The organism is Stieleria tagensis, assembly GCF_024129865.1.
GTDB lineage: Bacteria > Planctomycetota > Planctomycetia > Pirellulales > Pirellulaceae > Stieleria > Stieleria tagensis.
The window spans coordinates 1-57,671 of record NZ_JAMYFE010000041.1; the positions used below are offsets into that span (position 1 = coordinate 1).

Below are 57,671 nucleotides of genomic sequence, written 5' to 3' on the forward strand. Positions count from 1 at the left end.
GCATGCGACTCTCCCAATGAGTGGCACGCGAAGCTCCACGACCTCCAAGCGGGCGAGTGAATTCCAAAAGCGCTGGCTTCAAAACTGACGCGTCGGGTTGCCATTTGTAGGTAATCAACGGCCCTGGCGGGCCCAGCTACGGGTAATAGTGCCGGAGTTTGGTCGCGACGATCAGGTTCCCGTTTTTTCGTGTCAAAAAATGATTGATCGGATCATGGCGACGAATCCGCTCCAGACGATCACTCCGAATCCAATCCCCAGCAGACACAGCAACCAAGACGCGATCAACCGCCAGCGGAGTGGTGGGTCTCGATAGGCCGACATTGGCACTGTGGTCAGCAGTGTGCCGAGCGCATACAGACTGATCAGAGGCGGGATGATCACGGTTCCCACCACGGCGCCGCGAAAGACTCGCATCACCGTGTCGACCACCACAGGATCGGATTCCACACCGGGACCCGCCACGGGCTGCGGCGGCCGTTCGCGGCCCAGGATGACCGGTGCGTAGGGATTGTTGTCCGGCGGCTTGATCACCTCGGGTTCGTTGACCGACATCTGCCCGAATGTTTCTGCGTCCGAATCTTCGGATTCGAACACCGATGCCGCCGGATCGGAATCCTCTCGCTGCTTGTTGCAACTCCAACAAAAGTCAAACAACGGCTCGTTGCGTTCACCACAACGGTTGCAGTTCCACGCCGTTCGCTGAGCGCGATCTTGTTCGTCGTCCGCCAACAACTGATTGGCACGGTCATAGTCTTCCGGTGCCACTTCGACCCGCACCCTCACCACCGCCGAGCCAATGTGGCTGAGCATGGTGGCGACTTCGGCGCCATTGACGACGGCCAAAATGCCGGCGGCATCCAATCGAGATCGCAGTATTTCGGCCTCGGCAGAATTGCCGACGATTCGTAGCGTTTGCATCGCAGCGGTGACCAATCGATAGTCCAAACGGGAAAAACGAGCACCACGCGCGTCTATTTCAATGTGACGCGACAAAGAAAGTTATCAGCCGTGATATACAGGTGCTTTTGGTCGCTATCGAACGTGCAGTTGCTGACACGGCCAGCGGTTAGAATTCGACCGAGTAGTTTGCCATCGGGATTCATCACGTAGATGCCGCCGGGACCACTGGCGAACAGTGTGCCATCGGCGGCGACCGCCAAACCATCGGGCAACCCCGGATACTGCTTCATCGCTTCGGCCGCGTTGTGCAGTTCTTTCCCTTCTCCGAGCGTCGCATCATCGTTGATCGGAAACGCCATCCAGATTGGTCGATCGGGATCACTTTGAGCCACATACAGTGTTTTCTCGTCGGGTGATAACCCGATCCCATTGGGCCGCGTCATCTCTTTGGTCAACAGCGTCAATTTGCCGTCAACGGAGAGTCGGTAGACACCGCAATAATCCAGCTCACGTCGAGGATCGTCGGCGCGTTCAGGCAAGCCGTAGGGCGGGTCGGTGAAGTACAGGTTGCCGGCCTTGTCGAACACCAAATCGTTGGGGCTGTTCAGCCGTTTGCCTTGGTACTGATCGACGAGCGTCTGTTTGCCTCCGCCGCGGGTCAGCACGGAAACACGGCGGTCGCCATGTTCGCACATCGACAATCGCCCTTGGGGGTCCAGCGTTAATCCATTGCTGCCTGGTTCCAAGCCATAGTAGGTGACGCCCGTGTACCCGCTGGGCTGCATGAATAACTCCACGCCACGAGCACTGGACCAACGAAAAATACTGTTGCGCGGGATATCGGAAAACAGCAGGTGTCCGCCACCATCTTCGGCAACCCAGACCGGGCCTTCGGTCCAGGTGAACCCACCGGCCAAGACCTCGATCTTGGTCTCCGCACTGACGAACTCCTCCATCTTGGGCGCCAAGACTTCGATATGACCGATCGTCGCAGGGGTTTGAGCGACCGCCGTGGTCGCAAGACTTGTCAGCAGCAGAGAGGTGAGAAGCAGGCTGGAGATTTTTCGCATTGATTTAGATCAAGAACAAAGGAAGGGCGTCATTCCGCTTCCTTTAGTGTATCCAAATCATTTTCCGGTTTGCGAATCTGGGCGCGAGGTTTTTCGGTGACTGTGCCCGGGACCAGCCATGGGCCGGTGGAATTCTCGTCGATAATCCGCAACAGTTCGCTATTGTCGATCGCTTCAACCTCCAGCAACCGCTGCGTGATCGCCTCCAGCACTTCACGCCGCTGCGTCAGCACTTCACGGGTTTGCGCCAAAGCGTCTTCGACGATCCGCGCGACTTCTTTGTCGATCAGTTTCGCGGTGTCTTCGCCATAGGCAAAACTGTGCCCGTTGCCACTTCCATCGGCCAAGAAAGGCGATCCGGTGCTGCGGCGGAAATTGATCCGCCCCAATCGACTCATTCCATAGTCCATCACCATGCTACGAGCGATTTCGGTGCATCGCTCAAGATCGTTCTGAGCCCCCGTGCTGATGTCCTGCAGCACCATTTCTTCGGCCAGCGTGCCGGCCAACAGAACCTTCATTCGACTCTCCAATTCGAATTTGGTCATCAGGTAGCGTTCAGATTCCGGTCGCTGCATGGTGTAGCCGAGTGCGGCGAATCCCCGCGGAATGATGCTGACCTTGTGCACCGGATCGGTGTTCGGCAGCGCTGCGGCAACCAATGCGTGGGCCGCTTCGTGATAGGCAACACGGATTTTTTCGTCGGCGTTCATCACACGATTTTTCTTTTCCAACCCGGCCGTCACACGATCCACGGCTTCGTCAAATTCAGACGTGTTGACTTCGGATTTATCCGCCCGCGCCGCCAGCAAGGCGGCTTCGTTGACCAGGTTCGCCAAATCGGCGCCGACAAACCCGCTGGTGATCGATGCGATGTGCCGCAGATCGACTTCTTCGGCCAATTTCACGCTGCGTACATGGACCTTCAAAATCGCTTCACGCCCGGCGACGTCGGGACGATCGACCAAGACCTGACGGTCGAAACGCCCGGGGCGCAGCAGTGCGGCGTCGAGTGTTTCGGGGCGGTTGGTGGCGGCGACCACGATCACGCCATTGTTGGAATCAAACCCATCCATTTCAACCAACAGCGCGTTGAGTGTCTGTTCGCGTTCATCGTGCCCGCCAACGACACTCCCCGAGCGGCTTTTGCCCAAGGCGTCGAGTTCGTCGATAAAGATGATGCTGGGCGCGCGGGCAGTGGCTTGTTGGAACATGTCGCGGACCCGTGCGGCCCCGACACCGACAAACATTTCCACAAAGTCGCTGCCAGAGAGACTGAAGAAGGGCGCACCGGCTTCGCCTGCGATCGCACGTGCCAGCAGCGTTTTCCCGGTTCCGGGAGGCCCGACCAACAACACGCCTTTGGGGATACGCCCGCCGAGGGCCTGGTATTTCTCGCTATTCTTTAGAAAGTCGACGACTTCACGAACCTCTTCCACCGCTTCATCGATTCCGGCGGCATCTTCAAACGTCAGCGAGAGATCTTCCTGGCCGTGCAGTTTTCCACGACTGCGTGAAAACGACATCGGTGATCCGACGCCGCCGATGCGACGCAACATCACCACCCCGATCGCGATGATGGCGGCCAACATCACCAGGTTGAACCAATTGTCAGATAGCCATCGATTGGGTCGGGCGTTGTCCCAGACCACGCCGGATTCACGCAAAATCTTGTCGAATCGAGCGTCTTGCGTTTCGTTGGGGATGCGAACGGTTTGAAACCGCACCTTTTCCGGTTTGTTGTCTTGGTCGTCGACGCTTTGGCCGTCAATTCCCAGCGATCGGTACATCACCGTGCCGGTGATTTCTTCGTCCCCCAACTGCACGAGTTGCAGATTGGAAAATTCCAATTTCAGTTTGGGATCTTTCGGCGATGCAACCACCACCGTGGGGACCGGCGGATCGCCGCCAGCCTCCAGGACTTCCTGCTGCTTGGCGTGTTCGGATAGCAATTGGACCAAATCCGGATAGCGGAGCGCGCGACTGCCGTTGCCGAACAACAGCGCGCTCATCATCACTGCCAAGATCACGCCGATGATGACGAACCACACTCCACCGCTGCGAGTTTCATGGTGTTTGGGATCCCCACCTTTGGGATCGCGATCGCGGGAGTCGCGGTGGGTCTTTTTTTTGTCGCTCATCAGTGTTCGATTCGTAAAGTTTTCGTCATTTCGGCTAGGACCCTCCCATTGTTCGAACCATTTGTCACTCAGACAACCCGCTTGGCAGTGGGCCAATCACAAGGTCGGGTCGTAACAACGAGGGCGATCGTCCATGATAGGCGATCATTGGGACTCACCTAGTGCTTTGTCACAGCCTAAATTGACGGTTGGCCTGTGTCCAAAGGACTTCCAAGTCCGTCCCTCGGCAGGACTTCGGCGGACTCGGAACTCCGTCGTACACCTGAGGATCGAACTTTGACGCAGTTGGAACTGTCAGCGTGACAAAAATCACTACCGAAAACACTGTGAAATCTGCGACTTCGGCCTCGCCCGACCCGCAACGCGGCTCGCTGCCACACCAGAACGTGGCGGTATTGGGGGCAACCGGCAGCATCGGTACCGCGACAGCGGAAGTGATCGGACATCTCAATCGCATCGATCCGAACCACCGCTGGAAACTTTGGGCGGCGTCGGGACACTCCAATTTGGATTTGCTGGAACAGATCACCTGCGCAGCGATGGGTGATGGCGAAGCCCCCGAGCGACTGATTTTTTCCGATCCGACTTGCTTGTCGCCCGCGCACGCTGCCCAGCGATTTGGCCGACATGGATACCAGCCGGAATCGTTGAAATTTGGTCCCGAGGCGCTCGTCGATGCGGCGCGTCACGAATCGGTTGATGTCGTGGTCGCAGCGATCGTGGGACGTGCCGGACTGGAAAGCACCCTCGCGGCGGTCGAATCCGGCAAACGCGTCGCGTTGGCAAACAAAGAAACATTGGTGGTCGCCGGCGGGTTAGTTCGCCAGCGGATGACGCAATCGGGTGCGAAATTGTTGCCGGTCGACAGCGAGCATTCGGCGATTTGGCAGTGCATCGCGGAGTCAAAAAGTCCTGTCAGGCGGCTGATTTTGACGGCCAGCGGCGGCCCCTTTCGAACGGCCAGTCGGGACGAAATGGAAAACGCCCGGCCGGAATCGGCGTTGGAGCACCCGACTTGGCAAATGGGCCGCAAGATCACGATTGATTCAGCCACCATGATGAACAAAGCCTTGGAGATCATCGAGGCCCGGTGGCTGTTCGACGTTTCCGCCGACCAAATCGAAGTCGTCGTGCATCCTCAATCGATCATTCATTCGATGGTGGAATTCGAGGACGGATCGGTATTGGCCCAAATGAGTCCCCCGGACATGCGGCTACCCATCCAGTATGCGTTAACCCACCCGAGGCGATTGCCCTGTCAGGCCCCCGCCTTTGATCGAACCCAGCGTTGGGACCTGACGTTGGAACCAGCGGATTTGGAGCGTTTCCCGGCATTGCAGCTGGGATTCCAGGTCGCTCGTAGCGGTGGAACCGCAGGCGCAGTCGTCAACGCGGCCAACGAAGTCGCGGTCGGTCTATTCCTGGACGAACAAATTCGGTTTACTGACATAGTGAGAGTGTGCCAAAAAACACTCGAAAGCCACACATTTGATGACCAGCCGACGCTCTCGCGACTGCTGGAACTGGACCAATGGTCCCGCCAAGAAGCCCAGCGGTGTGCGGCTCTGTTGCGCTGACTCGTGATTTCCTCCTTCCCAATCGATACCCTTATGCTTAGCGACTTTTTCCTTCTGCTTGCCGAAACCGAACCCGACGGGTTGATGGCACTGGGAGGCAAATTCTTGCTCTGGACGCGAGTCGCGCTCGGAATCGGTTTGGTGATTTTCGTCCATGAACTCGGACACTTCGTCGCCGCCAAGACATTCGGCGTGAAATGTGAAAAGTTTTACGTCGGTTTTGACCCACCGCTGAAGATCGGTCCGATCAAGTTGCCCAGCGCACTGGGCAAATTCAAGTATGGCGAAACCGAATACGGAATCGGCATCATCCCGCTCGGTGGCTACGTCAAAATGCTGGGGCAGGACGACGACCCCCGACAGATGAAAGAGGAAGCGCAGCGCGCGCGTCTGGCGGCCGGGGCCCCGGAGGATCGCGACGACGACACAGATGTTGACGAAGAACCAGCGGCAATCACCGACGAAACCGCCGAACTGGATCCCCGCAGTTTGACCGCCAAACCGGTCTGGCAGCGAATGATCATTATGAGCGCCGGTGTGTTCATGAATGTGGTCACAGGCATCTTGTTTGCCGCGATCGCATTCTTCCACGGCGTGACCTATCAACCGACACTCGTCGGCGGCGTGGTCCCCGGTGGACCCGCCTGGCAAGCCGACGTGGCGCCGGGTGGTCAGGTGGTGGAGATCGCTGGGCTGACCGATGCCAAAATGCGATTTCGCGACATGCAATCCGAAGTCCTGCACTCGGGACTGGAGGATAGCGACCAACGGTTGTCGGTCTCGCTGAAATACGGCGACAAACAGTCGAACTACAAACTGCCGATGATGACCGCGCCGGGTCAAAAAAATCTGCGACTGATCGGCATCGGCGCCGCCTACGACGCGCGGCTCAATAAATCGGAGGTCGCGGTCCCCAAAAGCGCGGCCGCAGAAGTCTTTGACGATGCGGACAAAAATGCCGAAATCGTTTCCTACGATGGCCAGCCGATCGATCTGTCATCCAGCGTGCCCAGTCTGGCGCTGCTGGATTACATGTACCGCCATCCGGACAAACCGATCGAATTGGTGCTGCGTCGCAGTGACAAGACCGAACACACCGTCAGTTTGCCGCCCCAAAAATCTCGTTGGCTAGGGATGCGATTCTCGGTCGGCCGCTGCACCGCGTTGATTCAAGGCGGACCGGCGGAAGCTGCCGGTATGAAAGTTGGTGATGTGATTGAGTCCGTAGCGGGATTGGATGATTTAAGCGTCGCGTCGCTGTTGAAACGACTTTCCCAGGGTGGTGCGTTGGAAATCACAGTCGATCGGGACGGCCAGTCCGAGACGCTGACAATCACACCGGATGATTCACTGCAAACGACCGATCCGTTGGACAGCGAACGACGGATCGCGGCATTCAATGACTATGGTTTCGCGTTCAAGATCCTGCCACGCGTCGCCTCGTTTGATTCGGCTTGCTTGGTCGACGGCGATCCGATTCGACCGACCGATGTGCTGCAAACCGTCACCCTGTTGACCGACAATGAATTTCCCGACGAATTCAAACAGGAACCGCTCAGCCGCGTGATCGATGGGTTCGCCGAACCATGGAAATTCGGTGAAACCAAGACCTCGTGGGGATTGATGGAATCGTTGCAAACCCTGCCGGTCGGCACGCGGTTTAAAGTTCTGTCCGAACGGGCGGATTCTGGCAAGATCATTGAAACGACACTGCAAATCCAGGACGATCCGGACCACCTGCGATTTGATCGAGGAATGATATTGGCACCGATCACGTCGGTCCGTGTCGCCACGTCGCTTGGCGAAGCCGTCGCGTTAGGTGTCCGCGAGGGAAAGAATAAACTGGGCGAAGTACTGCGTTTTCTAAAGATGTTGGTTCGCGGCAAGGTTTCCGCCAAGATGGTGGGCGGTCCGATTCGGATCTTCCAATTCGCCGGTTACGAAGCCGAGCGTGGTGTTTCGGCGCAACTGTTGTTCTTGACCATGCTGAGCATGAACCTGGCGGTGCTCAACTTCCTGCCGATTCCGGTGCTCGACGGAGGGCACATGGTGTTCCTGATCTGCGAAGCGATCATGGGGCGACGGGTCAACGAAGAACTGGAGATGCGATTGACGTTGGCCGGCGGCATCATGCTGTTGGCGTTGATGGTGTTCGTGTTCTTCAACGACCTGATCAATATCTAATTCGTCACCTGGGGATATGCTTGCCCTGGTTTACAGGGTTTGTCCGATCCGGATCAGCGCGTGCCGGCACACCACCTCGTTGTTCGTTTTGTTGTTGCCAAAACAAACGGACGAATGAGTGGTGAACCGGCTCAGCCGGGGGCCGTTGCACCGCTTTTCGCAACTTAATCGCGGATGCAGATCAAGCAGTTACCGACTCGCAACAGCAGGGCGTCACCGCCAAGTGCAACGCCGTACAGAGTGGGTTTGCTGAACATCGCTGCAGCGCGTCGGCGTTCTTCCGATTTTTCTTCGGCCAACATCGGTTCAGCCGGCAAACTGTCATCGTTCCATGATTCGTTTTCGGCCAAGACTTTGAATTCGGGTCCAGCGGCCAGCACAGTGACCCTGCCTTGCTGACCAAAGAAATAGATTCGATCTCCACTCGCGATCGGCGTCGCCCAACTCGGTTGGTCGATTCGTTTCGCATAGACCTCTTGTCCAGTTGTGGCGTCAAAACAATAGACCACACCGGCACGGTTGATCCAGTAGGCAAACCCCTTGAACATGATCGGAGATGCCCAACTGGGGACAGCGCCTTCGGCGATCCATTTCTTTTCGACGTTCCATTGGTCACCCTCCTGCGAGACTTTGATCAACGCATTTGAATCCGCGGCGGATCCCGCATTCTCTCCGTTGCGGCCAGGCGAAGCGCCCACCAGGAAACGGCCGTCTCCGCAGTCGATCGGGGTGGTGCCTGTATTTCCGCCGATATCGGTATAGGTCCACAATTGCTGGCCCGTGGCGGGATCATATCCGTCAATACTGCCCGCCGAACTGATCACCAGTTGTACCGCGCCGTTGATTTCGACCATCGCTGGGGAACTCCAACTGCGCTGGGCCTTGCGATCAGCTTTCCAGATTGTTGCTCCCGATGCCTTGTCGATGGCGACCAAAGCGTCTGGGGCGTCATGCTCCAGCAATATGAAGAGGGTCGAATCGGATTGACAAGGGGAAGCCGCCAATCCGAACTCAGCATCAAACGGACCTTCGTCCTCTGCAAGCGCGCGTCGCCACAGTTCCTCGCCGTCATGTGAATACGCCACGCAATCACCGCTTTCAAAAAAAGCGATGACGCGTTCGCCATCCACCACCGGTGTGGGAGCCGCCCGACTGACATAGTAGCTGTTGGTGACGGGCACCGTGTTGTTCAAACTTTTGCGCCAGTGCTCGCTTCCACTGGCGAGATCCAGACAGACCGTGTGGTATGTGTCTTTCTCCGGCCCCTCAACGCTGGTGACATAAACACGGTCGCCCCAGACAACGGGGCTCGATTGTCCATGTCCCGGCAGCGTTGCTTGCCAGGCCACGTTTTCGCTGGGAGACCAAGTCAAAGGCAGTTTTGAATCGCTGGACTGAATTGCACCCGCGCCTAAAAAGGCAGGCCAACGGTCTACGTCCGTGGGGGTCGTGAGGATCAATAACGCGATCAACCAATTCATAGTGTTTTCTCGTTCGTCGATTTCAGTTGTTGTTTGTTCGATGGCAGCAGGCCGTTCAAAGTCCATTGCCCCCTGCGGAATCCGTGATCACTCCGTCGCCAGCGGTCCGCCAGCGGGAACGTGCAGCGTCAGGGTCGACGCATAGCGGGTGAATTGTCAAAACTCTGGCACCACTTGGCGATCAGCGATCGAGCCAATCCAGCGCCACGTTTGTCCATCGATCGAATCCGTAACAAAACGCACGGATCCGTCTGCGATCAAGACGGTGACTCCACCGACGTGTCGGCTACGGCCACTCTTGGTAGATGCATAGCGCGAGTAACAATCGTTCTCGAGCGCATTGGGGCTGCGAAGGTGGTGATAGCCCGAGTCGTTGACAGAGCCATCGGCCCATTTTTCGCCGCGGCTAAAAATGACGGGGCTGGAGTCATCCAGGCACCAAGAATCTTCGATGGTGGGCGCTGCGGCATTCCACACCGACGCGGTCACTCGCTCGGAGCCCAAATTCGCCACACCACGAGTGCTGTCGGCCAATCCCGATCCGACCAGTGTTTCGCAAAATGCGGCCGTATTGGAACTGCCGTCCAAGATGTCGCGAAAACCCTTGCGTGAATCAATGTAGAACAGCCCATCACAATCCACGTACACTCCGCCGTCTTGGGCCGTGCCGTTGTTGGCGTGATAGTTGGTTGCGCCCCACTCCGGACTCACTCGCTCGTGCACATCACTGGGACACAGAAACGTGGGCACCGACATCGCCACTTCGTCGCCCAAGTCAGGGTGTGTGATCACCGCCGGCGGTGGCCCCATTGAGAAAAGATACAGCGGCTTTTTCAGATCGATCGCGTCATAGATCGCCGACTGTTCCAGGTAGGGCGTCAGTAGCGCGAGCGGTCCCCAGCGATAAAACGATTGTTCGGCGCTGGGCACCGGGGCCGTCGTCTGTTCTCGCTGCGAAGGGAATCGCCGCAGCGTCCCGTGATGCATGTGAAGCGCCAGTCCGATCTGTTTCATGTTGTTGCTGCAGGACATACGCCTGGCCGCTTCGCGTGCCGCTTGCACCGCGGGAAGCAATAACCCAACCAGGATGCCGATGATTGCGATCACAACCAGTAGCTCGACGAGCGTGAATCCGACTTGCCTGCGCAGTCGGGAATGTAAATAGGGGGACATATGATTTAATGAAGGTGAAGATGTTGAATGAATGAATGAAAACCGTTTGTTCGGTCGAAGCTCCTGTACAGGCAGCATCAACCACACGCTGACGCGTGGTGAAACGGCAGGCAGAATCGATCAGCCGTGCGAACAGCGAACGCTGGAAACTCAATTGCAAAACCGCGCGCGTCCCCTGAGAAATGGGGCGCCGAGCGTGTCGCGAAGGCACTGGCTCTCTAGGGCACTGGCGGATCAATGTCCTGACTGCGGCTGTTGGCCGACTCGTTCAAGAAGGACAAAATGCCAAACAGTGGCGGCTGGGGATTCGCCAGGGTGTGATCGACCGTGTCAACGATCGAGTTCGACAGCAACGTCCAGACGATTTCTAGACCTCGGCACTTGGCGACACGTTGCAGCAACAGCAATCGCGGTCCGCCAGACCCCGACTCTGCCTTGGCTGCGGCCGCTGGCAATTCGTCACGATCGGCCTGAGTGTTGCATCGGGCACAACAGGATGATGTTGACGAATCGGTTGGGGTGGACGAGGCCTGCCACCGAGCCACCAAGAAGTCAGGTGGCACAACGTCGTTGCGCTGGGCCCAGCGAATTTTCTCGGCATCCGTATGACAACAGCAGCGATCCCAGCAGGTCTCCGCCGAAGCGCATCCACAAGGACAATGCTCGCAGGGGAAACGACCTTGCTTGGCGACCTGCGGCGAGCGCAGCGGCACGCCGACAAAGGCCAGCAACATCAACAGCAGCAATCCGCCGCTGATGCACTGACGCCAGATTCGCATGTTGCGATGGCTGTTGAATGAAAGTCCGAGCACGGGGGGGATGTCGAAAATGACGAATCAAAGCACAGATTCGCTCCTCACGCTGCCTAGACTATTTTCGTCGATGGGGATCGTATAGGGGCGAACTGTCGCAACGGCAATTTCTTAGTTCAATATCCAGTTGTTCGGTCTGTACCACGTTGCCCGAACGCAACGGTCGATGCCCATGTGACTGTTGAAACTGTCCTTCGCGGTGCGCCGCCTTGGCTTGCAAATGGTGCTTGCAAATGGGTTGGTTTCGTGCACGCTGCCGCAGCGGGCGACGATATCACACTTGTTCGATTAACCCTCGGATTGATGATCAACTGACGGCCTCCCTCCCTACGTCGGTTGAGATCACGGTGCAACGGAGCATCGACGTCTACCGTCCTGACCCCAAGATCGCCTGATAACCTGCTGATCCGATGTGATCACAGACACTCAGCGGTTGGGTAGACGTCGCTGCTCGCCCGTGATCCCTGCCAACTACGTTCGCCAGTCTAAAAAGCCGACCTCCCAAATCTCGGCCGGGCTGACGCAACACTCTTTCGAGGGCGCCAGCGTGATCGCGCATCCTCTCCACCGCTGCGCTCAATTCCTGGCAATCGAAGCGTTCCCATTCCGATCTAGCGCCACTCTCCCCCCTCCTGGAGGCACCATGGCCAAAAAAGACACCTTCCGCGTGGTCACTCGCGGCAGCGATGGTTCGTTATTGATTTCCGACTACCCCTCGGTCGATCCGTTGATGCACTCGCACCATCAAATCGGAATCGATGATTGCAGCACTGATTTGGCGCTGCGAGGGATGCCCGTTTTTCGCGGATTGATCGGGCCGATGCCCGAAGGCAAAAACGTCGTCCGCTATGAAACGCCCGAAGTGTTTGAAGCGCTGACCAAAGAATGGATGAACGCCAAACCGCGGAAACGACGTCGCCGTACCGCTGCGCAAATCGCCGAAGAAGCAGCGTTGGCGCTGGAGTTGGAATCGCAGATGGCGTCGTCCTAAACAGCCGCTGTCAGTCCGATTCACTGTCACCAAACTCTCCTCGGGGAGAACTGCGCCTTTCATCCCAACCCGACGCGTCAGCGAGGGATTTAGCGTGTTAACGGGATCCCTCGCTCACGCGTCGGGTTACCAAAAACCAATGCCCCACGCAAAAGCACTCCGACCGTCTAGAGTCCAGCGTCGATTGTGGATTCGCTACCGGGACGATTGGCCGGCGACCAATCGTTGCAAGACGTCGATCCGCGGCGGCCATTTGGTTTCGTGTTGCCCCAACAGCGGTAACGTGACCGATCCGTCGCCGCGAATTTTGGTCGCCGCCTGATGCACACCGGGGATTCCGGCTGGCAAGTAACACATCGCGCCCTCCGGTCCCGGATCTGGGCCACCGATCTGGACCTGCACCGCTGCACAGCCGACTGTGGAATCCCCCAGACGAATCTCAACCGACTCGGGCGCAGCCCACTGCAACGAGCACAACTGGTTGTGACGCCACCGTAGCACACTGCGCAGGCTTTGCTGAGCATCCATTTGCAACCAGCGGAACCGGTTGCTCGTTGACGATCCTACTTGATCCGTCGTCGCTGACGTTTCATTCCAACGATGCAACAATCGCTGCAGCATCTCGCTGGCGATCACTTCCGTGCCTTCCTGAAACGGCAGGTCACCGATCACGATCGCACAGTAGCAACTGCTACGGAGACGCTGAAACAGTCTGACCAGTGAATCCCGCTCGTTAGATTCCGATTCGGCTGGATTCGCATCAGACTGACCACCGGTAAACCCGTGTAGCGCGGTCAATGCAGCCAACGAGAGTTGGGCGGTCGAAACCATTGGCACCGCCGCGGCGGTGATTCGCTGCGTTAATCGGGGCAACGATGCGCTGACGTCGCCAATGACCCAGACCAAATCGGCATGAAAGAACAGATCGCCCAGGGTCGTCGCCAGAAAGCCATCGCGTCCTGCGGTTTGCGCGACGGCAACGTCGGCGGGATTGCCGGACAAGTGAATTCGAATCAGGCCCGCACTGGCGAGCGATTCCAATCGTTTGGCTTCCTCGATCGTCGCGGCGCCACACTCGACCACCGGCCGATCAGAAAGTTGCAACTGAGTTTCGATGCGCTCCCAATCCAGCGCATCCAGCGTCTGATCACCCAGACGCGGCAGCGGCGGGTTGAGTGCGGCGTGGAATTGCCGCACTGCGATTTCACAGGCGACATCGACACCTCTCTGCGACCCATTGAGCGTGACATCGTCACAGCCCAAGGGGCAAAACGGACAGGTCATTGTCGATGCCGACATCCGCGACACGCCGACTAGGCCTTGGGAGCCTTACGCAACTGCAACCATTCACTGTGGAAGGTGCCATCCATATCGACGCGTTTGTACGTGTGGGCGCCGAAATAGTCGCGTTGTGCTTGCAGCAGGTTCGCCGGCAAGCGAGCCAACCGGTAACCATCGTAGTAGCCCAGTGCGGCGCTAAACGCCGGCACGGGAATCCCCCGCACGCTGGCGGTGGCGACGACGGCACGCCAAGCTTCTTGAGCGTTTTGGATCGCATCGTCAAAGAACGAATTGAGCAACAGGTTTTCCAAGTTTGGTTCGGCATCAAAGGCTTCCTTGATGCGATCCAAGAATTTGGCTCGGATGATGCAACCGCCGCGCCACAGCAATGCCGACTGGCCGTAATCCAGGTCCCAATCGTGCTCGGCGGACGCTTCTTGCAATTGCACAAATCCCTGGGCATAGCTAACGATTTTCGAAGCGTACAAAGCTTGACGGACGGCTTCGACGAAGGCGGCTTTATCACCAATCAATTTGTTGACGACAGCACACATTTCGCTGTTCTGCGAATCACTGGGGCCCTCGAGTTTTTCGCTGGCACGCACACGTGCTTCTTTTTGAGCTGACAATCCGCGGGCAAACACGGCGGTGGTCACCAGGGTGCTCGGAACCCCCAGATCCAGTGCCAATTGGCTCATCCATTTCCCGGTGCCTTTGGCGCCAGCGACGTCCAAGACTTTGTCGACCAAGTAACCGTCGCCACCCTGATCGTCTTTGACGCTGAAAATGTCGCGCGAGATTTCAATCAGGTAGCTTTGCAGATCGCCGTCGTTCCAGGAATCAAACACATCGTAAAGTTCGTCGTTGGAAAGCCCACCGAGCTCCTTGAGCAATTGATAGGCTTCGCAGATCAACTGCATGTCACCGTATTCGATCCCGTTGTGGACCATTTTGACGTAGTGACCTGCACCGCGCGGTCCGACCCATTCACAACAGGGGATGTCGTCGTTGGGGCCGACTTTCGCCGCGATCGCTTGGAACATGTCCTTGATTTCCGGCCATGCTTCTTTGGATCCGCCGGGCATCAAACTGGGGCCTTTAAGCGCGCCCTCTTCGCCACCGGACACACCAGCACCGACGTACAACAGACCGGCTTCTTCGACCTTTTTGGTGCGACGTTCGGTGTCCAAGTAATACGTGTTCCCACCATCAATGATGATGTCGCCGGGTTCGCACAGCGGAATCAACGAATCAATGATCGCATCGACAGCCGGGCCGGCTTTGACCAACAACATCAATTTGCGAGGTCGCTTGACGGCTTTGACGAATTCTTCGATCGAATGGGTGCCAACGAAATTCTTGCCCGCAGCGCGGCCATTGATCAAATCGTCCACCTTGCTGGTCGTGCGGTTGTACACAGCGACCTTGTAGCCACGACTTTCGACGTTCAGGGCTAGATTCTCGCCCATCACCGCTAGACCAATTAGACCGAAATCGCAATCGCCGCTCATCATTCAAACTCATAAGGGGGTGGTTGTTTGGACTTTGCCCCAGATTCTACGAGGTCCCCAAAAATCCGAAAGGGCAGGGCGGCGACGCCAACGCAGCGTCTTGAGAAAGGATGCCGAGCTGGGCGGGCGATCCCGACGGTTCCCCAGGCACGAAACGCAAGCGTGTCAACGAGTTACATCAAACCGCCCCCCCCGGATCACGCGCTTTGAAGTGGCGTTTTTATGGTCACCCGACGCGTGAGCGAGGGATTTAGGGTGTGGGGATTTAGGGTGTGAACGGGATCCCTCGCTGACGCGTCGGGTTACCGAAAACCAATGCCCCACGCAAAAACGCTGGCTTCAATCTCTCCCCGCTCACCTCTGTCACTCGTATTTGCGGGGATTCAAGGCAAAGTGCACCCACAACTCCACGTCATCCCTAAAAACATGCAATGATTGGGTGACCGGTACAGTGTTTGCAAGGTTTAACGTTTGCGGTGTGCCCCCCCAAAGGGCGTTCCCCCTCGAAGAGTCCGGAAAATTCACGGCCAACGTGACCGACCGAGCTGCCGGGGCCGATCCACCGTATGGAATTTGTGCAATTCGTGTCGAAACCCAGGAGTTTCTTGCCGAATTGCAGCTGACTGATTAATGTCACATGCAGTGACTTTCCCCCTGCGCCCCTCCATTTTGGCCGCATTTTGAAATTGGTTTCACCGATGACACGTCTTTTCCGTTTCGTTTTGGCTGCCGTTGCTGTTTCAGCCTGTTGCCTGTTCAGTCCTGCTACCGTGCTGGCTCAAAATGGTGGTGGTGGCGGCGACACAATTAACTTTGCTCAGCCGATTGCCGGTATCGATGTCGACGCGACAGGCGTCCTGAAAGTACGCCAATTCGATCCTCGCGTGGCGAAAGAGCGATTGATGGCCGCTCGACAGCAGCGTGACAACCAACTGATGTCCGCCAGCAAACTGCGAAAGGTTTCGCTGCAACGATTGGAAGCCGTTGCCAAAGAACAACTCGCCGCCGGCGGAACGCTTAGCGACGACCTGAAGGCCTTGGCCGGACTGACGGCTATCCATTACGTGTTCTATTACCCGGAAACACACGACATCGTGGTCGCCGGGCCAGCCGAAGGATTCGTCAACGATCCAACCGAACGGTTCGTTGGCATTGAAAGTGGTCGTCCCACCGTCTTGCTCGAAGACTTGGCGACGGCACTTCGCGCCTACGCTCCGGAACAACCCGCCACCGGCGTGATCAGCGTTTCGATCGATCCGACCGAAGAGGGATTGCAGCGGATGCAGCAATTTTTGGCCAGCGTCCGGGGTCGGGTTCAACCGAACGACGCAGCGCGATTGGCCAGCGGCTTGAAGAACAATTTGGGTTTACAAACCGTTTCCATTCGAGGCATCCCGACCGACACCCACTTTGCCCGTGTGTTGGTCGAAGCCGACTATCGGATGAAGCTGATCGGCATTGGTCTGGAACGTTTGCCGATGCGATTCCAAAGTTATGTCGATCGAGCCAATCCGGCGTCGGTCGCAGCCAACGCCATGGAACGCTGGTATTTCCAGCCTCGCTATGACGGCATCTCGGTCAGTGAAGACGGATTGGCGATGAAGATCAACGAGCGTGGTGTCGAATTGGTTGGCGCAAACGAGCGAGTTGCCGGTGGTAAGCGAACGGTCACTGGCCGTGTCAACAAAGCCAGCCAAGCGTTCTGCAAAGACTTTACCGACAAATTCCCACAGATTGCCGAACAAGTCCGGATCTATGCCGAACTGCGTCAACTGATGGACGTGTCGATCGCCGCCGCATACATCCAGGAACAAGATTTTTATGGCCAAGCCGACTGGACGATGCCAGTACTGGGCAACGAAGCGGCTTACCAAATCCAAACCTACACCGCTCCCGAACAAGTCGAAACGGCTGTCAATGCGGTCTGGCGTGGCAACACCCTGATGACTCCGCTTGGTGGTGGCGTGCAGATGCAACCCCGCAAGGCATTGTCGCCCAAGACCTTGGTCGTTGACCGCGACGGTCAAAACAACCAGGTCAAACAGTCCGCCGGCCCGGCGAATCTGGAAGACGGCCAATGGTGGTGGGACTGATTTCTTTTTCGCCCCAGCACACAAACATCGCTACACTGGCCGTCGGAACCATTGCTCCGGCGGCCAGTGTTTTTTTATGGATCAAGAACCAACGTCTTCGTCGAATCTCCACCGCCGCGATCAATCGGCTGGGCACCGGCCCGTCGCTGGTGGACCGTCATCACCAGGACAGACAACCGAAAATCGATTCCCTGAGTTGGTGGTGGTCTATGACGGTTATCAAGAATGTCCGTATTTGGATGGCAATGTCGCGCGGATGCCGCTGGAGTATCCACGACGAACACTTCAGCCGACTGACTTGGACCGGTTATTGGCGCTGGGTTACCGACGCAGTGGCGCGATGTTTTATCGCACGCGTTGCCCCTCCTGCCAGGAATGTGTGCCGACGCGTGTCGATGTCCAACAGTTCCAATGGACGCGATCGCTGAAACGTATCCTGAACCGCAGCGATCGAGAGTTGCAACTCACTTGGGGCCGCCCGACCGTCGATCCACAGCGGCTGGAATTGTTCAACGCCCACCGCAACGAACGAGCCCTCAGCCGCAGCGGCCCCGCCAATCTGGATGACTATCGCGAATTCCTAGTCACCACCAGTGTGGAAACCGCAGAACTATCGTTTCACTTGCAAGGACAATTGATCGGAATCGCGGTAGCAGATCTGGGACAGACTTCGATCAACGCGGTCTACACGCATTTTGCTCCCCAATTCGGCCGCTACAGCATCGGCACACTCGCCGTTTTGAAACAAATCCAGCAAGCCCAACAGACCGGGCGGAATCACGTCTATTTAGGTCTCTACGTGGCAGCCAACCCGCACTTGAATTACAAGCAGCGTTTTTGCCCCCAGCAGCGGCTGGTCAACGGCATTTGGCAAACGCACTCCGATCCGAGTGGCTTGATCGTCCCAGCTGCCGCAGATTGATACACCGATGCTGCAGCATTTTGCTACGCTGAAGGATGCGGGTCGTCACAGCCCACCGACAGCGCCGCAAAATTTTTCTTTTCTTCTGCCAACCGATTTGACGGCCAACGGGTGTCTTTTGAGTGTCGTACCGGCCTCACACCGGAGGCGGCGATCCGACACCCAGGGCTTTGTTGGCACGAAATTTTCATATGACAAACCCACTGACCTTTTTCAGACGTCGGAATCCCTGATGAATCTCTTCCACTCGATTCGTTTACGCAGTCGCATTCGACGCAGCCTGGTGTGCGCCGCATTCTGGACGTTCTGCGTGATGACGCTGCAAACCAGCCAGGGGCAGAACCAGCTTCCCCAGATCTCCGCGGCAGATCAAGCCACCGCGATGCAAGCCACCAGCACAGCTCTGGCGGCTGGCGAATTTGCAGTCGCGAAATCGTTTGCCGCACGATCGTTGGTCACCAGCGACCGCCAACAGATCTTGGCCCAGGTCGCGACCTCGCAATCGCTTTCCGGCGATCAGCTGGGAGCGGCAACCACACTGCGAGAAATCGATTCGCCCAGTGGCCGCCAGTCGGTGATCGATCAAACACGCGGGGCGGCAAAGGGCGGCGGCGCCTTTGCCGATTTCGACTCGCTGATGAACTTGATCGAAACCACCGTTGTTCCCGACACCTGGGAAGCCTTGGGGGGTAACAGCACGATGGCGCCCTACCCACAGGGTGTCTACGTCGATGTCGCAGGAACCGTCCAACTCTCACCCGCGCGAAAGGCAAACGATGTAAACGCCAATCAATCGCTAGCCGACATCCGCTCGCTATTGGCGGATCCGTCCGCAGCGTCGACTGGTGACTGGCGGGCTCCCTCGGCCTTGCGATGCATCTCCCTACGCCGATTGCGCGACGAGATCACGACGCGGCGGATGACCGGGCAACCACTCGGCGATCGCCTGCTGAATCTGGCGGGACTTTCCAAAATTCAATACCTGGTCTTCACCGACAACGACATCGTGATCGCCGCACCGGTCGGCGGAATCGACAACGACCGTGGCTGGTTTATCGATCGCCAGTCAGGCCGTTCAACCTTGCGTAGCGATTTCCTGGCGCGATGCCTGAAGGCAAGCTTTGCCGGCACTGCGTTCGGTTGCACCATCGATCCGACACCCCAAGGCATGCAGACGGCAATGCAAGTCGCCACTCAAATCCGTGCCAATGAAATTCCCATCGGCCAATCCGCCGAAAAATTGCGCGACGCGCTGGGGATGCAGCGCGTCGAAGTGTTTGGCGCAGCCGGCGACACCGCCGCCGCCCTGCTGATGGTCGAAGCCGACCGGCACATGAAACAACTGGCTTTGGGCGAAGAACCGATGCCCGAAGGAGTCGCCAACTACTTGGACGCGGTCGATCATTTTATCGCCCAGGGACCGCCCGATGGCATGCTGCTGCGATTGTGGTTCACCGCCAATCCACAGTCCGTCCGCAGTGATAATGATCAACAAGTCTTTGAAATCGATGGCGATGCAATTCGCTTGAGCGGCGAGAACCAGCGGGCACTCTCCGACGGTGGCCGGGGACGCCTGGCGGTTGATCCTCGCAGCCAGTTCTTTGTGGATCAATTCAACCAGAACTGGAATCGCATTCGAGACCACTACCCGATCTATGGATCGCTGGAATCGCTGTATCGCGTTGCCGCAGTGGCCGAATTGGTCCAGCGTTTCGGTGACGTTGAAACCCACCACCAATTGGCGATGGGTCTGGCCAGCGAAGATGAATCACGCGACTGGCCGATCGCCGTTCCGAAACAAGTGCAGTCGATTGCCACTCTACACACCGTCCGCTCGGGCAAGCAGCGACACCATGTGTTGCTGGCCAGCGGCGGCGTTTCCGTGACACCGTCGACGACGGTGCCATCCAAACTAAAAACCTATGCATCGCTGACGGATCAGCGATCAATTGCCAATCAGGCCCCCACGCCGATCAATCAATGGTGGTGGGACATTCGCTAGCGTCTTCCATCACGATGCGTCTGGCTACCTTTTCTCCTGCGAGATTTAACGATGCGTTCCAATCCCGGCCCCCGCAATCTAAAACACAAGACCGTATTCACACTTGTGTTATCTAGCTCGCTGGTCGCTTCGGCGACGGCCATGGCGGTCTCGCCCGAAGCAATTGCCATCGGACGCCAACTATTTGAAAAGAGTTGGTCTCCGCAAAGCCCTGCATTGCACGGCAACGACGGTCTAGGCCCGCTGTTCAACGCCAATTCCTGTGTGGCATGCCATCACCAAGGCGGCATCGGGGGTGCGGGCGAAGCCGAATTCAACGCCAAGACGATCAGCATTGAATCGATGGAAGTCAGCGGCGGGCCGATGTCGGTGGATGTCGTCCGCCAAGCGGTTGCGGGATTCCATCCTGGTTTCATCGATCCCAAAGCCGGCGTGATCAATTCGTTGCCGCTGGCCCATCACGGCGGGACGACGCTGTTTGCTGAATCACGCAATCGCCTGTTGGAAAAGATTCCTGCCGTGTTCAGTGGAAACGGAGGGTCGGTCAGTGCCGCCGAAGTCCGACATGCCAATGCCACACCGATCCTGTATTCTGCAAATTTTGGTGTCTACCAGACTTCGCTTCGCGCCAAACTGTTCCAACGCAACACCACGCCTTTGTTTGGGGCTGGTTTGATCGATCAAGTTACGTCCAAACAGTTACGGGCGATCGAACGCGAGCAAAAGTCGCACCCCGAAATCAGCGGACGTATCTCGACAATCGCCGATGGTCGAATGGGACGATTCGGATGGCGGGGCAACATTCCAACGCTGCTGGACTTCTGTGACAAAGCCTGTGCCGCGGAAGTCGGGCTGGAAACCAATCGCATCAATCAACCGGTCGATCCAACGGTACCTGCCTATCGAAACCCCTCCGTCGACATCTCAGATACTCAGATTCGAGCCATGGCGGCCTTTGTCGCTGCCTTGCCAGCGCCCGTTCGACGTATGCCCGAAGATTCGGAAAAACGCCGCCAAGCAATGCGCGGCGAACAGATCTTCGCCAGCATCGGCTGTGCGGTCTGCCATCGCCCCAATTTGGGTCCGGCCAATGGGATCTACAGCGACTTGTTGCTGCATGACATGGGTCCCGAGTCATACGATCTAAACCCAGCCGACCCCTACATCGTCCGAATCACTCCGGTTTCGAAGTTTGTGAAAGAGAAAACGACGGAAACGACGACGCAAACCGTGATGGGCGACGAGACCGTGATGGGATCGCATTACTACGGCGGCAGTTATGTCATGGAAGCAGGCAGCGAATCCACGATGGTGTCGAAGCAGTATGAAACCTCGCAGAACCCGAACAACGCGAATCAATCAGTGCCGGTCCCTTATCCCAGCGTCTTCTGGCAACCGCACTCCTATCACTTCCAAGCTTCTCCGGTGCCACCGACGACCATGCGGATCATTGACCGGGACCAAATTTCCAAAACTTGGGAAGAACGCGACGATGTGGTTCACGAGACAGTCGTTAATCAAGTCGGTCGTCGTGAAAAAACCCTGTCCGGCAATGACACCTACAGTTTCGACAAGACATCACAATCCGTTCACAATCATCGTTTGACACAGTTCTTGTATAAACGCGCCCACCTGGAACCCACCTACTTCACTCAGGAGTGGAAGACGCCACCACTGTGGGGCGTGAATGATTCGGCACCTTACATGCATGACGGTCGCGCCGAAACGTTGCTCGAAGCGGTCACCATGCATGGCGGTGAATCCGAACAGACCCGAGATCGCTTCTTGAACCTGTCGCTGGAAGATCGCAACGCGGTGCTGGAATTCATGCACACCTTGGTTGCGCCGCCCAACGTTCCCCAACAACAAACCGGAATCTAAACACCGCTCTGAGGTGATGGAACAAATCTTTTCGTAGCTGGGCCAGCCAGGGTTCAGACGGTCACCGGGAGGAATCTGAACCGTGGCCGGTCCAGCTACGGGGAAAGAATGGAAAGCGTTTCGTAGCTGGGCCCGCCAGGGTTCAGACGGTCACCAATACGAGGAATCTGAACCGTGGCCGGTTCAGATTCGGTCGGGGACGATTGGCGATCTTTAAACGACCAGCTGCAGGAACTGTTCCACGTCCTGGGGCTCGGTCGCAAACGAGGTGACGAATCGGTACAGCCCGCGGCCCGCGGTCAATTGCGATGAAAACTCCGACGGCACCGGCCAGGGGTAAAATCGAACGCCTTTTTCAGTCAGTTCCGCGGCCAGCGTTTTGGGCATCGTCACAAACAGCTCGTTGGATTGGCACTGCCAGGCCAACGACACATCGGCAGACGCTTTGATTCCATCGGCGAGTCTGTCGGCCATGGAATTGGCGTGTGTTGCCAAACGCAGCCACAGGTCATCGTCCAAATAGGCGTGGAACTGGGCGGCGATGAAACGTGTTTTCGAAAACAGCTGCGCCGCGCGTTTTCGAATGAACGGCAATTGCTTGGCTTTTTGCGGATCAAAAAACACCAACGCTTCGGCGCACCAGCACCCGTTCTTGGTACCGCCGAACGACAGCACGTCGACGCCACTTTTCCAAGTCATTTCCGCCGGCGTCACAGCCAGCCGAACCAGCGCGTTGGCGAACCGAGCCCCGTCCATATGCAGCGGCAATCCGAAGGCGTGCGCGTGCGCGGCGATCTGGGCAATCTGGTCGGTGCTGTACACCGTGCCGACTTCGGTGGCCTGGGTCAAACTGACCGCCATCGGTTGTCCATGGTGCACAAAATTGGGATCGAACCGATCCAGCCCGCGCCACAAGGCATCCGGATCAATCTTTCCCAATGTTCCATCGATCGGTGCCAACCGTGCGCCGGACGTAAAAAACTCTGGCGCCCCACATTCGTCTTCGATCAAATGGGCTTCGCGATGGCACAACACAAATCCGCCGGGACGATTCACGGCCGATAGCGCGAGTGAATTGGCGGCGGTGCCGGTACCGACAAAGAAAACGGCGACCTCGCGCTCAAATAATTCGTTGAAACGCTGTTCCAACCGTTTGTCCAAATCGCTGGCGCCGTAGGCTGGTGAAAACCCCGCCGAATGTCGCTGCAACGACTCGGCGATTTCCGTCGCGGCTCCGGCCCAATTGTCACTCGCAAAGAACATCGCGTTGAATTTCCTGAATCAAAAGATCGAGACGATCAAGGTTTTAGACCGCAGCAGTGTTTGTATTTTTTTCCGCTGCCACAGGGGCAGGGCGAATTGCGTCCGACTTTTTTGGGTCGCTTGACGTTGGACAGAAAACGACGTGTGTTTTGGTGATACATCGTCTGCATCATGTCGTAGATCTTGGGCGCCTTGGCCTGCAACACATCCGGGGCTTCAAAGAAATACTCGGAGAGCACCGCAAAGTACTCCGCCTCGTTCGTGTAAGCATAGCTGTCGATATGGCTGCGCCCCGATGGCTTGTGTTTCAGTTCCTCGCCGACCCATTGAATCCAAGGTCCCGACGTTTCCAAATGAACGCCGGGTGGCAATCCATCCACACTGCCATCCGCCTTGTCGACCAGGTGCGCAAATTCATGGATTCCAACATTGTGTTTGTCGCCGGGATTGTTGAACCCCGACCACAGATCCGGCTTGGACAGGATCATGACACCACTCAGATGGCCGACACCAACCATCCCCAACGTCCGCCGCTGAAGACTGCCATCGCCATCTTCGACGCGATAGTCTTCGCCAAATGCATTCGGATAGATCAGGACTTCGCCCAGCCCCGCATACTCCCAATCGTGGAAGCCAAAAATGGGGATCATCGCACTGGCAGCGACCAATGCCTGCGTTCCCGCATCGACATCGGTACGAATCCCCGTGATCGGGACTTCGTCCAAGAACACTTTGACCAGATTGCGAAATCGATCTTGGTCAGTTTCATTCAAGGCGCGAAAATACACGACGTGCTGCTGCAACGTCGATTCAATTTCAGCCGGCAACGGAGCCGCAATCACCTTTAATCGTCTGACAGTGCGCCGTCGCCAGTACCAGTAGAACAAACCGGCCAGTGGCAGCCCTAACAACCACAGCGGTGAATGCAGTGCGAACAACAAGCTGGGCACCGCAATCACACCGCTCAGCAACACAGCGGTCTTTCGATTGGTCCGATCCGACTGTGGGGTTTCAAGCATCTGTGGCAAGCTGGGTTCATTTGAGTTCTTTGTCGACCGTCACTCGATCGACCGGAACCAAAACATAGGGTTGCGAGGGATCTTTTGCCAAGGACCACTGCAACTGTTCCGCCGTCCAAATTGAATGGTTGTCCCGGGTGGCCTGCAGCTGCACACTGTTCAGCCGGGCAAACGCGAATTGCCAACCGGCATTGGGCAATGCCCTGATCAACAACATCGCTTCGGGATCCGTCCCCTGAACAAACGCGAATACGGCGCCATCGGCCCAATCAGACGACTCGCCAACGGGTACACGATAAATCGGCTGAGAGAGCGCCCGCAGCATCGACGAACGGCCTTCGCGGTCGGTCTTTTTGATTTGTATCGAACGGGCGAACGCACGCATTTGCACCAACCGTTGCGTTGCCGTACTGCCTACACCAGCGGCGCCTCCAATGGACTGCCAACGAACTCCGCTGACGGTTGGAGCCCAAACCAGATTGCCATCGCGCAAGGCCCGCAGCGGATGTTTGCTGAAACTGTGGAATTCGTTGGAAGAATGCTGGTGTGGCGAGTACCACTGGTGGAACGACCCGAGCGCCTGGGGGATCCCGTCGCGGGTCCACAAAAACACTTCGCCGTAAATCTCGCCACTGGCCGTGTTGGACCAGCGCAAAACACTTTCCGCCGTTCGTGTCAGCGAAATCCGTTGATCGGGACCATCCAACTGCAATTGGTAGGCGTCCGCCTGTGCGATCAATTCTCGAGACGCTTCCGCGGCGCGCTTTGCCGCCGATGCATCCAATGCGTCATTGGATTGAGCCCGCACCAACTGCGGGGCGAACAACATCGCCACTATCCCTAGCGTCAATCGCAGCGGGAACCAGACGAGCGACCTGCCAGTCATTGAGAGCGACCGCCCGGGCAGAGCGACGTTGCGTGATGGACCCATGAACATGTTCAGCTGACTCCCAGAAATGTGATGGACCAACCAGATTCCGAGCTTTACCTGCGACAGAAACGCAAATTCATTCATTGCAAAGCGTAACAGCAGGGCAATGGCAAATCAAGACATCGTGTCTATAGCGAGTCAGATGCCTCGATCGCTTGCCCGGGCACTCCCGCTTTCCCCGCAGGGCGTGATTTGTGACAATCGACGACTCATTTCCATTTAATCCAGGTTGATCGTTGTGACTGAATCTCAATTTCCGGTGGGTCCCAAAAGCGTCGCGGCCTTTGAAGAAGCTCGTCAATTGATGCCCGGTGGCGTGAACAGTCCCGCGCGAGCCTTTGGCGCTGTCGGTGGCACGCCCTTGTTCATCGATCGTGCCGATGGCCCGTATTTGTACGACATCGATGGAAATCGCTACATCGACTACATCGGATCGTGGGGCCCGATGATCTTGGGGCACCGTCCGCCTGCGGTCATCGAAGCGATCGAAAAAGCAATCGCCAAGGGCACCAGTTTTGGTGCTCCGACCAAAGCCGAGTCGCGTCTGGCGCACCAGATCATCGATGCGGTGCCGAGCATTGAAAAGGTGCGCTTGGTAAACAGCGGAACCGAAGCCACGATGAGCGCGATTCGAGTGGCTCGCGGTACAACGGGTCGTCACAAGATCATCAAGTTTGCCGGCAACTACCACGGCCATGTCGATAGCTTGCTGGTCGCCGCCGGCAGCGCAGCGGCCACGCTTGGCGCTCCCGATTCGCCGGGTGTGACTCCGGGTGCTAGTCAGGACACGCTCGTCTTGCAGTACAACGATTGTGACGGTGTCAAAAATGCATACGCCAAGCATCCAGGCGAAATTGCAGCGGTGATCTTAGAACCGGTCGTCGGTAACATGGGCTGTGTACCGCCGACGATGGAGTTTCTAAACACACTGCGCAGCGAGACCCAATCGGATGGTTCGATCTTGATCTTTGATGAAGTGATGACCGGGTTTCGATTGGCCTATGGCGGCGCACAGGAACGCTTTGGAGTGATTCCGGACATGACGACTTTAGGCAAGATTGTCGGCGGCGGACTGCCACTGGGAGCCTACGGAGGTCGCGCGGACATTATGGACAATGTGCTACCGGCCGGGAAGATTTTCCAAGCCGGAACGTTGAGCGGAAATCCTGTCGCGGTGGCCGCCGGCAGTGCCACGCTGAAACTGTTAGTCGACAACCCGCCCTATCAACATCTCGAAGCGATGGGCCAGCGTCTGGCGGCGGGCTTAGAAGCGGCCGCGACCAAACACGGTGTGCCACACCGGATCCAACAGATCGGCAGCATGCTGACGTTGTTCTTTGGTGATCACCCGGTTTCCTGTTGGACCGATGCAGACCGCTGTGACCGCGCCGCATTCGGTCGCTACTTCTGGGGGTTAATCGAAAAAGGCGTCTACATGCCATGCAGCCAATTCGAGACCCTGTTCTTTAGCAGCCTGCACACCCAAGCACTGATTGATCAAACCATCGATGCCGCCGATCAAGTGCTGGCAAAACTCTAACCAAAAGCGGGCGCTACGTATGGTTGACGGATTTCACGCTCCTTTCCAAAGGAGACTCGGGCTGTAAGGCCGGGCAGGTTTCCCCGACCCTTTCCGGGGCTGGCGTTTCAGGGGATGTTTTCGGGGTTGGCAATTGGCAGGTTGACGACGGCCGCGGTGCCCGTGCTGGGGGACGATTTAAAATCCAGCGATCCGCCTAATTGCGAGACGACGTTGTAGGTCAGGTACAAACCTAATCCGATGCCGCGTCCGGGTTCTTTGGTTGTAAAGAAGGGATCGCCCAAGCGACCGAGAATTTCGTCGGTCATGCCTTGGCCCTGGTCGGTGATGATGAATTGAACATTCGGGCCATCAAGCCTGGATTCGACCCGCACCCGCCCGTCGACTCCACTGGCATCCAGTCCGTTATGAATCAGATTTCGCATCGCCTGTGCCACGGCTTCTTCGGGCATCCACAGGGTTTTGTTTTCGACATCCTCTGCCCCATCGACCACATCGACGCGGTGCGGATCACGGATGCCTTCCAATGTCGCATCGATCAAATCACCGACCGTGGTCTGGTACCATTGCTGGGCCATCGAGTCGCCGGCCGCCCCGCGCATTCGCTGTAAGATGTGGCGGCACATCTCCAACTGGTGATCGATCAAACGCAGATCCTGGTCGACACTGGCAGGTTTTTCGACGGACTCCAGATGTCGCGTCAACTCACGGGCGACCACATCGATGGTTGAAAGCGGAGTCGCCAATTCGTGCGCCGCTCCGGCGGCGAGTGTCGTCAACGACTCCAATCGACGATTGGCTGCCTGAGCCAATTGATTGTCACGCAATTGACGTTCGCGAGCACGCAACAGCCCGCTGGTGCGTGTGACGAAATAGGTCACCACTAGTGCACAGGTGCCAAACGCTAATAGCAGCCCGATCGACCGCATCGCAAAAAACTCGTCACTGTCATTGGTGCTCAGTCCCAGCACGGGAATGCTCCACCGCAAAATAATCGCATAGCCGAGGATTGCGACAAAGGTCAACAACCATGCCGCCTTGGGGCGAATCATGACGCCACCGACGGCCAAGTTGACGAAATAGAAGAAGCTAAACGGGTTGGCCGCGCCGCCGCTGAAATACAACATCGCGGTCAGGGTTGCCAGATCCAACAGCATCAGCCCCAACGCAACCACCTGGACAGCCGACCAACCGTCACGCCCCAAATCGGCCAGTTCTTGTTCGGAATCAAAGTCCATTGATCTGCTGTCGGCGGAGCCGCCGGGTACGTCATAGCGGCGCAACCAGATCGCATAGATCACGTTCGTGATCGCAGTCAGCATGACCAACAACAACAGCCGGGGATACGACAGCCGAACCCCGATCACCCAAACGGAAAACAGAATGGTCACCAGTTGGCCGGCGATGGCAAACGACCGGAGATGCAACAGCCAGGTCGACGACCCCAGTCGCGCGGCGGGAATCAGCGGCAGACCGAGCCGAGAGGTGCGAAGGTTCACCGTTGAATCACTGATCGATCGCGGTTTCGTCCGCCGACCGGTTGTGTTGTTCGCGTAATTGGTGCATCGTTTCCACAATCGCTTTGGCTTGCAAATGGATCGCGGACTTGCCATCGCCGGATTCGATTGCCGCAGCACCTTGTTCTTGCAAGGTGTCGATGTCTTTCCAATCCATCAGCCAATTCTTCTGTTTCGCCGCGGCGCGCAATTCGGCGACGGTTTGGCCGAGTCGATCGAACAGCGTTTGATCGGGTTTGGACAGATAGCGTCGATAGGGCCCATTGCCGCCATAGGGTTTGGGCACACCACAGGCGTCGCCACCGCCCGACGATTTGCGTCGCCGCGATTGTTGTTTCATGTTCGAGTACGACGTCGCGGTGATGACACCGCCGATCAACGCGGCGACCAATGAAATCACCATCGCAGCGTTCGAACCGATAAACCAGAACAGCACCATTCCGATCACGCCCAGCAGGGTGGCGACGACCGCACCGATGATCCCCCAGAACGCCATGCTTTCGTCTGGGGTTGGTTTCGGTGGCGCTGTTTTTTGGTCCAATAGCGGGCCTTCGGTGACCGTCGTGACCACCACCGTCGTGTTGTCCGGGCCGCCGCGCAGGTTTGCCAAATCCACCAACACTTCGACGACCAGGTCTTCGGGCAAGCAATCCAACAACGTGGCGATTTCAACATCATCGACTTGGCCGGACAAACCATCGCTACAAAGCAGGAAACGATCGCCGGCCTGAATTTCGTAGGGGCCTTCGATGTCAATTTGCACGTCGGCGTTGGGGCCCAGTGAGCGCGTGATGACATTTTTTGGCAGCGCCTGTCCCAAGGCGCTATCGGGATGAACTTGTCCGCTGGCCTGGACTTCCCAGACCAGCGAATGATCAAACGTCAATTGCTCCAACACGCCTTTGCGTAACCGATACACACGGGAATCGCCAACGTGAGCCACCACGGCGCCGGTCGACAGCAACACCAGCGAACTGGCGGTCGTCCCCATGTTGTGAAATTCGGGATTCTGTTGGCCCCGCTGATAGATCTCGGCGTTGGCTTCGTGAACCGCCACATGCAACGAATCTTTGGAATCGGCAATCAGCGTCCGAAAATAATTCATCGCGATCAATTCGGTCGCCATGCTACTGGCGAGTTCGCCTGCGGCGTGTGCCCCCATGCCGTCGGCCACAATAAACAGGTGGCCACGCGATTGGAACCGTTCACTCGTTCGCGCCGTCAACACCGCATGCGAATCTTGGTTGTTGGTTCGGCGCATACCCACATCCGTGCGGGCGGCACAGATAACGCCAGGGTTCCAAGATTCCGACACCGATGATTGTTCCAACTGCGGGTTTGGTTGCTGATCGTGAATGTTGCCTACAGCCATTTCGGGGAGCTTCCCCATTGGCCATGAAAGACCAAATCGGAAAGTGGCCGCCGTTTTCTTGCCGACGATTCCCGAGCGGCCAATTCCTTTTCCGATTCCGTTTCCGGTTTCGCCGTTTGTGGATAGCCGATCGCAATCGCCGTGGCCGGTTCGAATTCGTCGGGCAGCTGATATTCCGTGCGGATTTGGCTGAGATTCACGCCGGCCATCTGGTGAACCTGCAATCCTAATGTGGTCGCTTGCAATGCCAGGTGCGCAGCGGCCTGACCCAAATCGTGCAAGGCGACTCGGTTGGGATTTTCGTTGCGAGAAAACTTCGTGCGAAAGGCCGTCAAAATGATTGCACCGGCATGGCGTGCCCAGGCCTGGTTGGCCTCCATCAAACAGCCCAACGCTCGATCAAATTCCGCCTGATCGTCGCGCATCGCGATCATGAAACGCCAGGGCTGTTCATTAAAACTACTCGCGGCCCAACTGGCCGCCTCAAAACAGCTCGCTAATTTTTCCGGCTCAACACCTCGCGAATCAAAGCGGTACGGGCTCCAACGTTGCTGGACCGAATCGATCAAATTCCGTTGTGTAGGATTGACTGTCATACAAGGGCAAAAATGGTTTGCGGAAATACACGTGGACACATCAAATAGAACAAAATTTCCACGGCCGCGGGTCTGCGAATTCATTGCATTGTTTGACCCGACGATGCACAGCATACCGACTTCCCGCCAAGGGTTGTCGACCGCAGCAGTCAATTTCCTAGGCTTCCGCGTGAAAGCGTGACCAAGCCGCGTTCACGACAGACTGGAAAAGCGGCCATCTCACGACGGATAACCGCCAAAGCATTCTGATTGGACTGCGCCGCCGAACGCAAACAACAGCCCAATGTTTTCTGGCTGATCCCTTCGGCCATCACGCCGGCACCGCAGGCCAATAGCGTCTCGCCCTCGCCCAATTGAAACGTGGACTCGTAACAATCGGCATCCATCGAAGTCGCCAACGGTCGGCCGCCGCTGGCGATTAAGGGACGGTATCCGTAGTTGCCCGCGATCAAACCATCGATATTCCCCGACACCGCGACTTCACCCTCGCCGCTTTGCGGGTCAATTCGTGCATACAACAGCGACACCAACTGTTCGGCGCTGTTGGTTTGCCACAGCGTGTCGTTGATGCGTTGCATGATCTGAAGCGGTGTGTGACGGTAATTGCAATGGGCGGCCAATGCCGCCCGCGCCGTGGCGGCAATCATCGCGCCACCGGCATGCGTTTGCTCGGCCTCGGCGATCGCCAGCATCAATGACCCGTCGGGCAAAACGTCCCAGGCGTGCCATCCGATCGACCAATCACTCGGGGATTCGATCATGCCATCGACAAACCAGCCCGGCGCCAAATGATTGCCGGCCGACAGTGCGGTGAATTGCCACGCCGCGATGTCCGCCACCGCGGCCAAGGATTTCCGGTTGCGTTGTTCTTGGCGGGACTGCGCCGCACGGGACAGCTGCAGTGTGATTTGCGAGGAAACCAGTTGCGCGATCGTCGCGATCGCGGGATCCAATTCACGCGGCTGATCGGCAAACAACCACAGCGTGCCGATCGGCAGGTCGCCTTTGAAAAGCGCCGTGCAAACCGCCGCCCCGGCCGGCTCCGGCGGATTCCAGGTTTCGCCGACCAGCCCGGTTAAGTCATCCATCAGGACCGCGTCTTGAACCATCGATTCCAAATCCGCGCGGCTGCCGCGCAGCGGTCGCGGTTGGTTTTTCAACCGATCGGCCGGCAATCCCACCACGGCCCGGGTGTTCAAGAATTGGGTGTCGTCATCCAACAAATACAGCGCGGCGGAATCAAATCCGGTCGCTTGAATTGCTTGCTGCAGCGAGTCGTGCACGGATTCAGTCACGGACTCAGCGACAGTCACGCCAAACGCAGTCGTCGCATGCGCGGCCAACTCGACCTCCTGGCGGCGGACCAGCGACTGCAGCTGGTCAATTTCTTTTGCCATCGATGTGGCGACCTTCGCCAACGTGGTGGCATTTTCTTTGACCACCGGCGGGTGCATGTCAGCGGGATCATTCGCCATCAAGACGCGTTCGATCGCCGGCAAGACCTGCAAGGGTTCCGTTTCGTGCTTGCGGTCGATTCGCCACCCGGTCGCCGCTGAAAAAGCATCCCAGAACTGGTCGGTGGAGGAACGTTGGTGGCGAAGTGCCGCTTTGGCGTCATCATCACGATGAAGCCTCAGATAAGACGGAACGGAATGGGACACAGGATGTTGCTCGGGCCAAAGGAATGCATTGGGAGATCCAGGCGTTCCATGCCGACTGATTTCGCACCCCTCCTGGATGCGCAAACGAGGTCTCCTGCAGCCATTGCCGTCTGGGGCGCCGCGAGTCCTCTTACCTGGAACGATCGTCATTGCCGCCAGGCGCAATCAACGGAATTGCCAGCAAAGTCACCGGAGACCTCCAAGTCGCCTGGATTGACCGATTTGGGCATTGGGACCGGTGCGGGCGACAGAACCGTTAAAAGTGGTGCAAACCGTGTCGCAAGCAAAAGTCCGTACAACGATTCGAATCCGGTCGAAAGAATCAATCAGTGCTTAGCGTTACAAGCAGGATTTCGACAACGCGGCGCGCTCAAGTCAGCTAACTGGGTAAAGGATTTCCCCATGAATCGACCACGCTTCACCACCGTTTCGTCTTCGCCAGCCGCCCGTGCTGTCACCGCCGCCACCTTCATTTGGGTCGCGTTGGCGGGTTTGGCCACCGCGCATCACCCCGATAAAGAAAACCAACCGGTGCACCCACGGATCGATTTGATCGGCCCGATCGGCAATCGATTGCCACCGAGCTACCGTCGGACCTACAACCGCCCGACGAAACTGGGAGGCCGAATTGCATACTGGATCGCCCCCAGCAGCCAAGAAGCGATGGCCTGGCACCACGCCAAACATGCCGGAGCCTACAAGGCGCCGAAAAAACACCTGCGTTTGGAACAGCACTATTTCTATCCCAAACCCTGGGAAGTCCTGCGCGTCGGACCGCGGCCGTCAGACGTTCCACCGGACGACACCGCACAAACGCAGTTGGATGATTTGATCGAGACGTTGGAAACCGAGACGATTCAGCCGGGAAACTCAGAAACACTGGATCCGGGCACGATTGAACCGGTTGAAATCGAAATCCCAGCACAGCGTGAAGATGAATTAGAGCTGCCGGATCTGAACCTTCCCAGCTTGAACGACCAGAGTCACGATGACGTGCAACTCGATTCGCCCTCGGATTTGACGGCGACACCGATTAAAAACGCGCCCGCAATTCGACTGGCCGCCGCCCCGATCAGCGCTGACGTGGTGCAAATCAAGGGCGTCTCCAGTAAACGGGCGTTGGTTTCACGCGACGACGTTTCACGCTCGTGCTGTTCCTCGCCATCGGCCAACCATTGACCATGCCCCGACAGTCTTAAAGTGGCGTTTTAAACGCAACCCGACGCGTGGGCGAGGGATTTTGGGCGTTAACGGGATCCCTCACTGACGCTTCGGGTTACCAAAAACCAATGCCGCACGCAAAAGTGCTACTTCGAGCGTTTCACTCACCCGCGCGTGCCGTTTTCTCAGGCGAATTCCCCCTCGCCCCGGAACTTTGGAATTTTCTTTAGAACCGTCAAAGTTTACCCAACCCATCACCGATAACTCCTTGTGGGCAAGGTTTCGTGTGGTTCATCTCGTGATGGTCCCGTGAAACTTTGATGGGGGGCTTCCATTTGGACTGCTCGCGAAAAGGTTTCGCGCTGGCTGTGATACTGTTTCACATTCAGCGATGAGATTGATCGCGGCCTAGGGAAGCTTAGGGCATGAATCGCTCGCTGTTTCAAATCGCTGCACACCTGCAACTCGTCTTGACGATTGCGTTGGCCACTGGATGCACGCCAACGCAACCGTTCTTTGTCAACGAGTCGCCGGATCTACAGCATTATCTCAACACTGCTACGTCGATCGAATATCCGGACGTCAATGTTGCCAGCCTCGCGGAAACGACCGAGTCGTTGCCGCCGTTGACCGTTGGTAACCACGACTACAAGTTCTGGGATTTGTCGCTGCAAGAATGCGTCAACATGGCGCTTCAGAATGCCAAGTTTTTCCCGACGACCGGTGGAACGTCGGAAGTGCGACAAAACATCGCCTCGCAATTCGTCAGCGGATCGGCCCAGCAATTCGGCAGCATCTACGACGTCGCTCTGCAACAAACCACGACTCAGTCGGCCGCCCTGGCGACCGACGGCAACGGCAACCGACTGTTGCCACGAGGCGTCGTGCGAGCCAACCAGATCGGTGGTGTCGAAGACGCGTTGGCAGAGTTCGATGCCGTCGCCAGTGGATTTATCGACTACTCAACCACCGACCGACCGCAGAACGTTGGCATCGCCAACACGATCAACCCGCAACAGTTGGTCGCTCAAAGCATGACCCAGCAATCGGCCATCAGCAAACGCCTGGCCACCGGTGGCGTTGCCACGCTGCGTCAACAAATCCTGTACTCGCGCAACAACACACCGATCAATATCACCGCCCGGGCGGTCCCCAGCGACATCACCGCCTTGATGGAAGCTCAGGTGCAACACCCGCTGATGCGAAATCGTGGGACCTACATCAACCGCATTCCAGTGATGTTGGCGGGGATGAACGAAGACATCTCGATCGCGACCTTTGAAGCTCAAATTCGCAACCTGGTCCGTGACGTCGAAGTCGCCTACTGGGACCTGTACCTATCCTATCGTGCCGTCTCCACCGCACGGATCGCCCGCAACAGTGCTCAGGTCACCGCGGAATACGTTCGCCAACGCTTCGAGCTGGGCACATCGACAATTCCAGAATTAACGCAAGCAGAATCGCAATACTACAACTTGGAAAAACGGCTGACCGGAGCACTCAACGGATCCAATCTTCCGGGCGAAGACCGGTTGGGTGTTTACGGCCGTGACCGTGCCTTGCGTGAACTGATCGGGCTCGGTGCCACCGACGGCCGTTTGATTCGCCCGATCGACGAACCCACCTTGGCTCGTGTCGAATTTGAATGGGCCGATTCGGTCGCTCAGATGCTTTACCTCAGCCCCGAACTGCGCAGCAAGAAATACCAGATCAAACAAGCCGAATTGGAACTGGCATTGGCCAAGAACCAAGTGCTGCCGGACGTGAACCTGTCGCTGCTGTACCGCTGGGTCGGCGTCGGCGACACACTGGGACCTCCCGGGGGGAGTGACGATCGGTTCCCCGCAGCCGGCAGCAGTGCCTTGGGTGAACTGACCAGTGGCGACTACCAGGAAGGTGCGGTGCGATTGGAAATGTCCCTGCCAGTCGGACTCCGCCGCGAACTCACACGCATCCGCAATGCTCAAATCACCTTGCGCAGCCGCACCGTGTTCCTACAAGAATCCGAGCGATTCGCGGTCAGCCAACTCAGCGACGCGATCGGGAAAACATCCGGCCACTTTTCACAGCTGCGATCAGCGGCCAACGAATGGCAAGCCACCGAACAGGAAGTCCAAGCTCGATTGACCCAACTGGAGAATGACCCGCAAGCCAGCGGTGCCAACTTGATCAACCTGGTGCTGCAAAGTCAGCAACGTCGCGCCGAAGCACAGATTTCGTATTACCGTGCCCTGGTCGAATACAACAAATCCATCAACTACGTCGACTACCTGCGTGGCACCCTGCTGGCCAACAGCAACATCACGCTCCGCGAAGGACCTTGGAACAGCAAAGCCTACTGTGATGCGTTGGAACGAGCCCGTGAACGTTCCGCCGGCCGCCAATTGCAATACGGTGTGACTCGGCCCGGCGTCGTTCGACGCGGCCCGGTTCAAAATGCCGAAGGTGCGGTGGAAATGAGCCTGAAAAGCAGCGGCGAAGTGACTCCGGCGGACGAACTTCCGCTCAGCGAAATGGGCACGCCCCAAGAAATGCTTGATCCCCAATCGCGGTCGCTGCCGAGTGTGCCGGAAGTCATGCCGAATGCAGCCTCGGACGCAATGCTGAACGCTCCCGCCACAACCGTCACACCGGGAAACACCGCCAGCGACAGCATTCTGGTCCCCGGCCAGGACCCCGGACTGGTGGCTCCGATGAACTACCAAGTCCCCGCCGACCAGCCGATCGGATCGGGTATCAACCCCGGTGCCAGCGGTGTCGGTGCCAGCGGTGCTCCGCTGCCGGTGTCACGCAAAAGCGTGCCGCGTCCGTCACAGCCCAAAGCTGCAACGACAGCCAATCCAGCGTGGTGATCTAAGACCACGACAACCATTCATCCGTAGGGCGGAGGAATGCCCGGCCACACCCGTCTCGCTTCGGGAACCATTGTGGCCAGGCCCACGACTAGCTCGAGTTGCACTCACAAGGTGCCTCGAGCTTTTCGTCGTTAACGGATCTCGTCGTAAATCAATTCGCCAGCGATCCAAATTCGGAACCGACGAATTCTCAGCCCCCGTGAAAAATCGATCTCCACCCGCCCCTGGCTGCGGCTGGCGTCGAGCGACAGCGGCAGTTCGAAATCAGCCTGTTTTTCGATCGCCAGCCAGCTAATTCGACTCCACACCCGCAGGCCGGCCAGATCGATCGTCTGCCGAAACCACCAACCCGAATACACAAACTCGGCTTGGATCGGATGGCGGATGTCAACCACACGGAACAGAAACCCGGACTGCTGCAGTGACGCGTGTTCAGTGAACACGCCCGGCTCGGTCGCCCTGGTAGAAGAAACAGAATAGGGATTCAGCATAAAACTAAAACTTGCTGGTCGGACTCAGCGGTGTTACGATTACTATAACTCCTATGTCCAGACTTCTTAGAATCTCTCAATTTGCAGGGTACCGCCGATGCGTTGCTTACTCACATGCGTCGCTCTCCTAGTAGCCCCACTCTCGTTGACCGTTCACGGACAGGGCTCCAGTGACGTTGTCAAACAGTGGGTCAGCCAGAATTCCGCAGGCCGAATTTCCGGTCGTGTCGTATTGCCCTACGACGGTCCAGCCGGCCAGATTGCAGTTTCTTTGGCGGGCACCGATGGCGCTATTTACGGCGCCACCCCCTCACCGACTTCGCCGGCCGAATTTTCGTTCGAGGGAATCCCTGCGGGGACGTACGCCGTTGTCGCCCGCGGCGAAGATATCTTCGCTTGTTACGCATTAAATATCTTGCCGCCTTCGCCAGACCCAATGGCGCCCGGCACCCACTACGTCGATCTGCGAGCAGCCTTTTTGGATATTTGCTCAGTCAAGAGCGCAGCGCTGCGTTATTTGCCAAACAGTCCGCCAGCCGTTGCTGCTCCCGCGGCGGCTACACCCGATGCTGCTAACGAAGCGTTGAATGAGTCCGTGTCGCCACAAATCCCGCAATCCGGTGGCGGTTTCTCCGGGCAAATCAATCGTGCCGGACTTAGCAGTGGCGGCGGTGCCGGACTAGCCAACGTTCTGATCTATCAAGACGATGTCCTGGTCGCGCAAACGGTCACCGCAAACGACGGAACATTTAAAATCGACACCCTGGCCCCCGGCGATTACTCGTTGGTCGCTGCAGGCCCCGATGGACTAGCCATCACCAGTTTTAACTTGGTCAACGAACTGATGTCTGGAAGCCCAGTTGCTGCAAACAACGCCGCCGAAACCGGCAATGGTGTGCGACTGATCGCACTACAAGGCGGTGGATCGGGCATGGGATTGCAACTCGCACCTGTTGGCCTCAGTTCACCCGTCGTGCAAGAATTGATCCTGTCGGATAACAACGGCAGTGCGCCCGGTCCCGGTCCCGGACTGCCAGCCGGTCCCGGCATGCTCGCTGATCCGCTGGCATCGCCCGGAATGGGTGGCGGATTTGGCGGCGGCGGATATGGTGGCGGCGGCGGTGGTGGTGGCGGAATTGGCGGCGGCGGCCTGGGCGGTTTAGCTGCTCTTGGTGCGGCCGGCATCGGAATTGCCGCAATCGTCTCGGACGACGACGACTCGCTGGACTTGCCACCGGTCGTCAGCCCAGTTGCCCCGTAATTCCAGGTTGCCCCGTAATTCCAGGGTTGATGAGGTATCGCTTTCGCGTCGGGCATGGTTTTTGGTAACCCGACGCGTCAGCGAGGGATCCCACTAACTCCCTACACCCATCGCTCACGCGTCGGGTTGCCATCAAATCGTTGGCTTCAAAACGGACGCGTCGGGTTGTCATTTGTGGGTATTTCGCCAGCATTTAGGGGACCACCCGCCGTCCCGAAGGCACAATCCCCCCCAATCGATAAAGCTCGCTCACGGGTTTACAAAGAATTTCGGGACTTCGCTGCCCTCACTCGGTAGCGTTGCCGATCTTCAGTGGTGGGGCTGGCGGAGGAAGGAACGGACCTAAATTCCGGGCGAGATGGAGCGTTACTCCGCGGTGTGCCTTTGGCAGCGTGCTACAGTCTGTACAAATGCGCCGTTCCCATCTGCACACCCAAGTTGCCTAAATTACCAAATTAGCGTCAATCGCGTTGAATTCCCTAAACCTGCTTCTATACTCTGGTGCAGGTGGGTTTCCGCCTCTTCAAAGATCGCTCAACATTCGACTGGAACCAGGAAATGAAACGTTTGATTTGCGCCGCTGCGGCGCTCGCAATGGTTGTTTCGTCAGGCTTTGCATCAGCTGCTGACGTCACCGAGCACCAATGGGTGCGGGCCTCTGATAACGGCAGCATCATGGGGCGCGTGATCGTCCCGCGTGGGGATTCGATCACTGCAGTTCGTGGTGCCAAAGTCTCGCTAATCGATCAATTCGGAAAATTCGCCGGCGTCACGACCAAATCGGACAAAACCGGACGGTTCACGATCAGCCACGTCACCCCCGGCGTTTACACGCTGATGATTCAAGGTGACAATGCATTCGCCTGCTGTGCCATGCACGTCTTGCAACCCAACGTACCGATCAGCGATCAATTCGAAGTCGCTGCGGGTGCCGTTGATTACAGCGTCGTCCGCAATGCGGTCGTCCGCTACCTGCCAGCCGGCCAACCGACCGCAATCGTGTTCGACCCCAGCGTGAACCCGCTGACGTCGGGACGTGTCGAGCCCGGTGTGTCGGCTCGCGTGACCCAATTCGAAGGTGGCATCAAAGGCCGTCTGACCCGCGCCGGATTCTCCGACGACATGGGTGCCAAAGACGCTAACGTGCTGATTTATCACGACGGAGTCGAAGTCGCTCGAACCGTCACCGACCAAGAAGGCAATTTCGTGGTTGGCAACTTGGCTCCCGGCAGCTATTCGGTGCTCGGATCGGGCAAAGACGGATTCGGACTGATGGGTCTGGAACTGGTTGGTGCGTTGGCCGAAACGACCGCTGCCAAAGCTGGAATCCAAGACACGACCCTGGTCGCTCAAGCAGAAGCGGCTTCGGAAACGTTCGTGATGCAAGTTGCTCCGCTGCCAAGTGCAGCAACCGTGATCGACGATCGGGTCATCAGTGAAGACCAAATCGGCACTGCCGTTCCGTTCGAAGGCACTCCCGGAACATCAACCGGCGGCGGCATGAGCGGCGGCGGTGGAGCCGGCGGCGGTGGTGGAATCGGTGGCGGCGGACGTCTGCTGTTGCTCGGTGGAGTGGGAGCTGGAATTGCAATCGCCCTCAGCGATGACGACGACAGCATCGAGCCTCCCCCGGTTGTCAGCCCGGTTGCACCGTAGTTAACAGCTCTCTCTGAGTTGCAAAATAACCAGCCGGCCCCAGTCGTTGTCTTGAGCGATGGCAGCCGGAGGCCCGGTTGAAAAACTTAAAAAAGCCGTGTGTGAAAACGCACGGCTTTTTTCGTGCGCCCCCAGATTGGAGTCGCGTTTCCGCGTCAGGCATTGTTTTTTAGTAACCCGACGCGTCAGCGAGGGACTCCCGTTACCACCCTAAAACCCTCGCTGACGCGTCGGGTTACCATAAAAGCGCTGGCTTCAATACTCACACCTCGACTTCCGGGTGATGATTGGCGTGTTTAATTCGATTGTGCGAACCGATCAACACGCTGGAATGCCACGAGATTGGATAAAAACGCCCGGACCTGCATCTGGGTTCTTTCGTCGCACTTTCCAGAACGTAACAATAGGCCGCTTCGGCAGTTGCCGTTTTGCGTCTCCATTCGGTGGCCTTCCAGCCGCACCGTTTGCTGCCCACTTTCCCCGCCCACCGCCTCGCTTAAAGACAACCCAAGAATGAGCGCTGTTGAGAATTCGATTTCCGATGACGTTGCCAAGAGCGCCTCGGACGCTCGTGACCGCTTGAACGAACACACACTCAAGATCGTGCACTGGCACTTTAGCGAAGAAACGGGCAGCCCGTTCTGGTTGGAAAAAAAAGCGGAACTCGGATTCGATCCTCTCAAAGACGTTAAATCGTTTGATGACCTGAAAAAGTTCCCCAACTTTGAAGACGAGTGGTTGCGTGGTGGACCGGTCGATCGCTGGGTCCCCAAAGGCCACGCTGGCAAACCGGTCTATGTGTTCGAAACCGGAGGCACCACCGGGATCCCGAAAAGCCGAATGGTGATCGAAGATCACTGGAAGGATTACGAATTGTTCAGCGATACCCTGCCGGACAAATATTTTCCGCGTGGCGCCAACTGGCTGATGCTCGGCCCGAGCGGCCCACGTCGCCTGCGTTTGGCCGTCGAACATTTGGCCCAGTATCGTGGCGGGATCTGCTTCTGTATCGACCTGGACCCGCGGTGGGTCGTCAAGTTGATCAAAAAGGGATGGATGGAACACCTGGAAGAATACAAAAAGCACTGCATCGACCAAGCCGTGACCGTTCTGACAGCTGGTCATAGCATCGAGTGCATGTTTGCCACACCCAAACTGTTGGAATCGCTCGGCGAAGCTCTCGAGGAACGTGGAACAAGCTTGAAAGAGGTTGGCATCAAAGGCATTTTCTCTGGCGGCACCGAATTCACGCCTCAGTGGACGCGATTCGCAGTCGAAGAAATGCTAGGCGGTCCGGTCGAAGAGGGAGGCGTTTACATGACGCCGACCTACGGCAACACGCTGATGGGGCTGGCCTGCAGCAAACCGATCTCCGCTGCCGATGGATACAAAATCAGCTACTACGCGCCGCAGCCGCGTGCCGTGACCGAGGTCGTCAGTTTTGACGATTACAACCAGGTGGTCGGGATTGGGGAAACCGGTCGCGTTAAACTTTACACTCTGACCGACGAATTCTTTGTGCCCGGATTCATGGAACGTGACGAAGGAGAACGTGAAGCTCCGTTCGACCTGTACCCTTGGGATGGTGTTAGCGGGGTTCGCCCGTTCCATGAACTCGCCAGTGCGACCACCGTCGGCGTTTACTAACAGGCACTCACCGCGGTTTGCGAACCATCGAAACAGCCAGTTTCGTAGCTGGACCCGCCAGGGTTCAGTCAGCCAGTTTCGTAGCTGGCCCCGCCAGGGTTCAGTCAGCCTGAACCCCAGCTGTTCCAGCGACGGGAAACAGCGCCAATCGACACCCTCACTCCGCCCTCTTTCATCACTTCTTTGACCCACTCTTTCGACCATGATCACTTTGCAACCGCTTCGTTGGGGCAAGCCTTACGAATCGATGGAAATCAAGGACATCGTTCACTTCGATACCGGCGAGCCGATCGCTAAATTCGGTTCCGTCGGGGGCGGCATCGTCGGCCGCGATATGAAACAGGCGCACAAAGCGCGTGAGGCGTTGCTGAAGTATTCGCCGGCCGAATTGATCGAGATGTCCAAAAAGGCGGCCGACCTGTTCGAAAATGCCGAACTGCCGGTCGGAGACACGACGCAGTCGGTGGACGAATTTGTGCATCAGCAATCCGCCAGCACCGGATTGCCCGAACACATGTGCCGATCGAACCTGAAAAAAAACAGCTTCGTCCTGAGCCACATGGACGAAATTCTGAACTGCCTGACCCGCGGTTTGGACCTGAATATCCTGAGCAAAGGTTATGGCGAAGAAGGCCGTGGTGTGATCGTCAGCTACCAGGCACAAACGCCGATCCTGGGTGCCATCCTTCCAAACAACTCCCCCGGTGTGCACACCCTGTGGTTACCCGCCATCCCGTTGCAAATCGGACTGGCACTCAAACCCGGCTCGCAAGAACCCTGGACGCCGTACCGCATGGTGTCAGCCTTCATCCAAGCGGGTGTGCCGGCCGAAGCATTCGGGTTGTACCCCGGCGGTCACGACGCCGGCGGCGCGATCATGACCAAAACGCCGCGCAGCATGATTTTCGGCAGCGCCCAAACGGTCGCCCAGCACGCCGGCAACCCCAAGGTCCAAGCGCACGGCCCGGGCTGGTCGAAAATCCTGATCGGTGACGACATCGTCGATGACTGGGAACTGTACCTGGACATGATGGTCGAAAGCGTCCTCAGCAACTCCGGCCGCTCCTGCATCAACTGCAGCGGGATCTGGGCCAGTCGTCACACACGCGAAATCGCACAGGCGATTGCGCAGAGAATTGGACCGGTCGACGTGCTTCCTCCGACCGACGAATCGGCCCAATTGGCCGCATTCACCGTGCCTGCGATGGCCACCGGCACACACGCCATGGTCCAGCAAGACTTGGCCGAGCAAGGTGTCACCGACATGACCGCCGAGTACGGTGACAAACTGATCGAGCGCGAACACTGCGCTTATCTGCGTCCGATGGTGGTCCACGCCGACTCACCCGAACGTGGCGTGGCGATGAAAGAATACATGTTCCCCTTCGTCAGCGTCGTCGAGTGCCCGCAAGCCGAAATGCTGCGACGTATCGGTCCAACCCTGGTCGGCACGGTTCTAACCCGCGACCCGGCGCTGATCGCTGCGGCCGGTGCGAGCGTCGATATTGACCGCGTCAACATCGGCCCAATTGCAACCAACCGTTTGAACTGGCTGCAACCACACGAAGGCAACATCATCGATTTCCTGTATCGATCGCGTGCCTACCAGACCGCCGACATGCCCGTCGCCGCAGGCGCCTAACGCCGTCCGCCCAACAACGACGCGCAAGGTTTGAACCTGCGCTTTCGCGTGGGGGCGTTGTTTTTTGGTAACCCGAAGCGTCAGCGAGGGATCCCGTCAACACGCTACATCCCTTGCTGACGCGTCGGGTTGCGATATAAGCGCAATTCAAAAAACTCATGCACCGCGTTTGCGACCCATTCGCTACTGGTGCGTGTCCAATGGAGCTGACTGAAACCAACGCAAATCCTGGCTTCGCACATGGATCCCGAGCTGTGTGTCCAGCCAGTCGTCGGCCGATCGCTGCGCTGCATCGATCGATGGCAGCACATCGGATTGATAGAACCCGATCGTCGCAGCACTGCCCAGCGCCGCTTCCGGGCCCGCCAACGTTTGACCTTGGTCATCGCTCCAGCCCGCTTCGCTTCGCCGTAGTGCCACGGTGTGAAACGGTGACTGGCCGAGTGCCGCTGCAACGGCTGGTGTGGCCGGCGCATCGCGCAACCGCTCTGGCGTGTCGAACTGCGCGATTTGCCCTTGTTCAATGACCGCGATGCGGTCCGCCATTCGCATCGCTTCGGCGCCATCATGCGTGACGTGCAAAGTGACTCCGGGCGAAGCCTGATGGAGACGCCGCAGGTCTTGCTCGATCGAGAATCGCAGAGTTGCATCGACGGCCGATAGCGGTTCATCCAATAGACGAATCGCAGCTTGTCTGGCGATCGCCTTGGCCACCGCAGCCCGTCTCAATTGACCGCCACTCAACTGTTCCGGCCGCCGTTCCAGCAAGTCCTGAATCCCAACCCGCTCGGCCGCATCAATGACTCGCCGCTCGCGTTGGAGCGCAGATAACTGTGTGGACAATCCAAACGCGATTGAACGACGAAGCGAAAAATGGGGGTACAGCCCATCGAATTGTGGCACCAATGCCACATCACGACGGCGGGGCGGCAGCGAGGTGACATCCCTCGAATCGAAAAAAATCTGGCCCGCTGTCGGCCGAATCAACCCCGCGATCATTCTTAACAGAGACGTCTTGCCACAGCCACTGGCCCCCAAAATGACCGCATATTCGCCTTCTGCGATGACAAAATTGATGCATCGCAGCACATCGACGCGGTCATAGCGCAACGAAATTTCTCTCAGCTGGATCGTTGACATACAATTAAAATAACTCGGACCGATTCGAATTCAAACGCCAGTGACACCCGCCTGCCTGTGTTCACCGCGGACGATCATAACTGATGATTTTCACGAAAGAGATGAAGGATTGATGAACCGCCCACCTCAAATCATACCGCTTGGCATCGTCCCAGTCGCGCCACTCGTGTTGACTGCGGCATTAATGCTTCACCACCCTTCGGCAATTCAAGCCCACGAGACCGGCGGCACGGAAACCGCGACCGTCGAAGCGGACAATGCCAGTGAGAAAGCGGCGGTCACAGATTCTCAAGCGACGGATTCGGAATCCGACAAAATCGTCGAGCCCAAATACACTGCTAAATCGAAAGCGGAACTGCGCCGACTGCTGACATCGATCGAGTACAAAGTCACTCAGATGGAAGAAACCGAACCGGCGTTTCGCAACAAGTACTGGAACAACAAGAAACCCGGACTGTACCGCTGTATTGTTTGTGGGCAGAGTCTGTTTTCCAGCGACACCAAATTCAAATCGGGAACGGGTTGGCCGAGTTTCTATGATCCGATCGCCCAGGATCACGTCGGGTACAAGACCGACTATCACCTGTTCACACCACGCACCGAAGTCCACTGCAGTCGCTGCAGCGCGCATTTGGGACACGTGTTCAATGACGGCCCCCGCGACAAAACCGGCAAACGCTATTGCATGAACAGTGCCGCGATGAAATTCGAACCAAAGTCCGAGGATTGAATTGATCAAGACGTAAGATCGACGGAGCGATCCACGACAATTGACCCGCTGTCAACTTTGCCGGTTACATCAACCTTCGGGATCTTACCAATCCGCGCAATTGTTCCCGTCGTAGGCGTTCTCGGGAATTTTTTGTGGATCGTCACGCCAACGGTCGAACCAGACTATCGGATTGAGTCTATTTGTACGTCGACGCGGAGCAGGCGATGAAGATGTTGTTTCGGCACCTGAAAATTACACCACAGTCGATTGCTGGCTGGGCCGGCCTTGGATTGGCCGTGATCTCATTCACCGGTTCGACCGCTTTCGCACAGGCCCCAACACAGCCGTCAGCGGAACCGTCTCCTGAACCGGTATCGATCGCGGCACTGTTTGGTGATGAACCCGACCCGCTTTCGCCTGCCAAGCAAACGCCCGAGTCACCGCAAGCGGACGCAAGACAATCCGACTACCGTTTAAACAACGCGTTGGATGCATTGTCGGACATCAATGCTGGCGACCGGATTCCGTCCCAGGTGAGTGAGACACGCTACGAATCCATCTTTGCCGATCGGAAAACGACCTATGACGAGGGTCGCTTTTTGATGCCTCCTATTGAAGCGCTCACCGTCAGTATGGATAGCATTGGTGAAGGGGATCAAAAGGGAAGTGTCCCCCCCGGCTACCTGAAGGGTGTCACCCCGCCAGTCACTGCGCTTCCTGAATCCGGTTTGGATCGAGGCCTGCCTTGGCAGTGGAATACGAGCTATTGGGCCGCTTCCAATACGTTCTCCCACCCGCTGTACTTCGAAGACAGAATGCTGGAGCGGCACGGCCACTACTGCCATCCCTGTCTGCAACCGTTCCTCAGCGGTGGTCGCTTCGCTGGCCAGTTTGTCATGCTGCCCTACCTGTGCGCGATCGACCCGGCATGTGAATGCGATTATACGCTGGGCTATTACCGCGCCGGATCCTGTGCACCCGCACTCAAACAACGCCCGCCCTACCAGCGTAAAGCCGTGGTTGCCGAAGCCGCCACGCTCGCAACCGGGCTCACCATCCTGCCGTAAGAGGTTGCGTTGCTCGCGTGGTGCAGCAACGCTTCCATGTGGCGTTCAGCTTCCGGCTTGCGATTCGCCCGGTGTGGTGATCGCAAGCTGGAAGCTTACGCCACAAATTGTCGACCCGAAATTCGAATTTGAACGCACCACTAGTGAATCGGATCGTCGCCGTACCCCAATCCGGGGCCGGCGAGCTGGGCGGTTGGAATTCGACCGCCTTGAATTTCGAAAAAGTCGGGGAACCGCTGCATCCAGCGTCGGTTCCCGTCGGGTGAATATTGCCGACCGTTGCTTTCCACCGCAGCGACGCCAGGGATATGGGCGGCCAGCGAAGCGCTGTGCAGCAGCGATGCGCCGACGCAGGTCAAATCTTGAACGCATAGGTACAGCTTCTTGTGCCTCGCCACGGCGCCCAACAACAACGCTTCCGAGTGGCCTTTGCAAGCCTTTAGCGCGATCCCGCTGTAACCTTGCTCGACGGCCGTGCGCAAACTTTTCAGTCCAACCAGGGATTCGTCGATCACCACCGGTCGCCGCTCGGCAGCGCGATGCATGGTCGCCTGCCCAGGCCGTTCCAAATCACGGTGCGTGGGTTGTTCGATGTACTGAACGCGTTGCAAGCCTTGCGCCGCGTCGCGTTGCAAACGATCCAGCAATTGCAACACATAGTCTTCGTCTTCACAGCGTTCGTTGAAATCCAGCGAATACGACCAGTCGCCATCACGTCGCTGGGATGCCACCGCATCAATTCGCGCGACACGCTGGGCATCCCAGTCCAGATTCGCGCCATCGAGCTTGATCTTTAAATGCGTCAATCCGTTGCGATCGATCCACTGCCCCAGCGTCTCGGGCAATCCGTCGCCGACGGGTGTTTCAATGTCGGCATCGGTCAACGGGTCCAAGGCGCCGACCAAATGATACAGGGGCAACGAATCACAGGGCGTGGAAGAGATAAAATCGGACAGGTGCAGCCCCGAAAATTCTGCATCCAAATAATGGCCCAAATCATTCGGCAGGTGATCGCGTCCCAGCAGCGCATAACTACTGACACCAGCGGCCTTGCCATGAGCATCAAACAGCGCCGCGTCGATCGGAGATGCGGCTAACAAAACCGCCAATTCAGGAATGGGCTCTGCCAACCCTTTTTCCGCAGCCAGCTCCGCGGCGATCGTCAACTGTGAACCGGCCATGCGATGACACAGGTCCATCGGGTGCCCGGTTTGGTCGTTGTCCAGGTAACCTTGAGCGATCCGCTGACTCAGCTCCAGCACCAATTCCAATTTGGTCGGATCATCCAACGTCGCTGAGGGCCAGGCCCAGGCGACGCCCATCGTCATCGATCCCAACCCGCGGCCCCGGCCGGCCCCCGTTTCGGCATCACAATCGACCGACAACACCGTCACGTCCTCCACAATCCGGCCACCAAACTTCATCGGGGTTCGATAACGGTAGGTTTCGGTGCGCAGTTGCAGTGAAAAACGTTCTATGGCGGTCATAGCTGTCTGTCTGAAAGGGAAACGTGAGCTTGAGAGTGGCATCATGCCGGGTTCTCGCAAGCGCGGAAAGCCCGACTCCCCTCTGCAGACGGGACCTGCTCGACACATGAGTCGTAGCGGACCCCGCCAGGGTCCCGATTACCCACAAATGGCAACCCGACGCGTGGGTTTAGAAGCCAGCGCTTTTACGGTAACCCGACGCGTCAGCGAGGGATCAAACAAAATTGGCGGGTAATCGCTATCCCGCCAGGGTTCCGACCGCCGGGAATCCAGGGGGATCTGAACCGTGGCCGGTCCAGCTACGGTTAACAGGGGGGGAAACCGAGCACAACAATTCCCACCCCTGCAAAAATAATTTGGGTAATCTGGGGCTTATCGGCGGCGAATCTGCCGGCTGACAACAGAAAGTGAGCTTCAATTACCGATAACGAGGCTGGCTTCCATGCTGTTTTGATGTCGTTTCCTCGAATTCAACGGAACTCTGACGCGGCCCCGCACGTCAGAACACCACGATTCGTTGACAGTTTATCCGCTCCAACTAGAATCGCAGCCAAACCTTATCCAATTGCCTCAGACTTCGCATTTTTCCCATCCTTCTGATTGGGCGAGCACTACGTATTTTGCAATGATCGAGGCCGAAATCGTCCGATGCATACGAACGTGCGCTTTCCCCAACGCTCGCGCATGGCGTGTGAATAAGATACGCATTGGAATGATGAGAGAATGGAATTGAATTGATTAGATAGCAGGGCTTGGCAGAATTAAGATTAGCCAATCCGCACGTTGCCCGACTGACCCACGACACTGCCCGCTTTTGACCCTAGCTTGAAAAAGCTGGCTCGTTTGGTAGAGACCTTCGATGATCCAACGCACTGAATCGGAATCCTTGATCCGCCGCTCCTCCAGCACCGAGACGGATGGCACAGTTGCCAAATCCTCGCGGTCGAGCCGTCGCCGGACGGATCGTCAGAAGAGCCGATCGCGTCGTAATCAACGTCGCCTGTCGGTCGAGGGTTTAGAAGCTCGTCAATTGCTTGCCGCCGGAGTCGGTGGCGGAGCGACAACCCCGACGATTGACCCGGGTCTATTTGACGCGGTCGAGCCACGAAACATTGGCGCGGTGCAAGCGTTCCAGGTCAACGAGAACGAGAACACGTCGCAGCGAGGCATCAATGATACGTTCAACAGTGCTCAAGCCATTCCGCTGGGCACCGGAAGCGGTGAAGAAGACACGATTGACATCAACGGCAGTCTGCCGATCACGGTTAGCAGCCAGGGTAACATCAACACCGATGTTGACACCTTTTCGTTCCAGCTCCGAGCAGGCGATATCCTAGACGTTGCCGTCCTTGGCGCCGGTGCCAACGTGACGCTGTTCTATGGAGCTCCCGATCCCAACGCTCCGGCCGGCGACGCGCCGCACCCACGCGCCAACGCTGGATCTCTCTGGTTTGGAACCGATACGAACCAGGGTATATTCCATCCCGACGCTTCCCCATTGATGACCGTCGGAAACGCGCTAGGTCACCAGGTCGTCCCACACAGCGGCACCTATTACCTATCGTTGGCCCCCTCGACCACAGCGGTCAACTACACAGCGGGATTGCGTGTTTACCGCCCCGTGTCCGAACAGTTGCCCATCGGACAACAACAAACGATCTACGTCGATTTCGAGGGCGGTGCCTATCCCTCTAGCTTGTTCGGCCCCAACGACGTGTTGGGCTTCAGCTTGATTCGTTTCACGAACTTTCGGCAGAACATTGGCTTCCTAGGCATCGAAGACACCGACGAAGCGGCCTACAACGAACTGATTGACAAAATCATTTCGCAGATTGAATCAGACTTTGATTCTGTGGTGCGTGATGGCGGCAACGGCGACTACGACTCGACCGGTAAACCTGGCGATTTCGGCATTCGAATTTTGAATAGTCGGGATGCGGTTGATCGCGGACTCTACGACGTGCCATCGCTAGACGACCCGTTGGTCACTCGGATTTTTGTCGGCGGCACCGTGCTGGACGCGGGGATCGATGGCATCCTCGGCATCGCGCAATCACTCGACGTCGGCAACTTCGACATGAGCGAGTATTCGATCCTGCCGATCGATTTCTTCCTAGACGCCTCGACGGTGTTCCCGATCGCAAACACCAGCAGCGTTTTGGATGCAGTGGCACGGCGGATTGGTACCACCGTTTCACACGAAGCCGGCCACACGTTTGGTCTGCGTCACCTAAACGGTGATAACTTCATCGGCGCCATCATGGACGATCCAGGTGTTCGCCGTGATGAGTTTCGATTGGGCGTTGGCCCCGACGGTATCTTCGGCACCATCGATGACACCACGTCCGTGTTTGCTCGTGATCAGCTGAGCTTGAACGAGGGACTGTTCGGCTATCAGGATTCGCCAGACACGTTGGCCCACAGCCTGTCGACCGGTATGGTCGGCGCGTCGATCAGCGGTCTGGTATTCAATGACGCCAATCGTGACGGACAAGCTTCCGGCGATGCCGGTTTGCCAGGCGTCACCGTGTTTGCCGATGTCAACAATAACGGAATCTTTGATGTCACCGATCCCAGTGACGTCAGCGATAGCGGCGGCGCCTATGCCCTGTCGGTCGCCTCGGGCACCTACAACATCATCGCGATCACTCCCGATCAGTTTGCTGCCACCACGGTCACCACACGAGCGAACATCACCTCCGGCACCGCCGGCGTGAACTTTGGTTTCATCCAAGTCGTCCCAGACATCACCGGAACTAAATTTGCCGACACCAACGGCAATGGATTGTTCGATGCCAATGAATCCGGCATCGAAGGCGTCTATGTTTACTTGGATTTGGACGGCGACGACCGACCGGACTTGGGTGAACCCTCGGCATTGACCGACGCCAATGGCGACTACTCAATCAATTTCCCCGGGCCAGGTACCTACACGATTCGCGAAGTCGTCACGGCCGGCTATGTCCAGACCTTCCCGGTCGGTGGCGAGCACGTCGTCACCTACAACGGCACTGCTCTGACGGACAACTACAACTTTGGCAACCTGCCGTCGCGCGACTACGGTGACGCCCCGGACAGCTACCAAACCACCGTCGCCACCAATGGCCCCAGCCACGGCATCAGCCAAGGCCTGGGACTCGGTGCTCAGGTCGACCGTGAAACCAACGGTCTGCCAACGTCCAACGCTTTGGGCGACGACAACAACAACATTGACGACGAAGACGGCATTCAATTGCTCTCGCCGCTTGGCCCTGGTGGATCCGCGACCTTCGCAGTCACCACCCGTAACGAATCCGGTGTTCCAGCCTTCCTGCAAGGTTGGATCGATTTTGATGCCAGCGGAACGTTTGACGCCAACGAACAAGTATTTACCAACGTCTCTCTCGGTGCCGGCACGACCAACTTGACGGTCAACGTGCCCACCGGTGCCGTGGTCGGTTCAACCTATGCCCGCTTCCGCTACAGCCCGACTGCGAATCTAGGTGTCGGCGGCGAAGCAGATGTCGGTGAAGTCGAAGATTACCAGTTCGACATCCTGGCCCAGGCTCAAGTCGCTAACGACGACGTGTTCACGGTCTCACGGAACTCGCTGTCCAATCAACTGGACGTGCTGGCCAATGACTTTGAAACCAACGTCACACGTCTGACGATCATCCAGCTCAACACGGTCAACACCGCCGGTGTCGTTGGAATCTCGCAAGACGGACGCTCGATCTCCTACACGCCGCCCAATGGATTCATCGGTCGCGATGCATTCCAGTACGTGGTCCAAGACCAACTGGGAAATCGCTACACGGCAAATGTGGCCGTGAACGTGAACTTCCAATCCAACGTGCCGATCGCAGTCGACGATACGTTTGACATCCCACAAGGCTCGGCCAATCGCGCTCTGAACGTGTTGGATAACGACGTGCCGAGTGTCGCCGGCGGATTGCGAATCACCAGCGTGACCGCTGGGGATCAAGGCGGCCAAGTCTCCTTGGAAGGCGGCGGACAAACCGTTCGCTACACACCCCAACCTGGCTTTGCCGGCACCGAGCAGTTCACCTATAGCATCGAAGATGCCAACGGCACCGTCAGCTCGGCTCAAGTCACCGTCAATTCACAGCCAGGTGCCCGCAACGACGATTTGATCGACTTCTCGATCGGCATCTTTGATGTTGTCAACAATCAACCGATCACCAGCGTTCAAGTCGGCCAACCGTTCTACGTCCGAGTCTCGGTTCAAGAACTCAACAACCCGACATTCAGCCCCGAAGGCGTGGCATCGGCGTTCTTGGATCTGTTGTACACCGACGAACTGGTTGCCACCCGAGACACCAACAATAGCGATGGGTTTGATTTCGACATTACCTTTGGTGACAATTTCCAAGGCAGCGGATTCAAACTCGGTGACGCCTCGACCCCGGGTCTGATTGATGACGTCGGAGCCGTGCAACCGATTCCCGCCGACGGCAACCTGATCGAACATAGCGATCCGGTCGAACTGTTTACCATCACGATGCAAGCGGTTTCACCCGGTGTGGCATTGTTCGCCGGCGACCCGGCCGACCAAGCCGTCGCGGAAACCATTTTGGTTGACGAAGACGTCGCGCTGACACCGGCCCAACAGCGTCTCGGCCGCACCGAACTGACGATCTTCCCAGCCGGAGACGACTTTGCCAGTGCCATCGACGACGCATTTATGACCGGCACCGATTCCAACGGAATCGTGATCAGTTCGGGCAACGCACCGAACACGCTGGATGTCCTGAACAATGACAACTTTGGCCCCACCGGCGGGATCCGTGAATTTGGAATCGCCACCGGAGCCTCCCGCGGTACAGCCGTCATCAACGACAACGGCACGCCGGACGATCTCAGTGACGACACGATCGATTACTATGCCGATCTAAACGCCAACGGTTTCGACAGCTTCACCTACCTGATCGTCTCCAACGACGGCGTTCGCAGTGTCGCCGAAGTCACCATGGCGATCGGGAATGCTGCCGCCGACGATATCGTCGACATTTCGTTTGGTCTGGTGGATCAATTCGGCAGCACGATCACATCGGTCCAAGCCGGCCAGACCTTTGGCGTGCAAGTGTACGTCGAAGACCTGCGAGGAACGCTGGATAACACCGCTGTGTTCGCCGCCTACCTGGACATGTTGTACGACATCGACGCCATCAGCCCCGCAGCGGGAGTGCCCGGCGGACGCTACGATTTTGATGTCGAATTCGACACCGACTTCGATGCCGCGGCGGGTGTCGGAACCGCCATTCGCGATGGCATCATCGATGAATTCGGATCGCTGTTGATGCAGGGCAGCCAGATCGTCGATCCGGACTCGATCATCGAACCGAACCTGATGGCGACGGTGTACTTCGTCGCTGGCAACGTCGCCGGAACGACCCAAGTGATCGGTAGCCCGGCCGATTCCCAACCGTTCCAAGACACGCTGCTGCTAGAGCGGAATGATCCCGTTCCGGTTTCGCAAATTCGCTACGACGTGTTGAACATCACGATCACCGGTGGCAGCCCGCTACAAAACCCGGCACTTCCGGAAGACGTCAATAACGATGGTGTTGTCACGCCGTCGGACGCACTCAGTGTGATCAACGCTCTGGCCCGTGAAGGCGAAGGGGAATCCGGTGGCCGCGGCTTCTTCACCGATGTCAACGGCGACTCGAAAACGACCGCCTTGGATGCCTTGCGGGTGATCAATCACTTGGCCGTGGCACTGACAGCGTCAACGAGCGAAAGTGAATCGATCGGCAGCGCCCTGTTGCCCGGAATCCCCGCCAGCGAGGATGAGGACAGCGACGACGGCAGTCACCAAACGGCCTTTGCACAACTGAATCAGCAATCCAAGCTGGTCAGTGGTGAAGTGGCCGGCGGCGAAGCAGCAACTTCCTCGGCATTCCTTTCACTAGACGATGCCGATGAAGACGAAGACGATCTGCTAAGCCTGTTAGCTGACGACCAAAGCAGCCTGCTGTAACACAAGCAGGCGTCAGTCACCATTGGAATTCACGCTTCAGCGTGTCAGTCACCAACCTCACGGGAAGCCGTTTTGATCACTGACACTTCAGCGATGCGGCACCGATCTAGTTGGTGCTGAACGGTGGCGGGAAAGGCATTCGTTGTGCTGCGGCGTCGGAATCTGCGGTGGGAACACTTCCCTGCAGATCAATGGCTCCGCTGGCCATGAATTCGATCAACCGCCGCGCCCGTCGATCCACGTTGGCTTGAGCCAACAGCTGCAACTTCATCGCCACCGATAGCGGCAAGGTGTGAGAGATGATGTCACTGATCGGCCCCAACCCCATTGATCCGGCCAGCAATTCGCTCAAGCCCTTCTGAACCGATTCGGTTGCCGGAATGATCTGGCCGAAGGCCTCCAGTAATTCAGCCCGCAACGCGCTGCGCGACGCTGCTCCAGTGGGCGGGTACAGATCGTCCAAGACGTCGATGGCTGCGATGCGGTAACAACGACCGGCATCGATTTCCGCCGTCACGCGAGCCCGTTTGATTCCGACCAGCAAAATATTGTGCCGCTGGTCTTCCTGTTCGACGTGCGAGACGATCTTGCCAACACAGACCGTTTTGGCGATCGCCGGCGGCTGTTTTTTGCTGGCTGAATCCCCAGACAGGGTCGCCATCGCAATCAGCTGGTCGCTCTGCAGCGCGTCGGCCAACATTTCACAGTACCGCGGCTCGAACACGTGCAGTGGCTGCATCGCATGCGGAAACAAGACCATCGATGGCAGCGGAAACAAACGAACTCGACCATCAAAGTCGTCTGGTAATCGCGTCAAATCGTCCAAATCACCCATGGATTCTCACTGTCAAACGAACTTCCCCGCAGCAACGGCCACTTCACCAACGAGCGGCTTTTCAGATGCCCCTATTATAGACCAGCTACAACCCGTCCATCTCACGTGACTCGCAACGCCCCTTCAACCGTCACCGTTACCCAACTATGCTCGGCCAAACTGTGGACCAATCTGGTCAAATGGCTGAAAATGAGCGATGAACACCACTGAAGCCTCAACCCTCGGTTGGCGTCCGTGGCTACTCAGCCTCGCATTCCCCCTGTCCCCATCCGCCGCCGATCACTTCGTCACATGCCTGAATCCACTGAATCTCCCGGTACGTTCTTGGTCACCGGTTGCGCCGGCTTTATCGCTTCACGTGTCGCAGCATTGCTATTGGAATCCGGCCACCGCGTTGTCGGCATCGACAACGTCAACGACTACTACGACACCACACTGAAAGAACACCGCGTCGAATCATTGGCGCAAGATCGGTTCACGTTTCATCGCGCTGATATCGAAGACGAAGCCGCGCTGGCAAAACTGTTTGATGCCGACAAATTTGATGCTGTGTTCAATTTAGCGGCGCGCGCCGGTGTGCGATACAGCATGGAAAATCCACACATCTACCTGTCGACCAATTCGATGGGCAGTTTGAACTTGCTGCAGCAGATGCATCGGACCGGTGTGAAAAAGTTTGTGCTGGCATCGACCTCTTCGTTGTACGCCGGCCAACCGATGCCGTTTCAGGAATCGCTGCCGGTCAACACGCCGATTTCACCGTACGCCGCCAGCAAGAAGTCGGCCGAAGTGATGGCGTTCAGTTATCACCACCTGTATCAAATCGACGTTTCAATCTGCCGCTATTTCACGGTCTACGGGCCGGCCGGCCGTCCCGACATGTCAATTTTTCGTTTCATCCGCTGGATCGATGATGGCGTGCCGATCCAACTGTTTGGCGATGGCGAACAGTCGCGCGACTTCACCTATGTCGATGACATCGCTCGCGGCACGATTGCTGCCGCCAAACCGCTCGGCTACGAAATCATCAACCTCGGCGGTGGCGGCACTCCCGTGACGCTGAACCGTTTGATCGAGATGCTCGAACAACGCCTGGGCAAAAAAGCAACCATCGAATATTTGCCGTTCCACCAAGCCGACATGATGACGACCAGCGCGGACATTAGCAAAGCCGCCAAATTGCTGGACTGGAAACCGGACGTTGGGCTGGAACAGGGATTGGACGAATCGGTTCGCTGGTATCAAGAAAACAAACCTTGGTCCACACAAATTGTGTTGCCCTGATTCGGATTGCCAAGTCCCCCCAACCACCACCGCACCGCCGCCTCCATGCCGACTGCACTTATCACCGGAATCACCGGTCAAGACGGATCGTACTTGACCGAATTGTTGATCAACAAAGGCTACACGGTGCACGGCATCGTGCGCCGCAGCAGCATCACGGCGCGCGGTCGATTGGACCAACTCTTTCACCGCGACGACGTCTACAACAAGCAACTGTTTTTGCATTACGCCGATCTAGGTGACTCCACCACGATTCGGCGGATCCTGATCAAATGTTTGCCCGATGAACTGTATCACCTGGCCGGCCAAAGCCACGTCGGGGCCAGTTTCGACATTCCCGAAACGACCTGTGACTTCACGGCCATGGGAACGCTGCGGTTGCTGGAAATCCTTCGCGACTTGGAAAAACAGCCACGTTTCTTGCACATCAGCAGTAGCGAAATCTTTGGTCGCCCGGATCACTGGCCGCAGAACGAAACGACGCCCATGAATCCGGTCACGCCCTATGGAATCGCCAAAGCGTTTGCAACGCAGATGGTCGCGCTGTACCGAGAATCGTTTGGTTTATTCGCTTGCAACGCGATTTGTTACAACCATGAATCACCGCGCCGTGGCGAGTCCTTTGTAACTCGCAAGATCACGCGCGCCGCAGCTGCGATTTCAATGGGCAAACAAAAAACACTGTCACTCGGTTCACTCGACGGCCAACGTGACTGGGGATTTGCTCCCGAATACGTCGATGCGATGTGGCGGATGTTGCAACAACCCCAAGCCGATGATTTTGTGATCGCAACCGGCACCGCCCATAGCGTCAAAGATTTTTTGTCGGCATCGTTTGCCGCCGTCGACTTGGATTGGACCGACTACGTTCAGCAAGACCCTCGCTACATGCGGCCCAGTGAAGGCACTCGCCTGGTCGGTGATCCTTCCAAGGCATCCAAGCAGCTGCAGTGGGACGCCCAAACCAAGGTGCCAGAATTGGCAAAAATCATGGTGCAGTCTGATCTCGCACGACTCAGCGATTGACGGCAGACCACACAAACCGTCTCCGTCACCCCCCTCCTCCTCAAATTCAACTCTCACCGTTCTCTGGTCATGAAAATCTTATCCGTCGTTGGTGCACGTCCCAACTTTATGAAAATTGCGCCGATCATGCGAGCGATTCAAGCCGCGTCGCCGGAGACGCAGCAGACACTCGTGCATACCGGTCAACACTTTGACGAAAAGATGTCGGATGTGTTTTTCCGTGAACTCGAACTGCCAAAACCCGACGAGCATTTGGGAGTCTCCGGTGGCTCTCACGCGGTGCAAACGGCGCGAATCATGCTGGAGTTCGAACCGATACTGGAAAAACATCGCCCCGATTGGCTGGTCGTCGTCGGCGACGTGAACTCCACTGTCGCCTGTTCCCTGGTCGCCTCGAAGATTGGGATTCCGATCGCACACGTGGAAGCCGGTTTGCGGTCACGCGACAACACGATGCCCGAGGAAATCAATCGGAAAATCACCGATGCGATTTCCGACCTGCTGCTGACTCCGTCGCCTGATGGCGATGCCAACTTGATCGCCGAAGGCGTCGACCGCGATCGCATCGTCTGTGTCGGAAATGTGATGATTGACTCGCTGATCCGCGCGCTGCCCAAAATTGAAGCCAGCAAAATCCTGTCGGAATTGGAGCTGACCGCGGGCAACTATGTGTTGGCCACGTTGCATCGCCCCAGCAACGTCGACGATCCGCAAATGTTGGCTCAATTGATCAAGGCACTGAATCAGATTTCGGCCTCGCTGCCGATCGTGTTCCCTGTCCACCCGCGAACCCGAGCAAGACTGGAAGCCGAAAACATCGAATTGGCCGACGGCATTAAAATGGTCGATCCGCTGGGCTACTTCGACTTTATGGCGTTGATGCGATCGGCCAAAGTCGTGATGACGGATTCCGGCGGCGTACAAGAGGAAACGACGTACCTGGGGGTCACCTGTCTGACGGTTCGGCCCAATACCGAGCGTCCGATCACGATTGACGAAGGCACCAATCGGTTGGTCCAACCCGGCACCGAGACCCTGCTGGAAGCCTGGAAAGAAGTCGAAGCAAACCCGCCGCAGCGTCGCTGCCCTGAACTGTGGGACGGCAAAGCCGCCGAGCGGATCGCCGCCCGACTGCTGCAAACGTCCTCTGACACCCCATGAACAACTCCACCTCCCGCACAAATGAATCAGGCGGCAAGAAACGCGCCGGCTCGATCGCCTTAGTTGTGGTGGTCTGTCTGTATGCGTTCTTGCAGCCGCGTCTGAATCAACGCTTCGGCTGGAACCTACCGGGGTTGGGCAGTGACAATCCAAACGCCGCGGTCGTCGCTGAACGTGACTCTGGACGCGACACCGGCCCGCCGGCGGAGTCTGTGCCGACCGAGCCACCGACCGAGCGTTCGACGATGCAGTCGCCTGCGGAGACATCGGCCTCGGTCGCACCCGGCCCGGTCGCTACAGAGCAGGACACGCTTCGCTACGGTTTGCTGAAAGAAATTGGTG

At 57.4% G+C, this 57,671-nt stretch carries 40 protein-coding genes (1 of these 40 running past the window's edge); 21 read left to right on the forward strand and 19 right to left on the reverse strand.

The window, feature by feature from the left end:
• Nucleotides 1-192 precede the first annotated feature (192 nt).
• The 3 genes from NHH03_RS09255 to ftsH are packed head-to-tail and all read right to left on the reverse strand — an operon-like array spanning nt 193 to nt 4,114.
• On the reverse strand, nt 193-996 hold the full coding sequence (locus NHH03_RS09255) for a putative signal transducing protein (protein WP_253155534.1): 804 nt from the start codon (nt 994-996) through the stop codon (nt 193-195).
• Nucleotides 975-1,973, reverse strand: a complete 999-nt coding sequence (locus NHH03_RS09260; protein WP_253155536.1) for an SMP-30/gluconolactonase/LRE family protein — start codon at nt 1,971-1,973, stop codon at nt 975-977. The genes NHH03_RS09255 and NHH03_RS09260 overlap by 22 nt, the downstream gene beginning before the upstream one ends.
• A 29-nt stretch (nt 1,974-2,002) precedes the next feature.
• Nucleotides 2,003-4,114, reverse strand: a complete 2,112-nt coding sequence (gene ftsH / locus NHH03_RS09265; protein ID WP_253155538.1) for an ATP-dependent zinc metalloprotease FtsH — start codon at nt 4,112-4,114, stop codon at nt 2,003-2,005.
• Between the two features lie 299 nt (nt 4,115-4,413).
• On the opposite strand from ftsH, the gene dxr reads away from it, so the two are divergent.
• Both dxr and NHH03_RS09275 read left to right on the forward strand, forming a co-directional pair.
• Nucleotides 4,414-5,691 carry a 1-deoxy-D-xylulose-5-phosphate reductoisomerase gene (dxr, locus tag NHH03_RS09270; RefSeq protein ID WP_390895544.1) on the forward strand — a complete coding sequence of 426 codons (1,278 nt, stop codon included), beginning with the start codon at nt 4,414-4,416 and terminating at the stop codon, nt 5,689-5,691.
• 33 nt (nt 5,692-5,724) lie between these two features.
• Nucleotides 5,725-7,875: a M50 family metallopeptidase gene (locus NHH03_RS09275; protein WP_253155540.1), complete on the forward strand. Its 2,151-nt coding sequence runs from the start codon at nt 5,725-5,727 to the stop codon at nt 7,873-7,875.
• Between the two features lie 164 nt (nt 7,876-8,039).
• On the opposite strand, the gene NHH03_RS09280 is transcribed toward NHH03_RS09275, so the two are convergent.
• The 3 genes from NHH03_RS09280 to NHH03_RS09295 form a co-directional block, all read right to left on the reverse strand.
• Nucleotides 8,040-9,356 carry an outer membrane protein assembly factor BamB family protein gene (locus tag NHH03_RS09280; protein ID WP_253155542.1) on the reverse strand — a complete coding sequence of 439 codons (1,317 nt, stop codon included), beginning with the start codon at nt 9,354-9,356 and terminating at the stop codon, nt 8,040-8,042.
• A 156-nt stretch (nt 9,357-9,512) separates the two neighbouring features.
• Nucleotides 9,513-10,529, reverse strand: a complete 1,017-nt coding sequence (locus tag NHH03_RS09285; protein ID WP_261364176.1) for a DUF1559 domain-containing protein — start codon at nt 10,527-10,529, stop codon at nt 9,513-9,515.
• A 218-nt stretch (nt 10,530-10,747) separates the two neighbouring features.
• Nucleotides 10,748-11,308: a hypothetical protein gene (locus NHH03_RS09295; protein ID WP_253155544.1), complete on the reverse strand. Its 561-nt coding sequence runs from the start codon at nt 11,306-11,308 to the stop codon at nt 10,748-10,750.
• 676 nt (nt 11,309-11,984) lie between these two features.
• On the opposite strand from NHH03_RS09295, the gene NHH03_RS09300 reads away from it, so the two are divergent.
• The gene (locus NHH03_RS09300) at nt 11,985-12,332 is read left to right on the forward strand and encodes a hypothetical protein (RefSeq protein WP_253155546.1); all 348 of its coding nucleotides are present in this window, start codon (nt 11,985-11,987) and stop codon (nt 12,330-12,332) included.
• Between the two features lie 195 nt (nt 12,333-12,527).
• Here NHH03_RS09300 and NHH03_RS09305 read toward each other — a convergent pair whose 3' ends face one another.
• A complete protein-coding gene (locus tag NHH03_RS09305; protein ID WP_253155547.1) occupies nt 12,528-13,631 on the reverse strand; it encodes a hypothetical protein in 1,104 nt (367 codons plus the stop codon).
• A 14-nt stretch (nt 13,632-13,645) separates the two neighbouring features.
• Nucleotides 13,646-15,124, reverse strand: a complete 1,479-nt coding sequence (gene gnd, locus NHH03_RS09310; RefSeq protein ID WP_261364179.1) for a decarboxylating NADP(+)-dependent phosphogluconate dehydrogenase — start codon at nt 15,122-15,124, stop codon at nt 13,646-13,648.
• A gap of 698 nt (nt 15,125-15,822) precedes the next feature.
• On the opposite strand from gnd, the gene NHH03_RS09315 reads away from it, so the two are divergent.
• The 4 genes from NHH03_RS09315 to NHH03_RS09330 all read left to right on the forward strand — a co-directional run bounded on the left by NHH03_RS09315 (nt 15,823) and on the right by NHH03_RS09330 (nt 22,022).
• Entirely contained in the window at nt 15,823-17,217 is a 1,395-nt protein-coding gene (locus NHH03_RS09315) for a DUF1598 domain-containing protein (RefSeq protein WP_253155549.1), read from the forward strand.
• Between the two features lie 76 nt (nt 17,218-17,293).
• Nucleotides 17,294-18,139: an arginyltransferase gene (locus NHH03_RS09320; protein WP_253155551.1), complete on the forward strand. Its 846-nt coding sequence runs from the start codon at nt 17,294-17,296 to the stop codon at nt 18,137-18,139.
• 232 nt (nt 18,140-18,371) lie between these two features.
• On the forward strand, nt 18,372-20,141 hold the full coding sequence (locus NHH03_RS09325) for a DUF1598 domain-containing protein (RefSeq protein WP_253155552.1): 1,770 nt from the start codon (nt 18,372-18,374) through the stop codon (nt 20,139-20,141).
• Between the two features lie 51 nt (nt 20,142-20,192).
• A complete protein-coding gene (locus tag NHH03_RS09330; RefSeq protein ID WP_253155554.1) occupies nt 20,193-22,022 on the forward strand; it encodes a di-heme oxidoredictase family protein in 1,830 nt (609 codons plus the stop codon).
• A gap of 213 nt (nt 22,023-22,235) precedes the next feature.
• On the opposite strand, the gene NHH03_RS09335 is transcribed toward NHH03_RS09330, so the two are convergent.
• Genes NHH03_RS09335 through NHH03_RS09345 form a run of 3 tightly spaced genes read right to left on the reverse strand, consistent with a single transcriptional unit; the run spans nt 22,236 to nt 25,133 of the window.
• Nucleotides 22,236-23,285 carry a threonine aldolase family protein gene (locus NHH03_RS09335; protein ID WP_253155556.1) on the reverse strand — a complete coding sequence of 350 codons (1,050 nt, stop codon included), beginning with the start codon at nt 23,283-23,285 and terminating at the stop codon, nt 22,236-22,238.
• A 35-nt stretch (nt 23,286-23,320) separates the two neighbouring features.
• A complete protein-coding gene (locus tag NHH03_RS09340; RefSeq protein WP_253155626.1) occupies nt 23,321-24,304 on the reverse strand; it encodes a zinc-dependent peptidase in 984 nt (327 codons plus the stop codon).
• Nucleotides 24,305-24,320: 16 nt separating this feature from the next.
• Nucleotides 24,321-25,133, reverse strand: a complete 813-nt coding sequence (locus NHH03_RS09345) for a hypothetical protein (protein WP_253155558.1) — start codon at nt 25,131-25,133, stop codon at nt 24,321-24,323.
• Between the two features lie 340 nt (nt 25,134-25,473).
• Here NHH03_RS09345 and hemL point away from each other — a divergent pair, with 340 nt between their 5' ends.
• Nucleotides 25,474-26,775 carry a glutamate-1-semialdehyde 2,1-aminomutase gene (hemL, locus tag NHH03_RS09350; protein ID WP_315861439.1) on the forward strand — a complete coding sequence of 434 codons (1,302 nt, stop codon included), beginning with the start codon at nt 25,474-25,476 and terminating at the stop codon, nt 26,773-26,775.
• Nucleotides 26,776-26,882: 107 nt separating this feature from the next.
• Here hemL and NHH03_RS09355 read toward each other — a convergent pair whose 3' ends face one another.
• From NHH03_RS09355 to NHH03_RS28145, 4 genes are all read right to left on the reverse strand, one after another.
• Nucleotides 26,883-28,274, reverse strand: a complete 1,392-nt coding sequence (locus NHH03_RS09355) for a sensor histidine kinase (protein WP_253155560.1) — start codon at nt 28,272-28,274, stop codon at nt 26,883-26,885.
• Between the two features lie 7 nt (nt 28,275-28,281).
• A complete protein-coding gene (locus NHH03_RS09360) occupies nt 28,282-29,553 on the reverse strand; it encodes a protein phosphatase 2C domain-containing protein (protein ID WP_253155562.1) in 1,272 nt (423 codons plus the stop codon).
• Between the two features lie 101 nt (nt 29,554-29,654).
• Entirely contained in the window at nt 29,655-30,260 is a 606-nt protein-coding gene (locus NHH03_RS09365; protein ID WP_253155563.1) for a nitroreductase family protein, read from the reverse strand.
• Between the two features lie 149 nt (nt 30,261-30,409).
• Nucleotides 30,410-31,921, reverse strand: a complete 1,512-nt coding sequence (locus tag NHH03_RS28145; protein ID WP_253155564.1) for a SpoIIE family protein phosphatase — start codon at nt 31,919-31,921, stop codon at nt 30,410-30,412.
• Between the two features lie 402 nt (nt 31,922-32,323).
• Here NHH03_RS28145 and NHH03_RS09375 point away from each other — a divergent pair, with 402 nt between their 5' ends.
• On the forward strand, nt 32,324-33,100 hold the full coding sequence (locus NHH03_RS09375) for a hypothetical protein (RefSeq protein ID WP_253155566.1): 777 nt from the start codon (nt 32,324-32,326) through the stop codon (nt 33,098-33,100).
• Between the two features lie 407 nt (nt 33,101-33,507).
• Complete coding sequence (locus NHH03_RS09380; RefSeq protein ID WP_253155568.1) at nt 33,508-35,934, forward strand: TolC family protein; 2,427 nt, start codon at nt 33,508-33,510, stop codon at nt 35,932-35,934.
• A gap of 134 nt (nt 35,935-36,068) precedes the next feature.
• On the opposite strand, the gene NHH03_RS09385 is transcribed toward NHH03_RS09380, so the two are convergent.
• A complete protein-coding gene (locus tag NHH03_RS09385; protein WP_253155569.1) occupies nt 36,069-36,380 on the reverse strand; it encodes a hypothetical protein in 312 nt (103 codons plus the stop codon).
• A 145-nt stretch (nt 36,381-36,525) separates the two neighbouring features.
• Between NHH03_RS09385 and NHH03_RS09390 the strand changes: the two genes are divergently transcribed.
• The 4 genes from NHH03_RS09390 to NHH03_RS09405 all read left to right on the forward strand — a co-directional run bounded on the left by NHH03_RS09390 (nt 36,526) and on the right by NHH03_RS09405 (nt 42,634).
• Entirely contained in the window at nt 36,526-37,689 is a 1,164-nt protein-coding gene (locus tag NHH03_RS09390) for a hypothetical protein (protein WP_253155571.1), read from the forward strand.
• 558 nt (nt 37,690-38,247) lie between these two features.
• Nucleotides 38,248-39,345 carry a carboxypeptidase-like regulatory domain-containing protein gene (locus tag NHH03_RS09395; RefSeq protein ID WP_253155573.1) on the forward strand — a complete coding sequence of 366 codons (1,098 nt, stop codon included), beginning with the start codon at nt 38,248-38,250 and terminating at the stop codon, nt 39,343-39,345.
• A 513-nt stretch (nt 39,346-39,858) separates the two neighbouring features.
• A complete protein-coding gene (locus NHH03_RS09400) occupies nt 39,859-40,992 on the forward strand; it encodes a hypothetical protein (RefSeq protein WP_253155574.1) in 1,134 nt (377 codons plus the stop codon).
• A gap of 202 nt (nt 40,993-41,194) precedes the next feature.
• Nucleotides 41,195-42,634, forward strand: coding sequence for an aldehyde dehydrogenase family protein (locus tag NHH03_RS09405; RefSeq protein ID WP_253155575.1), 1,440 nt, complete (start codon nt 41,195-41,197; stop codon nt 42,632-42,634).
• Nucleotides 42,635-42,817: 183 nt separating this feature from the next.
• Here NHH03_RS09405 and NHH03_RS09410 read toward each other — a convergent pair whose 3' ends face one another.
• Nucleotides 42,818-43,774 carry an ABC transporter ATP-binding protein gene (locus NHH03_RS09410; protein ID WP_253155577.1) on the reverse strand — a complete coding sequence of 319 codons (957 nt, stop codon included), beginning with the start codon at nt 43,772-43,774 and terminating at the stop codon, nt 42,818-42,820.
• A 112-nt stretch (nt 43,775-43,886) separates the two neighbouring features.
• Between NHH03_RS09410 and msrB the strand changes: the two genes are divergently transcribed.
• The gene (gene msrB, locus NHH03_RS09415) at nt 43,887-44,504 is read left to right on the forward strand and encodes a peptide-methionine (R)-S-oxide reductase MsrB (RefSeq protein ID WP_253155579.1); all 618 of its coding nucleotides are present in this window, start codon (nt 43,887-43,889) and stop codon (nt 44,502-44,504) included.
• A gap of 206 nt (nt 44,505-44,710) precedes the next feature.
• The gene (locus tag NHH03_RS09420) at nt 44,711-45,553 is read left to right on the forward strand and encodes a hypothetical protein (protein WP_253155581.1); all 843 of its coding nucleotides are present in this window, start codon (nt 44,711-44,713) and stop codon (nt 45,551-45,553) included.
• A 140-nt stretch (nt 45,554-45,693) separates the two neighbouring features.
• On the opposite strand, the gene NHH03_RS09425 is transcribed toward NHH03_RS09420, so the two are convergent.
• The gene (locus NHH03_RS09425) at nt 45,694-47,085 is read right to left on the reverse strand and encodes an enolase C-terminal domain-like protein (protein ID WP_390895545.1); all 1,392 of its coding nucleotides are present in this window, start codon (nt 47,083-47,085) and stop codon (nt 45,694-45,696) included.
• An 814-nt stretch (nt 47,086-47,899) separates the two neighbouring features.
• Between NHH03_RS09425 and NHH03_RS09430 the strand changes: the two genes are divergently transcribed.
• Nucleotides 47,900-53,023: an Ig-like domain-containing protein gene (locus NHH03_RS09430; RefSeq protein ID WP_253155585.1), complete on the forward strand. Its 5,124-nt coding sequence runs from the start codon at nt 47,900-47,902 to the stop codon at nt 53,021-53,023.
• Between the two features lie 106 nt (nt 53,024-53,129).
• On the opposite strand, the gene NHH03_RS09435 is transcribed toward NHH03_RS09430, so the two are convergent.
• Nucleotides 53,130-53,858, reverse strand: coding sequence for an LON peptidase substrate-binding domain-containing protein (locus NHH03_RS09435; RefSeq protein ID WP_253155587.1), 729 nt, complete (start codon nt 53,856-53,858; stop codon nt 53,130-53,132).
• 291 nt (nt 53,859-54,149) lie between these two features.
• On the opposite strand from NHH03_RS09435, the gene NHH03_RS09440 reads away from it, so the two are divergent.
• The 4 genes from NHH03_RS09440 to NHH03_RS09455 all read left to right on the forward strand — a co-directional run.
• Entirely contained in the window at nt 54,150-55,142 is a 993-nt protein-coding gene (locus tag NHH03_RS09440) for an SDR family NAD(P)-dependent oxidoreductase (protein ID WP_253155588.1), read from the forward strand.
• Nucleotides 55,143-55,187: 45 nt separating this feature from the next.
• Nucleotides 55,188-56,168: a GDP-mannose 4,6-dehydratase gene (locus NHH03_RS09445; RefSeq protein ID WP_253155589.1), complete on the forward strand. Its 981-nt coding sequence runs from the start codon at nt 55,188-55,190 to the stop codon at nt 56,166-56,168.
• Nucleotides 56,169-56,237: 69 nt separating this feature from the next.
• A complete protein-coding gene (wecB, locus tag NHH03_RS09450) occupies nt 56,238-57,329 on the forward strand; it encodes a non-hydrolyzing UDP-N-acetylglucosamine 2-epimerase (protein ID WP_253155590.1) in 1,092 nt (363 codons plus the stop codon).
• Nucleotides 57,326-57,671: the 5' portion of a hypothetical protein gene (locus tag NHH03_RS09455; protein WP_253155592.1), read on the forward strand. It continues 359 nt past the right edge of the window; only the first 346 of its 705 coding nucleotides appear in the window; its start codon is at nt 57,326-57,328; the stop codon falls past the right edge of the window. Before wecB ends, NHH03_RS09455 begins: the two co-directional genes overlap by 4 nt.

What these genes read in the sequence shown, in the direction of transcription:
- NHH03_RS09325 (WP_253155552.1), top strand. Translation starts at nt 18,372, where the DNA reads ATGAATCTCTTCCACTCGATTCGTTTACGCAGTCGCATTCGACGCAGC.
- NHH03_RS09405 (WP_253155575.1), top strand. Translation starts at nt 41,195, where the DNA reads ATGATCACTTTGCAACCGCTTCGTTGGGGCAAGCCTTACGAATCGATG.
- NHH03_RS09445 (WP_253155589.1), top strand. Translation starts at nt 55,188, where the DNA reads ATGCCGACTGCACTTATCACCGGAATCACCGGTCAAGACGGATCGTAC.
- NHH03_RS09345 (WP_253155558.1), bottom strand. Translation starts at nt 25,133, where the DNA reads ATGTTGTTCGCCCCGCAGTTGGTGCGGGCTCAATCCAATGACGCATTG.
- NHH03_RS09320 (WP_253155551.1), top strand. Translation starts at nt 17,294, where the DNA reads ATGGATCAAGAACCAACGTCTTCGTCGAATCTCCACCGCCGCGATCAA.
- NHH03_RS09390 (WP_253155571.1), top strand. Translation starts at nt 36,526, where the DNA reads ATGCGTTGCTTACTCACATGCGTCGCTCTCCTAGTAGCCCCACTCTCG.
- NHH03_RS09425 (WP_390895545.1), bottom strand. Translation starts at nt 47,085, where the DNA reads ATGATGCCACTCTCAAGCTCACGTTTCCCTTTCAGACAGACAGCTATG.
- NHH03_RS09315 (WP_253155549.1), top strand. Translation starts at nt 15,823, where the DNA reads ATGACACGTCTTTTCCGTTTCGTTTTGGCTGCCGTTGCTGTTTCAGCC.
- msrB (WP_253155579.1), top strand. Translation starts at nt 43,887, where the DNA reads ATGAACCGCCCACCTCAAATCATACCGCTTGGCATCGTCCCAGTCGCG.
- NHH03_RS09435 (WP_253155587.1), bottom strand. Translation starts at nt 53,858, where the DNA reads ATGGGTGATTTGGACGATTTGACGCGATTACCAGACGACTTTGATGGT.
- NHH03_RS09400 (WP_253155574.1), top strand. Translation starts at nt 39,859, where the DNA reads ATGAGCGCTGTTGAGAATTCGATTTCCGATGACGTTGCCAAGAGCGCC.
- NHH03_RS09365 (WP_253155563.1), bottom strand. Translation starts at nt 30,260, where the DNA reads ATGACAGTCAATCCTACACAACGGAATTTGATCGATTCGGTCCAGCAA.
- NHH03_RS09300 (WP_253155546.1), top strand. Translation starts at nt 11,985, where the DNA reads ATGGCCAAAAAAGACACCTTCCGCGTGGTCACTCGCGGCAGCGATGGT.
- NHH03_RS09305 (WP_253155547.1), bottom strand. Translation starts at nt 13,631, where the DNA reads ATGTCGGCATCGACAATGACCTGTCCGTTTTGCCCCTTGGGCTGTGAC.
- wecB (WP_253155590.1), top strand. Translation starts at nt 56,238, where the DNA reads ATGAAAATCTTATCCGTCGTTGGTGCACGTCCCAACTTTATGAAAATT.
- NHH03_RS09295 (WP_253155544.1), bottom strand. Translation starts at nt 11,308, where the DNA reads ATGCGAATCTGGCGTCAGTGCATCAGCGGCGGATTGCTGCTGTTGATG.
- gnd (WP_261364179.1), bottom strand. Translation starts at nt 15,124, where the DNA reads ATGAGCGGCGATTGCGATTTCGGTCTAATTGGTCTAGCGGTGATGGGC.
- NHH03_RS09420 (WP_253155581.1), top strand. Translation starts at nt 44,711, where the DNA reads ATGAAGATGTTGTTTCGGCACCTGAAAATTACACCACAGTCGATTGCT.
- NHH03_RS09285 (WP_261364176.1), bottom strand. Translation starts at nt 10,529, where the DNA reads ATGTCCCCCTATTTACATTCCCGACTGCGCAGGCAAGTCGGATTCACG.
- ftsH (WP_253155538.1), bottom strand. Translation starts at nt 4,114, where the DNA reads ATGAGCGACAAAAAAAAGACCCACCGCGACTCCCGCGATCGCGATCCC.
- NHH03_RS09375 (WP_253155566.1), top strand. Translation starts at nt 32,324, where the DNA reads ATGAATCGACCACGCTTCACCACCGTTTCGTCTTCGCCAGCCGCCCGT.
- NHH03_RS09430 (WP_253155585.1), top strand. Translation starts at nt 47,900, where the DNA reads ATGATCCAACGCACTGAATCGGAATCCTTGATCCGCCGCTCCTCCAGC.
- NHH03_RS09440 (WP_253155588.1), top strand. Translation starts at nt 54,150, where the DNA reads ATGCCTGAATCCACTGAATCTCCCGGTACGTTCTTGGTCACCGGTTGC.
- NHH03_RS09275 (WP_253155540.1), top strand. Translation starts at nt 5,725, where the DNA reads ATGCTTAGCGACTTTTTCCTTCTGCTTGCCGAAACCGAACCCGACGGG.
- NHH03_RS09340 (WP_253155626.1), bottom strand. Translation starts at nt 24,304, where the DNA reads ATGCTTGAAACCCCACAGTCGGATCGGACCAATCGAAAGACCGCTGTG.
- NHH03_RS09380 (WP_253155568.1), top strand. Translation starts at nt 33,508, where the DNA reads ATGAATCGCTCGCTGTTTCAAATCGCTGCACACCTGCAACTCGTCTTG.
- NHH03_RS09360 (WP_253155562.1), bottom strand. Translation starts at nt 29,553, where the DNA reads ATGCGCCGAACCAACAACCAAGATTCGCATGCGGTGTTGACGGCGCGA.
- NHH03_RS09410 (WP_253155577.1), bottom strand. Translation starts at nt 43,774, where the DNA reads ATGTCAACGATCCAGCTGAGAGAAATTTCGTTGCGCTATGACCGCGTC.
- NHH03_RS09395 (WP_253155573.1), top strand. Translation starts at nt 38,248, where the DNA reads ATGAAACGTTTGATTTGCGCCGCTGCGGCGCTCGCAATGGTTGTTTCG.
- NHH03_RS09260 (WP_253155536.1), bottom strand. Translation starts at nt 1,973, where the DNA reads ATGCGAAAAATCTCCAGCCTGCTTCTCACCTCTCTGCTGCTGACAAGT.
- NHH03_RS09280 (WP_253155542.1), bottom strand. Translation starts at nt 9,356, where the DNA reads ATGAATTGGTTGATCGCGTTATTGATCCTCACGACCCCCACGGACGTA.
- NHH03_RS09335 (WP_253155556.1), bottom strand. Translation starts at nt 23,285, where the DNA reads ATGTTCTTTGCGAGTGACAATTGGGCCGGAGCCGCGACGGAAATCGCC.
- NHH03_RS09330 (WP_253155554.1), top strand. Translation starts at nt 20,193, where the DNA reads ATGCGTTCCAATCCCGGCCCCCGCAATCTAAAACACAAGACCGTATTC.